The organism is Streptomyces sp. NPDC002835 (assembly GCF_053591995.1).
The window spans coordinates 54222-109536 of record NZ_JBSFUW010000023.1 but is presented as its reverse complement, the minus strand read 5'-3'; the positions used below and the strand labels follow the sequence as shown (position 1 = coordinate 109536).

The following is a 55315-nucleotide window of genomic DNA, read 5'->3' as shown; positions in this document are numbered from 1 at the left end:
CGGGCCCCGGACGCCGCCTTGGCGGCGCGGGCCATGGTGTGCGCCTCCGCGGCCAGTTCGCGGGAGTAGTGCATGCACGCCACCAGATAGGCGCGGTGCTGCTCGCTGGAGGTCGACACCATCGACTGGAGCTGGTCGTACGACTCCTTGAGCCAGCCGGGGGCGGTCCGGTCGCCGCGCTGGGCGACGTCCTTTGCGTGGGCGTCCGGGTCGGCGGGCAGCGTACGGGCCAGCATCTGAATCCGCGTCACGAAGCCGTCGCCGTTGGCGACATGCTTCAGGAGCGTGCCGAAGCGGTCGACCAGGGCCTCCTGGTCCTCGCTGTCCCGCAGGCCCACGCCGGGGCCCTCGATCTCGATCGCGGCGGTCACGGTCCGGCGGTCGGCGTGCAGCAGCACGGCGATCTCGTCGGGGCCGAACGGCGCGGCGAGCCAGTTGATGCGCCCGATCCCCGGCGGCGGCCCGACCTCGACCTCCCGGCCGTCGAGCCGGGTGCCCGCCTCGACGGCGCCGGAACGGTAGAGGGTGCCGCCGTTGCGCAGGGACCGCTTGTAGCTGCGGTTGATTTCGAACCATCGGTAGAAGGTGCGCTGTTTGTACGGGACGTAGACGGCGGCGAGCGCCAGCATCGGGAAGCCCATCAGCAGCACGATGCGCAGTGACAGGACGGGGACCAGCAGCCCGCTCATCATGCCGAGGAACGCGCCGGCGATGATCAGCGCGATCTCGCCGGTCTCACGGTTCTTGCCGATGACCGCGTTCGGCCGGGCCCGGCCGATGAGGTACGTGCGGCGGGGCGTGATCGGATGGGACTGGGTCGTCAACGCCGGCCACCTCCTGTGCTGTTGCGATTGCCGTGCGGGGTCCCGCTGGTCGGACTGCTGTTACGGGGCGCGGGCGCGCCCGCCGCCCCCTCCGAGCCACGGCTGCCGTGGGCCGCCATGCCGCCGGAGGCGGGGTTGGCAGGGCGGGGGCTGCTGCCGCCGCCGTCGCCGGTGTTCTGGTTGCCGCGGGTGCTGTGGGTCTTGATGCCCTGGGACACGAGCGCCGCGGGGGAGCTGATGACGGCGGCCGCCTTGTTCTCGGCGCCGTTCTGAATGCGGTTGTTGCGGGAGGAGGCGATCTCGTCGCCGAAACCGGGGACGAAGCGGTAGATCATCGCGGACGCGAAGATGGCCAGCAGGATGATCGCCAGTCCGGACACGACCGCGGAGAACGAGTCGGGCCCGTCGTCGGCGGACAGCGCGCCCGCGAGGCCCAGCACGATCACGATCACCGGCTTGACCAGGATGATCGCGATCATGATCCCGGCCCAGCGGCGGACGTGGCCCCACATGTTCTTGTCGACGAGGCCCGCGTACACGACGACGCCGAGCAGCGCGCCGACGTAGAGCAGCACCGCGCGGATGAACAGCTCGAGGTACAGCACGCCGGCGGCGAGGATCGTCACCAGCGAGACGACGATCAGCATGATCGGCCCGCCGCCGATGTCGTCGCCCTTGGCGAGCGCCTTGGAGAAGTTCCCGAAGAACATGTCCGTCTGCTGCGCCGTGCCGCCCGCGATGACCTCGGTGACGCTGTCGGTGACGGACACCAGCGTGAAGAGGATCAGGGGCGTGAAGGCGGAGGCGAGCACGCTCAGCCAGAGGAACCCGACGGCCTCCGAGACCGCGGTCATGAACGGCACGCCCCGGACGGCCCGCTTGGCGACGGCCAGCAGCCACAGGAGCAGCGTGAGGATGGAGGCGGCGGCGAAGACGATGGCGTAGTGCGCGAGGAACGTCAGGTTCGTGAAGTCGACGGTGGCCGTCGACTCGACGGCCTCTGACAACTTCCCGATCGTCCACGACGCGGCATCGGCGCAGCCGCGCGCGAGCGACGACAGGGGGTCGAGCGCGGCGCCGGGATCGGCGTCGAGGCCTGACCGGCCGGGGGTGGAGGCGCCTTCGCCGTCTTCGCAGTAGTCGCGGGCGGGGCCAACGATGAGGTCGCACTTGTCCTCGTCGGACGGAGTGGGCGTCGGTTCGGCAAAGGCTCTCGTCGCTCCCACGAACACCGCTGCCTGCACAGCGGCAAGCGCCGAGGCGACAGTGAATGCGCGGCGCGGGCTACCGGGCATAGGTGAACCCTCCGTACTGCTCGACTGCCTTGGCGATTTCGTCGGCGCTGGAAGCTGTACGGTCAGCGTTCACGGGTGCGGGGCCGTCCTTCTGGGAGAAGCTTGCGACCTTCCAGTCCATGTCGGCCCACCGAAGCTCCAGAGTCATGGTGAACCAATCGTTGGTCACCGGGTTCGTGGAGCTGACCCCCGCGGTACCGAACACGCCCGTGCACCACACTTCGACGGTTGCGCTGGTGCCGGCGTACTTGGTGACCTTGGTTCCGACGGGCGCGGTGCGCGACACGTAGGTCATGCCCGGAGCGGCGTTGCCGTTCGCGTCGAGACCGATCTTGTCCAGGAACGTCTTGTCGTAGGCTCGATCGAGCTTGCCTTCGAGTTCCTGGACCTTGTCCGCGACGAACAGTTGCCGCACGATGTCGCTTCGCCGGTCGGGCTTGAGGATTTCCGCCGAGACGAGCGCCACCGCGTAATTCGCGGCTGCGCTCTGCGCCCCCTGCTCGTCCCGCGCGTAGCCCGTCGGGATGCCGCCGGTATCGCCCTTGACCGGGCGGACGCCCGAAGGAGCCGTCGGCTGGGCCGCCGGCTCCTTCGCGCTGCCCGGCGCGTCGTCGTCGCCCCCGCCGCCGCCACCCCGGTTGGCGAAGGCGATCGCCGCGATCAGCAGCACCACCACGCCCACCACGGTGATGAGCGAGCGCGAGCCGCTGCGCGCCGGGCGGCGGGCGCCTCCGTAGATGTCCGCGTCGCCGCTGCCCGGGAGGCGGGTGCGGGTCTGGCCCGAGCCGCCGAAGCCCTCGCTCGTACGGCCGCCCGGCTCGCCGCCGTAGCCGTGATCGTCGCCGAGGCTCATGTCGCCCAGGCCCCCTCAACCAGTGGTGGACGTACTGCTTGCCGCGCGGACATGCTGTGGTGACTCGACATCAGGGAGACGCAACCTCGAAGGGTGGGCCCGGGGCGAGCCCGGAGGACTGACGGACGCTTAGACAGCCATCCCGTAGACGATGGTGAACAAGGTCCCCAGTGACCCGATGATGAAGACGCCGGTCAGGCCGGCGACGATCAGGCCCTTGCCCTGTTCGGCACTGAACGTGTCGCGCAGCGCCGTCGCGCCGATGCGCTGCTTGGCCGCTCCCCAGATCGCGATGCCGAGGCAGAGGAGGATGGCAATGGCCATCACGACCTCGATCATCACCCGAGCCTCGTTGCCCAGGCTTCCGAACGGCCCCCAGTTCGGGGCGATTCCGCCGATGATGGTGGTGATGTCGCCCTTTTCCGCTGCCAGGATCATGTAACTCACCGCCCCTGTTGGGTTGTTAGCCGCCCGCGCCCCTCGGCACAGGCCCTTGGTTCTATCTTCGCTGATGAAACCGCCCGCGTATGCCGACTTGGAGGGTCTCTTTACCCGATCTCCGCACGTATGACCGAACCAGCCGCCCTGACCTGCGGCGGCGCGGTTCGGGTTGGTGCGACTGTCTGCATGGTCACTCTGTGTATCACGGAGGGTGACCTCGGGCAACGACTGTCGTTGTTCCACCTTTGGGGTGGTTCGTCCCTAGTGGGCGTGCCGGAGGCACGACGAAGGCGGTGCGGGTCCGAGACCGGACCCGCACCGCCTTGGTTCTTCTGCCTGGCCCTGTCGGGTCAGCCGCTGACCACCATGTAGCCGAGGAGGCCCAGGGCGACGGCGAGCAGTACGACAAAGGTCAGCGTCGCGATCATGCCGCCGGAGTCATCCTTGCGGCGGCCCGACTCTCCCCCGTTGCGCGCGTCCTTCGTGTCGGCTGTGTCCGTCACGCTCGCAGCGTTCTTCACGTGTTGCTCCTGTGGTGCTGTGTTGCCGGCCCCTGCCGTGGTCGCCGGGAGGGGGTTTGACCGTGGGTCGACTTCAGCCTTCTGGGCTGTGTGTGACACAGGGTAGCGGACAGAGGTCCAGACCAGTCTCGGGGGTCGGGTACGTGAGTGTGGCGGACGCCTCCCGAGTCGGGCCCGGTCGTCCGGCCGGCGTGGGGCCGCCCTCCTGGTCTTGATGGTCGCGGCTTCGGGCCGTGCGTCAAGGGCGCTCGGTCGTTCCTCCCTCGCGTCGCCTGCGGCGATTGCGCTTCGCTCCACCCTTGACCCCCGCCCCTACGCCGCTGGAAACGCTCTTGGGAGGGCGGCCGGGGGAAGGGCTGCCGGTTCAGGTGGCGCCCGGCTGGGGTCGGTTCCCGGCCTGCGGGCCGGTGGGTGGGGGTGCGGCAGTGGCGTGGGGCGACCTGGCTCGGCTCGGCGGGTGACGGTCGTCGTCCGGCTGGGGCTCAGGCCCCGCTGGTCACCGACCGGTGGGTGGGGAGGGGCTGATCGGGGAGGATCGAGGGGGCTCTGGGAAGTTGTCAGCAGTTACGGACACCGATACCGCCCAAATCGGGCCTCAAAGTGTCCGTAGCCGATGACAACTTCAACAGGACGGCAATGCGCCCCTTTCGCGGCCCCGGCCCTGGTGAAGGGCTCGTTCACTGCTTCCCGGCTACCGGCCCCGGGGGCGATCGGCTCCTCCCGGGGCCTTCATGGGGCGGGAGGCAGCCACCGGCCACGACCTCGGACGGCGACCAGCGGGGCATGAGCCCCAGCCGAACGGCCGCCCGCAGTCGCTGAGCCGGTGCCGAGCCGCCCCACAGCACTGCCGCGCCCCACCCACGAGCCGCAGACCCCCACGGCGCCCCCCACAGACAGCCCGACGGGCGGCCACTTCCCCCCGGCCGCCCTCCCAAGAGCGTTCAAAGCGGCGCAGGGGCGGGAGTCAAGGGTGGGCGCAGCCCATCGCGCAGCGACGCGAGGGAGGAACGACCGAGCGCCCTTGACGCACGGCCCGGAGCCGCGACCATCAAGACCAGGAGGGCGGCCCTCCGTTGCGCTTGTGGGCGTGGCGGGGCGGGGGCGCGTGGCTAGTGGCCGAAGTGGTCGAACTCGCCGGCCCGTACGCCGAGCACGAACGCGTCCCACTTCTCGGGCGTCGTCGTGACGACCCCGCCGACGCGGACCAGTCCGTCGGTGGTGCGGGTGACGTGTATGTCGGGGCTCGGGTCGCCCGTCTTGAGCGCGTGGGTCAGTGACGCGAAGGCGGCGGGGGTGGTGCGGAGTATGTGCCCGTCGGGGTCGCTGCTCTCGGTCAGTCTGACGCCGGTGGCGTCGGCAGCGACGTTCAGGCAGGCGTCGCCCTCGCCGCAGTACGAGGACTTCTGCCAGGCGGATTCGAGCACGTCCGGTCCCTTCACAGTTCGTGGGCAATCTTCTGGATGAAGTCTTGGGACGCCTCGGGCGCCAGGGCGACGGCCTCCATCCGATCGAGCAGGGTCCGGTAGCGGGTGAGCTGCGCTTCTGCGTCGAGCAGGACGGGCCCGTGCGACTGATCGAGGTGGACGGTGTCGAGCTGGGGAACGGGGCCGAGTCCGTAGGCCAGGGACTGGCCGGAGCCGGGGAACGCGCCCTTGGCGAAGGGGATCACGCGCAATGTGATGTGTGGCCGCCGGCTCATGTCGAGCAGGTGATCCAGCTGCCTGCGCGCGACCGCTGGACCGCCGAACTGCATCCGGAGAGCGGCCTCGTGCACCACCGCCCCGTACGGGATCGGGCTCGACCGGTAGATGACGTCCTGGCGCTTGATGCGATGGGACACCCGGTGTTCGATCTCCGGTGGTGTCAGCTCGGGCACGACTTGGCGGAAGACCTCGCGTGCGTGGTCGGCGATCTGGAGCAGGCCAGGGATGTGGGCGGTGTATGCCGTGCGTAGCCCGACGGCGTGGTGCTCGAACTCGGCGAGGTCGAGCAGGCCGGTCGGGAGGATGTCCCTGTACTGCTCCCACCACCCTCGGCTCCGCTCGGTCGCCATGGCCGCCAAGGCGTCGATGAACGCCTGGTCCGAGCAGGAGTAGGCGCGGGCCATGGCTCGGACCCGGTCCGCGCTCACGCCGAATCGTGCGGTCTCGACGTTGCTCAACTGGCCAGAGCTGGTGCCCAGTTCCTTGGCGGCCTCGGTGGCGGTCATGCCGGCCCGCTCACGAAGTCGCCGCAGCTCGGCGGCGAGACGAACACGCCGCGCTGTTGGGGCCGGCCTCGCAGCCATGCGACTCCTTCGGTGTCAGGGGTGAGGGTCACCCACACGAGGGATTCAAGCATGGAATTCCTCGAATCGATGCAAAGGTTCTTTGCTTAGCCCTAGCCTCTTTCTCAGGCCACCCGCCTGGAAGAACCCCGCTCGACGGAGCGACCTGGTCACCGGGCAACCACCACCGCAGCCTCAACGCGACCTCCGACGAGGGGACTTCCATGACCACCGTAGCCCCGCCCTGGACCTACGCCCTTCAACTCCCGCAGGATCCCCGGGCGCCCGGCATCGCCCGGCACATTCTGCGGGCGGTCCTCCATGCTCACCACCTCGCCGGTCTCGCCGAGACCGCGGAGCTGCTCGCCTCCGAGCTCGTGACCAACGCGCTCGTGCACACCGAAGGCCCGTACGGCCTCCGACTGCGCGCGCCCGAACGGGGGCGGCTGCGGCTCGGGGTGTGGGACTCGAACCCCGACGTACCGCCGCCCTTCGAGGGGCTGCCGCGCCGACCCGAGCCGGAGGCGCCCGGCGGTCGCGGGCTCTGCCTCGTCGCCGTGTGCGCGGACGCGTGGGGCGCGACGCGGCTGCCGCAGGGCCGGAAGCTGCTCTGGGTCGAGCTGGGCGGTGCGCGTTGACGCGGCGCGGCCTGCTCGGACGCGTGCTGCCGCGCAGCCCGCGCGACGTGGCGCGCCTGATCTCGCGGGCCACGGACTTACGCGTGGAGATCCTCGCGGGCAGCCTCGTGCTGTCCCGCACCGATTGCGCGACCCGTGCGGCCGTCGTGCGGCACCTGGTCACCGGCATCGCGCCGTACGCCACCGTGGTCGAAGCCCCGTCCGTACGGATGCCGATGGACCTCGACGACTTCGCCGTGCCGGACGTCGTCGCCCTGGCCGACGGCGTGGACGCCGCCGACCGGACCGTCCGTACGCAGGACGTCGCACTCGCCGTCGAGGTCGTGCCACGGCAGGAGAAGGCACGGGAGCTCGGCGGCAAGCCGGACTGGTACGCGGTCGCGTACGTACGGGCCCTCCTGGTCGTCGATCCCCGCCGCGGCACCTGGGCTCTGCACACCGCGCCCGACGGGGCCCGCTACCGGCACACGCTGCCCGGCACGTACGGGGAGGCCGTCCCGCTTCCCGAGCCGCCGGCGTTCGACCTCGCCACGGGGGCGCTTCCCGTGTACGGGGAGGCCGGATGGGCCGATTGAACAGGCTGGGCGGGACGCGGGGTGGCGCGTACGACCAGTGCCATCAGGGCCGCGACGAGGCAGATCGTGCTCAGGGTCGTCCGGACCACCCCGTACGAGCCGAAGACGTCGCGTGCGGTGGCGCCCAGGAAGGCTGAGGCGCCCGTGACGAGACCGCGGCGGCGGTCGTCCCTCCACCTGTGAGTGCCCTCCTCCGCCACGGAAGGAGAAGCCGTCCGGTCGTGCCGGACCAGTGGGACCACTCGGCCGCCGGCAGGCTGAGTCGAGGCTGAACCCTGTTGCTGGGCCGAGGAGTTGACTACGGTTCCGACCGTGACAGACCATGCGCAGATCCATGACCGGATCGACACCACACGCCCGCACACCGCCCGGATCTGGAACTACTGGACCGGCGGCAAGGACAACTACCCGGTCGACCAGGAGGCCGGCGACCAGATCCGGGCTCTGCACCCCGGCATCGGCGACTACGCGCTCGCCGACCGGCGATTCCTCGGCCGGGCCGTGCGCCATATGGCCACCGAGGCGGGCATTCGGCAGTTCCTCGATATCGGCACCGGGCTGCCGAGCGCGAACAACACTCACGAGGTGGCGCAGCTCATCCGGCCTGACGCCCGCATCGTGTACGTGGACAACGACCCGCTGGTCCTCGTCCACGCGCGGGCGCTGCTCACCGGTACGCCCGAGGGCCGGACCGACTATCTGGACGCGGATCTGCGGGACACCGACGCGATCCTGGAGCAGGCGGCGCAGACACTCGACTTCTCCGAGCCGGTCGCGCTGATGCTGCTCGGCGTCGTCATCTTCGTCGAGGACGACGAGGAGTCGTACCGCGTGGTGCGACGGCTCATGGACGCGTTGCCGTCCGGAAGCCATCTCGCGCTGTCGCACACGATCTCCAGCCCGTCGATGCCGGACGTGGACGCGGCGGTCGCCTTCTGGAACGAGCACGGCACTCCCCGGCTCACCCAGCGGACGCCGGAGCAGGTGCGGCGCTACTTCGACGGCCTGGAGCTGCTGGAACCGGGCGTCGTCTCATGCAACCGCTGGCGGCCCGAGGAGGAGACCCAGTCGGCCCCGGCGGAAGTGGCGATGTACGGCGGAGTGGCCCGTAAGGCGTGAGGCCGGGGGGCGGGGGGCGGCCGACGGCGCGCGGATCCGCCCCCGGTGAGCGCCTCCACGGGAGGAGGGCCGCCGCCTACACTGACGTCCGGGTGGACTACCGGGCGTCGAGGGGCGGTTGACGGTGCGTAAGGCGTGGCTGGTCGCTGGGCTCTCGGTCGGGTTCTGTCTGTGCTTCGTCGCGCTGCTCGTCGTCGGGACGTACTCCGCCGCCGCCGGGCTTCTCGGCGGGAACGGGAAGAGCGGGGCCGTGGGGCTGGCGAAGGGGGCCGTGCCCGCGAAGTACCAGTCGCTGGTGCAGACATGGGGGAACCTCTGTCCGGCCATCAACCCCGCGCTGCTCGCCGCCCAGCTGTACCAGGAGAGCGGCTGGAACCCGAGGGCGCAGAGTCATGCCGCGGCGCAGGGCATCGCGCAGTTCATCCCGGGCACCTGGGCGACGCACGGCATCGACGGGGACAAGGACGGCGACCGGGACGTGTGGGACCCGGCCGACGCGATTCCGTCGGCGGCTTCGTACGACTGCGAACTGGCTGGATATGTTCGCAAGGCGCCGGGTGACCCGACCGACAACATGCTTGCCGCGTACAACGCGGGCGCGTATGCGGTCATCAAGTACGGCGGTGTTCCGCCGTACCGCGAGACGCAGAACTACGTGAAGGTCATCCGGACGCTCGAGAAGAGCTTCGCCAAGCCGGTGGGGCGGGTCGAGCCGTCGCGGCAGGCGGCCGGGGCCATCTACTTCGCGCAGCAGAAGCTGGGCACCAAGTATCTGTGGGGCGGGAACGGGACGCCCGAGCAGGAGGGGCGTTTCGACTGCTCCGGCCTGACACAGGCGGCCTACCGCACGGTGGGGATCGAGCTGCCGCGGGTGGCGAACGATCAGTACAACGCGGGGCCGCACCCGTCCCGTGACGAGCTGCTGCCGGGCGATCTGGTCTTCTTCTCCGACGATCTGACCAACTCGCGCGCCATCCGGCACGTGGGGCTGTACGTCGGCGGCGGGTACATGATCAACGCCCCGTACACGGGCGCCGTGATCCGGTTCGACAAGATCGACACGCCCGACTACTTCGGCGCGACACGGGTGACCGAGGACGGTGCGCGGGCGCTGCCGACGGACCTGCCGAAGGCCCCGGAAGCGTGAGGCTCCGGAGGGTGAGTGGCCGGAAAGCGACTCTTGCCGCAGGGCTCTGAGCTGCGACGACGTGTCACCCTTCGATAACGTGATCGTGTTCGTTCGGTGGAGAGGGGAACGCGGCCACCGATCACGTCGTTCCCTGTGCAGAACAGGCCGCACTGACCATGCAGCAGACACCGCAGAACCACGGGGGTTGATGAGCGGCGCACAGGCAGGTGCGCCGGCAGGCACAAGGCAAGGGGCCGTGGCAGATGGCTGGACTCGCAGCAGACGGGCTGAACCCGGATGTAGGCCTGCTCTACGACATCAACGGCCTCGCCAAGGACGCACCCACCTGGTTCGACCGCATCATGGAGTACGTCGGCGAGTACGGGACCATGTTCGCCATGGTGCTGGTGGCGCTCTGGTGCTGGTGGAGCGTGCGCCGGCGCGGCACCCCGGAGGAGTCGGTGTCCGCGGTCGCCGGACTGATCTGGGCCCCGCTCGCGGCCGGGATCGCGCTGTTGATCAACATCCCCATCCGGGGCTTCGTGGAGCGGCCCCGCCCGTTCCTCGACCATGCGGGCCTCGAGGTCCTCGTCGAGGGTAAGACGGACTACTCGTTCGTGAGCGACCACTCGACGCTGGCCATGGCGATCGCCGCCGGGCTCTTCCTGGCGCACCGTAAGTTCGGGCTCGCCGCTCTCGGCCTCGCGGTCGTCGCGGGCTTCTGCCGCGTCTACATGGGCGTGCACTACCCGACCGACGTCATCGGCGGGTTCGCGCTCGGCACGGCGGTGGCCCTGCTGCTCGCGCCGCTCGCCCTCGCGCTGCTCACCCCGCTGGTGTCGGCGATCGCGGCCTCGCGCCCCTTCGGGTGGGTCGTACGGTCGAAGCACGCCCCGGCGGGCGCCGCGCTGCGGGCGGAGAACCTGGGCGTTCCTGAGCCGAGGGCCGAGGGCCACGGCGAGAACGGCCTCGCCGCCTGACCCGCGGCGACGGACGGGTGTCTCACGACTCCGCCCGGTCCCGGCGCGTCAGTCCTCGATGACCGGGCGGACCGGTGAGAGGAACGGGTCCGGGCGGACCTGATTCCGGCGGAGTCGTGTCGATGACCGGCTTGATTCCGTAACGGTCACAGCGCCTGCGGGTGGTCGAAGAGGCGGTCCGGGTCGTAGCGGTGCTTCAGGCGGGTGAGGCGGTCGAGGGCCGGGCCGTAGTAGGCGCGGCGCCAGTCGGTCAGGTTCGGGTCGGCGTAGTTCTGGTACGCCGCGCCCGACGCGTACCGGCGCATCGACGCGTGGGTGTCCTTCAGCCACGCCTGCTGGGCGGCCCCCGCCGTGCCCGGACGCCAGGCGGCGATGTACTGGGCCAGCATCCGGGAGCGCCGGTGCACGAACGACGTCGCCAGCGGGTCGACCCGGTTGACCGCGCCGCCGAGCGCGGTGAGCGCGATCGAACCGCCGCCGCTCGCGCCGGCCGGGATGCGGGTGAACGCCTCCGCCGCCGCGATCAGGGCGCGGCGTCCGCCCGCCGGTATGTCGCGGTCGTAGAAGTCGGAGGCCGACGCGTACGTCTCCCGGGGCAGCGCGCCCTCGCGACCGCGGCCGGGGGTGGTGCCCGGGAGGCGGCACTGCTCCTCGGTGAGGGAGAGGCAGTTCGCGTAGCCGAGCATGGCGTCGCGGTAGCTGCGCGGGCGCAGGGCGACGGAGGCCGCGGGGGAGCCGACGGCGTCCGCGAGTCGGTCGAGCGCGTTGCGCAGGTCGCTCTCCGAGCCGAGGGTGAAGGCGGTGACGGACAGGGTGGGCCGGGAGCCGCCGGGGCCGGCGGCGAGGTGGAGCGACGACCAGATCTCGTCCGGCAGGTCGGGCGCCCAGCGCTGCCAGGCGGCGAGCACCGGCTCGGCCTTCTGCCACGGCCAGTTGAGGAACGCGGAGACGGTGTCGGGCGCTGGGTGCGTACGGAAGCGGAAGCCGGTGACGACGCCGAAGTTGCCGTTGCCCGCGCCGCGCAGTGCCCAGAAGAGGTCCTTGTTCTCGTCCGCGCTCGTGGTCAGCCGTTTGCCGTCGGCGGTGACGATCGTCGCCTCGGTCAGGCTGTCGCAGGTCAGCCCGTAGGCGCGGGAGGTGACGCCGTGACCGCCGCCGAGCGCGAGGCCGGAGACGCCCACGGTGGGGCAGGAGCCGGCGGGGACCGTACGGCCGTGCCGGGCAAGGGTGTTGTAGACGTCCACGAGCTTGGCGCCGGCCCCGATCGTGCCGTCGGCGCCGACCCGGTCCAACGAGGACACGTCGATGACCAGGCGTCCGTTCCCGGAGGACCAGCCGCCGTAGGAATGGCCGCCGTTGCGGATCGACACGGGCGTGCCGTGCGCCTTGGCGTAGGCGAGGCATTCGCGTACGTCGTCCTCGCCCGCGACGTAGGCGACGGCCGCCGGTTTCAGTGAGTCGAAGCGCGTGTTGTAGAGCTGCCGGGCGCTCGCGTAGTCCGCGTCCCCGGGGCGGATCAGCCGGCCGTCGAGACCGCGGGCGAGAGCGGCCCAGTCGGCGGCTGCGGTCGTGCCGGCGGACGGTGTCGGGGAGGTGCGGGTGCGGGCGGGGGTGCGCGGCGGGGCGCCGGCCTCCTGGCCCGTGCAGCTCGCGGTGGCGGCGCTGGCGGTGAGGGCGGCGGCGGTGGTCAGCAGTGAGCGCCGGTCCAGTTCCATGGAACCTCCTGTGGAACGAGACGGCCGCGGTGGCCGGCGGGTTCCCGTCGCGGGCGGCTCGCCGGGGTGCGGCGGGTCATGGCGCCGAGGCGTGCGACCTGGCGTCCGTACGTGCCTTGTCGCGGGACCGCCTCGCCGGTCCCGACCAGCCACAACTGCAGCGGGCGATGGCGAAGGACCCGCGCTCGACGGTCGTGGTCACGTGCGTTCCCGGATCACCGGTCGAGAGGTCCTGCTGGGGCACAGGACAAAGGTACTGCGGTGGCAGTGGCAGCAAACCCCGGGTGGTCGGCGTGACGGCGTGCCCGGGCCGTCGTTATGCGAATGGGTGTCCCAGGCCCCAGGGCCGAGGGAGCGGTGAGTCCCGTATCAAGCAGCGGTCCGGTGTTGGGGGTTGGCAGGCGATGGTGGTGCAGCACAAGCGCAGGGGCGGGGCGGTCGCCGTCGTGACCGCCGTGGCGGTGGCCGCGGCCGCCGGATGCTCCGGCGGAGGCGCTGCGGCCGTGGACGGTGAGGGCGGCGGCGTCCGGCCCGGCGGCCCGGCCGACGAGGTGCGCAGGGCCGCGGACACGCTGGCGGGGGCCCGCAGCTCCAAGGCGCGTACGTCGATGGAGATGGCGTCCGGCGGGACGCGGATCACCATCCGCGGCGAGGGCGGATACGACTTCGCACGCGGCATGGGCAGCCTGAAGGTCGTCCTGCCGCCGGACGCCGCCGGTGCGGAGGAGCACGAGCCGATCACCGAACTGCTGACGCCGGGCGCCCTCTATATGAAGAACCGGGGCGCGGGCGTGCCCGCCGACAAGTGGGTCCGGGTCGACACGACCACGCTGGACGACGGGAACCTGGTCACGGGCGGGGCGACCGATCCGCTGGCCGCCGCGGAACTGCTGCGCGGCGCGGACCGGGTGCGGTACGTCGGGGACGTCGAGCTCTCCGGGGAGACGGTGCGGCACTTCAGCGGCACGATCGACATCGGGCGGGCGGCGCTGGCCGCGGCCCCGCATACGAAGGCGTCACTGGCCGCGGCGGCGAAAGGGTTCGCCAAGGACGTGGTGCCGTTCGACGCCTATCTGGACGAGGCGGGCCGGCTCCGCAAGGTGCGGCACCGCTTCACCTTCGCCAACGAGGGCCGGACGGTCGACGTCACATCGACCACGGTCCTCTTCGACTTCGGGACCAGGGTCGTCGTCCGGCTTCCGGACAAGCGGGACATCTACACCGGAAAGGTCGAGCTCTGAGCGGGTGGTCCCGGGCGGTGGGAGCCGGTGCGGGAGTCGGGGCGGGCGAAGAAGGACGGCGTCGCGGGGGTATGGCACGTCGGGGTCCGGGCAGGGGTGGCCGGAGAGGCCTGGGTCGGGAGAGTCAGGACCTAAATGGTCCGGACGTGCCATGCGCGGGGCGTGCACCGCTCCCTACGCTAGGAAACCGACATCGGCCGGAAGAGGTGATTGCACGTGGCTCCGCCCAGTACGACCACCGTCCAGGAAGACCACGTCGCCCTCGCCGAGATCGAACTGTGCGGTGAGCTGATGATCGCCGCGTCGGCCGCGGTCGGGGAGCGGCTCAGTCCGGACCGTATCGACGAGGTCCTGATGGTGACGGCGGACCGCATCGACCGTGATCGCATCGACCGTACGGACCGCGCCGTGCGCGCCGACCGTCAGGAGCTGCCGTCGCCCAGGACGCCGTCGTCGATAGTGGCCGCCTCGCGGGCGCCGACTCCCGGGGTCAAGCAGCCGCCCGGCCGGCGAAGGGCCTGACCGGGACCCTGGGACCTCGACCGACGAGATCAAGCCACCGGTGCGACGGCCGGGGGCCGTGCGGAGGCGACCCGTGCGGGCCGCCCCATCAGGTGCGCAGCAGGCGGGCGATGGCCTTCGTGGCTTCCTCCACCTTCGCGTCGACCTCTTCGCCGCCCTTGACCGCCGCGGCCGCGACGCAGTGCCGCAGGTGCTCCTCCAACAACTGGAGCGCGAACGACTGCAGGGCCTTGGTGGAAGCCGAGACCTGGGTGAGTATGTCGATGCAGTAGACGTCCTCGTCGACCATCCGCTGCAGTCCGCGGATCTGGCCCTCGATCCGCCGCAGGCGCTTGAGGTGCTCGTCCTTCTGCTTGTGGTACCCGTGGATACCGCGGTCGTGGTCGGTCTCTCGCTCCGTGACCGGAAGGCCGGCCGCCTCGGTGGTCGTCATCGCGTCCTCCCGTTGTGCAGAAAGGGGTGCATACCCCTCGTGGGTATATGGTAACGAATCGTGCGGAAAGTGGTGGGGTCCCGTGCTGATCTTCTTGCCGCATGGGCGACACTGGGATACTGCCTGCCGTTAGCCGTGGCCGGATGATGCGCCTAGCATCAGCCTGACCGAATCCCAGCACCCCGAGGACCCCACGTGCGATTTCGTCTGACCCCCAGGGAGACGAGCTTCTACGACATGTTCGCCGCTTCCGCGGACAACATCGTCACGGGCTCGAAGCTCCTGATGGAACTGCTCGGGGCGGAATCCTCCGCCAGGGCCGAGATCGCGGAGCGGATGCGGGCGGCGGAGCATGCGGGTGACGACGCTACCCACGCGATCTTCCATCAGCTGAACTCCTCGTTCATCACGCCCTTCGACCGCGAGGACATCTACTCCCTCGCATCGTCCCTCGACGACATCATGGACTTCATGGAGGAGGCCGTCGACCTGGTCGTCCTCTACAAGGTCGAAGAACTGCCCAAGGGCGTCGAGCAGCAGATCGAGGTCCTGGCGCGGGCCGCGGAGCTGACCGCCGAGGCCATGCCGCATCTGCGGACCATGGACAACCTCACCGAGTACTGGATCGAGGTCAACCGGCTGGAGAACCAGGCCGACCAGATCCACCGCAAGCTGCTCGCCCACCTCTTCAACGGCAAGTACGACGCCATCGAGGTCCTCAAGCTCAAGCAGATCGTCGATGTGCTCGAGGAGGCCGCGGACGCGTTCGAGCACGTCGCGAACACGGTGGAGACCATCGCGGTCAAGGAGTCCTGAACCACGTGGACACCTTTGCCCTGGTCGTGACCATCGGGGTCGCGCTCTTCTTCACGTACACCAACGGCTTCCACGACTCCGCGAACGCGATCGCGACGTCCGTCTCCACGCGGGCCCTGACGCCGCGCGCGGCGCTGGTCATGGCCGCGGTGATGAACCTCGCCGGCGCGTTCCTCGGGCAGGGCGTCGCCAAGACGGTCAGCGAGGGGCTCATCGCGACGCCGGTCGGCGCGCGCGGCATGGGCATCCTGTTCGCGGCGCTCGTCGGGGCGATCGTCTGGAACCTGATCACCTGGTACTTCGGCCTGCCGTCGTCCTCGTCGCACGCGCTGTTCGGCGGCATGGTCGGTGCGGCGCTGGCCGGCGGGACGGACGTCATCTGGACCGGTGTGCTCGAGAAGATCGTCATCCCGATGTTCATCTCGCCGGTGGTCGGCCTGCTCGTCGGCTATCTGGTGATGGTCGGCATCATGTGGATCTTCCGCAAGTCCAACCCGCACAAGGCGAAGCGCGGCTTCCGTATCGCGCAGACGGTCTCGGCGGCGGGCATGGCGCTCGGGCACGGTCTGCAGGACGCGCAGAAGACCATGGGCATCGTGGTGATGGCCCTCGTCATCGCGGACGTCGAGAACGCGGGCGACCCGATCCCGACCTGGGTCAAGATCGCGTGTGCGGTGATGCTGTCGCTGGGTACGTACGCGGGTGGCTGGCGCATCATGCGGACGCTGGGCCGCAAGATCATCGAGCTGGACCCGCCGCAGGGGTTCGCGGCGGAGACGACGGGCGCGTCGATCATGTTCGGCTCGGCGTTCCTGTTCCACGCGCCGATCTCGACGACGCATGTGATCACGTCGGCGATCATGGGTGTCGGCGCGACGAAGCGGGTGAACGCGGTGCGGTGGGGGGTCGCGAAGAACATCATCATGGGGTGGTTCATCACGATGCCGGCCGCGGCGTTTGTCGCTGCGCTCAGTTATGGCGTGGTGTACGTGGTCTTCGGCTGACGCCGCGGGTTGGTGTACGGCCCCTGGTGCCCGGGTGGGCGGCGGGGGCCGTTGCGTTGGGGGTGCGCTGCGGGTGGTGGGCCGCTGCGCGGGGCCGTTCCCCTACCCGCCCCTTCCCGCTGTACCGGATGTGCGGCTCCGCCGCGTGGGGGCAAGCCCCGGACCGCGGTCCGCCGTCCGGGCGGTGGGCCGGGCTTCGCCCGGGCCCGGTATCGCGCTTCGCGCGGTGGCCTCAAGCGCCGGCCGGGCTGGGGTGGGCACCGGCTGCGGGGGACCCCCGCACTCGCGTGGTGGGCCGCGGTCCCGGCGGGGCTCCCGCCCCCGCACCGGGCCGGGGGCCTCGAGCGTCGGCCGCGTGGCAGAGCCCCGGGGTCTCCGCTTCGCGCGTGCTTGGCCCGGCGGGGTTTCGCCCCGGCACCGGGCCGGGGGCCTCGAGCGGCAGCCGCGTGGCAGGGACGGGCCCCGGGGACCCGCGCTTCGCGCGGTGCGGCGTCGGTCCCGCCGGGCCCCGACCCGGGGTGGGGCACCGGCTGAGTGCCGGGGGCGACCCCGCGCCTCGCGCGGGTGCTGGCCCGGTCCGAGGGGGACCGCCCCGGAGAAATGAGTGGGCCCGCCCCCCGGGAGAGGGGCGGGCCCGTCGTCTTGCGGGTGGCACCGCCATGCAGCACCCGCAGACGTTTTATCCGAAGCGGCCCGAGATGTAGTCCTCGGTCGCCTGGACGGACGGGTTGGCGAAGATCCGCTCGGTGTCGTCGATCTCGATGAGCTTGCCGGGCTGGCCGACCGCCGAGAGGTTGAAGAAGGCCGTGCGGTCGGAGACGCGCGCCGCCTGCTGCATGTTGTGCGTCACGATGACGATCGTGAAGCGCTCCTTCAGCTCGCCGATCAGGTCCTCGATCGCGAGCGTGGAGATCGGGTCGAGCGCCGAGCAGGGCTCGTCCATCAGCAGCACGTCGGGCTCGACCGCGATCGCGCGGGCGATGCACAGGCGCTGCTGCTGACCGCCGGAGAGGCCGGAGCCGGGCTTGTTGAGGCGGTCCTTGACCTCGTTCCAGAGGTTCGCGCCCTTGAGGGAGCGCTCGACGACGTCCGCGAGCTCGTTCTTCTTGTACGAGCCGTTCAGCCGCAGGCCCGCCGCGACGTTGTCGAAGATCGACATGGTCGGGAACGGGTTCGGGCGCTGGAAGACCATGCCGACGGTGCGGCGCACGGCGACGGGGTCGACGTGGGAGCCGTACAGGTCCTCGTCGTCCAGCATGACCTTGCCCTCGACACGGCCGCCGGGGGTGACCTCGTGCATGCGGTTGAGGGTGCGCAGGAAGGTGGACTTGCCGCAGCCGGACGGGCCGATGAAGGCCGTCACGGAGCGGGGCTCGACGGTCATGGAGATGTCGTCGATCGCCTTGTGGGAGCCGTAGTAGGCGGTCAGGCCCGATACATCGATTCGCTTGGCCATGGTGGATCTACTTTCCGGTCTTCGGGGCCTTCCAGCGGGCGATGCCGCGGGCCACCAGGTTGAGGAGCATGACGAAGGCGATCAGAACCAGCGCGGCGCCCCAGGCGCGCGCGATCGAGGCGTCCGTGCCGACCGCGTACTGCTCGTACACGTAGAGCGGCAGGGAGGACTGGGCGCCTTCGAAGGGGTTCGGGTTGATCAGCCTCGTGCCGAAAACGAGGAGCAGTACCGGGGCGGTCTCACCGGTGACTCGCGCGACGGCGAGCATCACACCGGTGGTGATGCCACCGATCGCGGTGGGCAGGACCACCTTCAGGATGGTCCGCCACTTCGGTACGCCCAGGGCGAGGGAGGCCTCGCGCAGCTCGTTCGGGACCAGCTTCAGCATTTCCTCGGTGGAGCGGACGACCACCGGCATCATCAGGATGGCGAGGGCGAGTCCGCCGGCGAAGCCGGAGGGGCCGAAGCCCAGCATCAGGTTCCACGTGGCGAGGACGAACAGGCCCGCCACGATCGAGGGGATGCCGGTCATGACGTCGACGAAGAAGGTGACGGCCTTGGCGAGCTTGCCGCTTCCGTACTCGACCAGGTAGATCGCGGTGAGCAGGCCGATCGGGGCGGCGATCACCGCGGCGATCAGGACCTGCTCGACGGTGCCGAGCAGCGCGTGGTAGATGCCGCCGCCGGGCTGGGCGTCGAGGACGCCGTTCATGGAGTGGCCGAGGAAGTAGCCGTCGACGACTTCGAGGCCCTCGCCGATGGTGACCCACGTCAGCGAGAACAGCGGCACGATGGCCAGGACGAAGCTCACCCAGACGAGGCTGGTGGCGACACGGTCCTTGGCCTGGCGCGAGTTCTCGACCTTGGTGGTGATCACATAGGTGGCGAGGACGAAGACCAGGGCGGCGATCATGCCCCACTGGACGCGGCTGTGCCAGCCGGCGGCCAGGCCGATGCCGCAGCCCGCGGCGATCGAGCCGGCGGCGATGGCGGCCGGGGCCCAGCGCGGGAGGCGCGCGTGGGACAGGGAGCCGGTGCGCACGGCGGTCACCGCGGGCGCGTCCTTTACGAGCTGGCTCATGCGTTGGCCCCCGAGTACTCCTTGCGGCGAGCGATGATCAGGCGGGCAGCGCCGTTGACCAGCAGGGTGATCACGAACAGCACGAGGCCGGAGGCGATCAGTGCATCACGGCCGAACTTGTCCGCCTCGTTGAACTTGGCCGCGATGTTCTGCGCGAACGTGCCGCCGCCCGGGTCCAGCAGGTGCCCGGAGATGATGAAGCTGGGCGACAGGACGACGGCGACGGCCATCGTCTCGCCGAGGGCGCGGCCCAGGCCCAGCATGGAGGCGCTGATGATGCCGGAGCGGCCGAAGGGCAGCACCGACATGCGGATGACCTCCCAGCGGGTGGCGCCGAGCGCCAGGGCGGCCTCTTCGTGCATCTTCGGCACCTGGAGGAAGACCTCACGGGTGACGTTGGTGATGATCGGCAGGATCATGATCGCGAGCAGGATGCCCACGGTGAACAGGTTCCGGGCGGCGCCCTCACCCGACTTCTCGAAGATGTACGTCCAGCCGAGGTACTCGTCGAGCCAGCTGTTCAGGCCGTCGAGGTAGGGCACCAGGAAGAGGGCGCCCCAGAGGCCGTAGATGATGCTGGGCACGGCGGCGAGCAGGTCGACGACGTAGGCGAGCGGGGAGGCGAGCTTCCGCGGCGCGTAGTGCGAGATGAACAGCGCGATGCCGATGGCGACCGGCACGGCGATGATCATCGCGATGACGGAGCTGACGATCGTGCCGAAGGCGAGGACGGCGATGCCGAAGACCGGCGGGTCGCCGGCCGGGTTCCACTCCGAGGTGGTGAGGAAGTTGGCCTCGTCCTTCGAGATGGCGATCCCGGCGCGGTACGCGAGGAATCCCGCGATCGAGGCCATGATCACCAGAAGGGTGATGCCGGCTCCCCGGGACATGCCCAGGAATATGCGGTCACCGGGGCGCGGCTTGCCGCGCATGGAGCGCTCTGCGGCCTGCGCACTCGGCGGTGGGGGCGGTGTGGTGGTTGCTGTATCCATCGGGGTCTCCGGTCTGCGGAGCCGTGAGGCTCCAGGCGGCGGTGCACCGGATGCCGGGGCCGGTCCGTGCGGACCGGCCCCGGCCGGACATCAGGACAGGGTGGGGACGATCTCGCGGACCTTGGCCGCGATCTCGGCGGGCAGCGGCGCGTAGCCGGCGTCCGTGAGGACCTTCTGGCCCTCGTCGCTCGCGGTGTAGTTGAGGAACGCCTTCAGGGTCGGCAGGGTCTCCGCCTTGTTGCCCTTGTCGCAGGCGATCTCGTACGTCACGAGGATGATCGGGTAGGCGCCGTCGGCCTTGGTCTTGTAGTCGAGGGACAGCGCCAGGTCCTTGCCGGTGCCCTTGATCTTGGCGGCGGCGATGGCCTTGGAGGCGTTCTCGCTGGTCGCCTCGACCGGAGTGGCGGCGCCGGTGTCGAGCTTGACGGTGGAGATCGACTGCGAGGTCGCGTACGACAGCTCGAAGTAGCCGATGGAGCCCTGGGTCTGCTTCACCTGGGCGGCGACACCGGAGGAGCCGTTGGCGGCCTGGCCACCGGGGGCCAGCCACGACTTCGACTTCGGGTCGTGCTTCCAGTCGGCCGGGGCGGCCTCACTGAGGTACTTGTGCAGGTTCTGCGTCGTGCCCGACTCGTCCGAGCGGTGGAAGGCCTGGATGCTGGAGTCCGGCAGCTTCGCCTCGGGGTTGAGCTTGGCGATCGCCGGGTCGTTCCACTTCTTGATCTTCGAGTCGAAGATCTTCGCGATCGTGGTGGAGTCGAGGACGAGGTCGTCCACGCCCTCCAGGTTGTAGCCGATCGCGACGGGGCCGCCGACCATCGGCAGGTTGATGCCCTGGCCGCCCTTGCAGATCTTCTTGGACTCCTCGACCTCTTCCGGCTTCAGCGCGGAGTCGGAGCCGGCGAAGGTGACACGGCCCTGGGTGAACTGGGTGATGCCGCCGCCGGAGCCGATGGCCTGGTAGTTGACCTCGACGCCGGAGCACGCCGCCTGGAAGTTCTTGACCCAGAGGTCCATGGCGTTCTTCTGGGCGCTCGAGCCGGCCGCGAGGAGCTGGCCCTTCGCGTCGTCGCACTTGACGTTAGACGCGGCGTTGCTCTTCTCGCCCTCGGGGGTGGTCGTGTTGTCGTCCGAACCACACGCCGTGAGGACCAGGGCGCCGGAGATCGCGAGGGCGCCGAGCGCGGTGGCGCGAAGCCCGTTCTTGCGCTGAAGCTTCACTTTCTGGTGTTCCTTCCAGTTGCCGCCGTCGGTGGCGGCGTGCGTCGGGGTGGGGGACCGGCACCGTGCCGGTCACCGTCTAAGGCCGAAATTAGGCAGATGAGATGAAGCGGCCGACGGGGGAGGGTGAACAGAAGGTGAACCGTGACCGGCGACCCGGTGCTCCACGGGTCGTCGCCCGATTGGAGCTATGGTCCAGGGATTCAGGGAGGTGTCAATCGGGCATGGAGGGACATTCGGCACACTCCAGAGGGTCATGAGGTGTGCAGTGCCTGCAACAGCGCGTCGACCAGCTCGCGGTCACGGGGCTGGGTCAGCCGCTCGCGCGCCGCGGCCGGAGGCAGCCAGACGATGCGGTCGACCTCCTCGCCCGCGGCGAAGGAACCGGTCGTCGCCTCCGCGGCCCAGTAGGTGACGTGCTTGGGGCGGCCCTGCGCCCAGTACTCGGCGGTGGGCAGCCGGGCGCCGGGGACGCAGCGGTGGCCGGTTTCCTCCAGCACCTCGCGCAGCGCGGCGGCGAGCGTGTCCTCGCCGCGCTTCAGCTTGCCCTTGGGGTGGGACCAGTCGTCGTACTTCGGCCGGTGCACCAGGCAGATCTCGAGACCGCCGGGCCGTCGCGGGGAGCGGCGCCAGAGCACGCATCCCGCGGCGAACACGGTGTCCTCGCCGTTCATGGCGCGGTGACCGCCGCGGTGGCGTGGGCCGTGGCGTGGTGCCATTCCTGCTGGAAGGCGAACCGGGCCGCCTCGACCTCGTGCCGCTGGTCGGCGTGGAGGACGCCCAGCGCGTACGCCGTGGCCGGGGCGATACGCGGCGTACGGGCGGCCGACGCCGCCGCGGCGGCCGCCTCCGCGGCGTCGCGGTGCCGGTCCAGCAGGAGGCCCGCGTGGCACAGGGCGAGGTCCCCGCCCGGGCGCAGCACCTCCTGGGCGTAGCGGTGCAGCCGCAGCAGCCTGCGGACCTCGTGCCAGGGCGCGTCCTGCAGCTCACCGGGGGAGGCGGTGGCGAGGCCGCTGAACAGCGCCTCGGCGTTGTACGGGTGGGCCGCCCTGCTCAGCGGCAGTTCGGCGACCGCCGCCAGCAGCCGCCGCTCGGCGGCCCGGGCGGGCAGCGCGAGCGTTTCTGCGGCGGGTCCGGCGGCCGCGGGGCCGAGCGGGAGCTCGGAGGCGAGTAAGGCGACGGCGTCCGCGACCGCGTGGAAGCGGGAGGAGCCGAGCGCCTGGAGGGCGGCTGAGTGGGCGCGAGTCCGGGCCAGCGTGAGCTGGCGCTCCAGCAGCGCCCCGGCCCGCGCGGCGCCGACGGCCAGCGCGCCGCCGGCCTTTCCGCCGGCGCGTGCGGGGGCGGCGGCCGTGACGGGCGGGCCCGCGTCCACGGCGTCGCCCGGCCCGGCGGCCGTCAGGTCCGCGGCGTGGTTCCCGGCCGCACTCGCGGCGGAAGCGGCCGCCGCCGGGGAGCCCGGGCCGGCCGTGGAGCCCGTACCCGGCAGCGGAAGCGTCTCGCCGCGGGCGTGGGGAAGCGGTGATGTGCCCGAGAGGCGGGACAGGGCGTCCAGCAGGCGGGACAGGCGGGACATGCAGGCGTGTTCCTGGGCCAGCGTCGTCGACAGCCACACCAGCTCCGTGCGCAGGCCGTCCGCCCACGCCGGGTCCAGCAGCGGGCGGAAGGTGTGCAGCGTCCCGCCGATGCGGCGGGACGTGATCCGCAGCGCGCGGGCCGACTCCGCGACCACCGCCGTCTCCGCGCCGCTCTCGCCGTGCCGGCGCAGGCTCCGCAGGAAGTCGGCGGCCTGGGCGTGGAGGTAGTGGGCCACCGCCTCACCCGCCGTCCCCGCGAAAGTGCCGTCCGGGGTGGTGTCCGGCCGGGGAAGTTCAGGGCTGTGCACGCCGGCGCCTCCGGGCGTCTATGAGCATCTCCTGTACGTTCCGCAGCGGCTGGCCGTCGGAGTCCGCCGCATGCCTGGTCCACGCGCCGTCCGGGCCGAGGTGCCAGGAGGACGTGGTGTCGGACATGCCGGTCTCCAGCAGCCTGGTGAGAGCCGCGCGGTGGCCCGGGTCGGTGACCCGTACCAGTGCCTCGATCCGGCGATCGAGGTTCCTGTGCATCATGTCGGCACTGCCGAACCACACCTCGGGCTCGCCGCCGTTGCCGAAGGCGAAGACCCGGGAGTGCTCCAGGAAGCGGCCGAGGATCGAGCGGACGCGGACGTTCTCCGAGAGGCCGGCCACGCCGGGCCGTATCGCGCAGATGCCGCGGACCCAGATGTCGATCGGGACGCCCGCCATCGCCGCCCGGTAGCAGGCGTCGATGATCGCCTCGTCCACCATCGAGTTGACCTTGATGCGGACGTACGCGGGGCGGCCGGCCTTGTGGTGGACGATCTCCTTGTTTATCCGGGAGATCAGCCCGTCCCGCAGCGACTTGGGGGCGACCAGCAGCCGGCGGTACGTCTCGCGGCGCGAGTAGCCGGACAGCCGGTTGAACAGGTCCGAGAGGTCCGCGCCGACCTGCGGGTCCGCGGTGAGCAGCCCCAGGTCCTCGTAGAGCCGGGCGGTCTTCGGGTGGTAGTTGCCGGTGCCGACGTGCGAGTAGCGCCGCAGCGTCTCGCCCTCCTGGCGGACGACGAGCGACAGCTTGCAGTGCGTCTTCAGTCCGACGAGCCCGTAGACGACGTGGCAGCCGGACTCCTCCAGCTTGCGCGCCCACTTGATGTTGGCCTGCTCGTCGAAGCGGGCCTTGATCTCGACGAGGACGAGGACCTGCTTGCCCGACTCGGCGGCGTCGATCAGGGCGTCGACTATCGGGGAGTCGCCGGAGGTCCGGTACAGCGTCTGCTTGATCGCGAGGACGTCCGGGTCGGCCGCGGCCTGCTCCAGGAAGGCCTGGACGGACGTCGAGAACGAGTCGTACGGGTGGTGCAGCAGCACGTCCCGTTCGCGCAGCGCCATGAAGATGTCGGGCGCGGACGCGGACTCGACCTCGGAGAGGTCGCGGTGGGTGCCGGCGACGTACTTGGGGAACTTCAGCTCCGGCCGGTCCAGCGCCGAGATGCCGAACAGGCCGGTCAGGTCCAGCGGCCCGGGCAGCGGGTACACCTCGGCGTCGGACACCTTCAGCTCGCGGACGAGCAGGTCGAGCACGTACGGGTCGATCGACTCCTCGACCTCCAGGCGCACCGGCGGGCCGAAGCGGCGCCGCATGAGCTCCTTCTCCAGCGCCTTGAGGAGGTTCTCCGCGTCGTCCTCCTCGACCTCCAGGTCCTCGTTCCGGGTCACCCGGAACATGTGGTGGGCCAGCACCTCCATGCCGGGGAACAGCTCTTCGAGGTGCGCCGCGATGACGTCCTCCAGCGGTACGTACCGCTGGGGCGAGGCCTCCAGGAAACGGGAGAGCAGCGGCGGGACCTTGACCCGGGCGAAGTGGCGGTGACCGCTGACCGGGTTGCGCACGACGACCGCGAGGTTGAGCGAGAGCCCCGAGATGTACGGGAAGGGGTGCGCGGGGTCCACGGCCAGCGGGGTCAGGACCGGGAAGATCTGCTGGCGGAAGAGCGTGAAGAGGCGGGCCTGCTCCTTCTCGGTGAGGTCGGGCCAGCGGATGAGGTGGACGCCCTCGTCGGCCAGGGCCGGGGAGACGTCCTGCTGGAAGCAGGCGGCGTGCCGGGCCATGAGCTCGCGGGAGCGGGTCCAGATCAGGTCCAGCACCTCGCGGGGCTGCAGACCGGATGCCGAGCGGGTGGCGACGCCGGTCGCGATCCGGCGCTTCAGTCCGGCGACGCGGACCATGAAGAACTCGTCCAGGTTGGACGCGAAGATCGCGAGGAAGTTGGCCCGCTCGAGCAGCGGCGTGGCCGGGTCCTCCGCGAGTTCGAGGACCCGCTCGTTGAACGCGAGCCAGCTGCGCTCACGGTCCAGGAACCGCCCCTGGGGCAGCTCGGAGCCGTACGCGGAATCGGGGTCCTCCTCGTAGGAGTCGAGATCCGAGTCGAGATCGGGTTCGAGATCGGAGACCGTGGCGGCGACGGCGTGCGGCCGGTGCGCGGCTATGGACGCGACGGACGGCTGGGGGTGCTGGACCGGGACCTCGGCGGGCTGCTGGCTCATGGCCCCATTGTTCCGCGCGTGCGGCGTCACCGGCGCGTCGGAAAGGGCCGGGGCGAGACGTTTTCTGCCGTTGGGCGAGGCTGGCACAGCAGGCTGCATTGAGTGAGGGTCGCAAGGGTGTCTGAATACCCGGTAACAGGGACATGACGTGAGGGAAAGCGTGGAGAGGCCCCCGGAAGACGTCCCGGGGGCCTTTCCTGCATTTCCCGGCGGTTCGGGCCGGTCAGGCGTGGCGGCGGCGGAAGATCCGGAACGACGCGTAGGCCACCGCGCCGGCGAGGGCGAGGACGATGCCGCTCTCGACGAGCTGGAGCGGCCAGAGGTGCGAGTCGGGATGGTAGTCCCAGTAGCGGCCGGCCACGTCGTGCCGGGCGAGGCATGTCTCGTACTCTTCGGCCGGCCCGGAGCACGTATCGCCGGGGAGACGCTCCCCGGCGGAGGTCAGCAGGCCCTGGTCGGTCACGTATCTGTCCCACCAGCCCTCGTGCCGCAGGCCCCGCTGCTCGACGGTGACGGGCGGCCACAGACTGCCCGACAACCAGGTCATGACCACCATGACCGCCCCGGTCACCAGGCCCGCGGTGGACATCGCGGCCATGGTGCGGCGCATCAGCAGGCCGACGAGAGCGCCGACGGCGACCGCGAGCAGGCAGTGGGCGATCAGTGTCGGCCCGAGGACGAGGAACACCTGCCGCTCGTGCCAGCTCAGCCGGTAGTCGCTCTCCGTCGGGCCCCACAGGACCCGGAAGAGCACGAGGACGCCTGCGCAGGCGAGGGCCACGGCCGCCGCGGGCACCGCGGTCTTCGCTGCGAACCACCGGGCGGGCGCCACCGACTGCGACCAGACCAGTTTGTACGTTCCGCTCTCCAGCTCCCGGGCGATCACCGGCCCCGCGACGACGGCCGCGACGAGCAGCGGCAGCAGCGGGGCGGCCCTCGCGAAGAAGTCGGCGACGGCGGCGAGCCCGCCGTGGAAGGCGGACCGCGAGGAGAGGCCGCTGCCGCCGTACGCCGTGGCCTCGTACGCGACCCGCAGCCCGCCTGTCAGGAGCGTCGCGACGATCAGCAGTACGGCCATGGTGGTCAGGATCCGGCGGTGCTGCCGGACGACGACCCAGGTGACTCCGCGCAGCCGCGGACGGGCGGTGGCCGGCGCGCTCACGCCGCCACCTCCGTCGCGGGGTCCGCGCTCGGCGTGAGCAGGGCCGGGGCGTCGGGGCTGCGCAGATGGGCCATGAGCAGTTCCTCCAGGGACGGCTGCGCGGTCCGCCAGCCGTCGCCGACCGCGCCGGACCCCCGTACCAGCGCGGTCAGCTGACGGCCCGTCGTGCGTGACTCGACGACCGTGCGATCGGGCTGGTCGCCGGCCGGTCCGGTGAGCAGGGTGTGGGCCAGGAGCAGGTCCTCCGTCTCGCCGGCGAGGCGGACGCGGCCGCCGTCGACGAGGAGCAGGTAGTCGCAGGTGGTCTCCAGCTCGGACAGGATGTGCGAGGAGATGACGATGGTGGTGCCGTGGTCGGCGGCCTGTGTCATCAGCGCGGCCATCAGCCGGTGCCGTGCGAGGGGATCGAGGTCGGCCATCGGTTCGTCCAGCAGCATCAGTTCGGGTCGCTTGCCGAGCGCGAGGGCGAGGGCGACGCGGGTGCGCTGGCCGCCGGAGAGGCTTCGGACTCGCGCGTCCTCGTCGAGGCCGCCGCCCTCCGCGACGATGCTTTCTGCGAGGGCCGCGTCCCAGCGGCCGGGGTTGAGCTCCGCGCCGAGCCGCAGCGTCTCGGAGACCGTCAACTGCGGGTAGAGCGGCTTGTCCTGGGCGACGTACGCGATCCGTGCGCGTACGTCGGAGGGCGCGCCGCCGAGGACGCGCAGCGTGCCGTCGGTGGGCCGGAGCAGGCCCGCCGCGAGGGCGAGCAGCGTCGATTTGCCGGCGCCGTTGGGCCCTGCGAGGGCGCAGACGCGCCCGGCCGGGACCCGGAACGAGCAGTCGTGCAGGGCCCGGCGGCCCCGTCTCCCGTAGTCTCGGCCGAGGCCCCTGGCCTCCATCGCGGTCGCGGTCATGCGCCGTCCCCCTTGGTGTGATCCTGTGGGCGCTCCTCCAGCACGGAGGTGAGGAGCGCGGTGATGTCGTCCCGCTCCAGGCCGGCTTCGCGGGCCCGGGCCACCCAGTCGGCGAGTTCGGCCCGCAGCGGGGTGTCGGCGGCCTGGCCGCCGAGGGTGCCGGTCACGAAGGTGCCGAGCCCGCGGCGGGCCTCGACGAGGCCCGCGCGTTCCAGCTCGCGGTACGCCTTGAGCACCGTGTTCGGGTTGATGGCGGTGGCCTCGACGACCTCGCGGGCCGTCGGCAGCCGGTCGCCCGGCTCCAGCAGACCGAGCCGCAGAGCCTGTTCGGTCTGCTGCACGATCTGGAGGTATGTGGCGACTCCGCTGCGCCGGTCGATCCGGAACTCGACCATGCCGCTGCACCACCCTTTCACTAGTTGACTAGTGGAAGCATGATCCAAGAGAGGGGCGGTGTCAACGGACACCGCCCCTTTCGTGTCTGCCAGGGCCTCAGGACTCCGTGCGGTACATCAGGTCCACCTCGTGCGTCACGAACCCCATCTGCTCGTACACGCGCAGCGCCGCCAGGTTGTCGGCGTCCACGTAGAGCATGGCGGTGGGCAGTCCCTGTGCCGCGAGATGGCGCAGGCCCGTCGCGGTGAGGGCCTTGCCGAGGCCGCCGCCCTGGGCGTCGGGCCGGATGCCGACGACGTACACCTCGCCGAGCTGCTCCTCCGCGTGCACCTTCGTCCAGTGGAACCCGATGATCTCCCCGTCCCGCTCGGCCAGGAAGAAGCCCTTCGGGTCGAACCACGGCTCGGACTTGCGGTCGTCCAGGTCCCGCTGGGTCAGGGAGCCCTGCTCGGGGTGGTGGGCGAAGGCGGCGGCGTTCACCGCGAGCCAGGCGGCGTCGTCCTGCCCGGGGACGAAGGTGCGCACGGTGACGCCGGGCGGGTAGACCGGCTCGGCGACGCCCTGCGGGGTCAAGGGGCGGCGCAGCTGCCGCAGTTCGCGGAAGAGGGTCAGCCCGAGGACCTGGGCCATGTGCCGGGCGGCCGACTTGCCGCCGTGCGCCCACATCCGCAGCCGCTTGCCGGAGGCGTCCAGGACCGTCGTGCCCAGCGCCCGCCCGTGTCCGCGTCCGCGGTGGCCCGGGTGCACGACGAGTTCGGCGGCCGGGGCCTCGACGGGGTCGGTGTCCTCGAGCTGGGCGTAGCCGACGAGCTGGTCGCCGACGGTGAGGAGGAAGTGCCGTACGCCCTCGCGCGGCCCGCCGCGCAGCTGGAGCCGCCCCTGCTCGGAGACGGCCTGCATCCCGTCGGACCGTGCGGCCTCCGCGAGCACGTCCAGCACGGCGTCGGCCTGCTCGGTGGTGAGTTCGTCGAGGGACTGGATCTGCCGGCCGGGCTCCGGAATCACTGCGTCGATCGTCATGCTTCGAGGGTACGGCGGAGCCGCCGCCGCTCACCGGTTTCTCCGGGTACGCGGTCACATCGTCGTCGGCGGCGATGGGCGTTTATGTGACGGTATGGCCGTCGTGTGGGTGAAGGGTGGCAAATCACCCGTTGGCGGAAGACGGCAACCAGGTCGTAACCCGTATCCCCCTGTCGCGCTACGCGCGTTGACTCTAGGCTGCCGCTCGCGGGGGCTCCCCGCCCTCACCCACGCCGGAACTGACAAGGGGACAGATGTCAGCGACACCTCCCAACCACCGCGCGCCCCGACGGGGCCACCGGGTTCTCGCGGCCGCCGCCGGGCTCGCGACCCTCGGCGCGCTCGTCGCCGCCCTGCCGGCCGGTGCGGCCGGCGGTGACCGCGCCGGGCACGGACACGGCCGCACCGTCGATGTGCAGCTGCTCTCCTTCAACGACCTGCACGGCAACCTGGAGCCGCCGGCCGGTTCGGCCGGCAACGTCTCCGAGATCCAGCCCGACGGCACGGTCAAGTCGGTCCCGGCCGGCGGCGTCGAGTACCTGGCGACCTCGCTGCGCGAGGCACGCAAGGGCAGCCCGTACTCCGTCACGGCCGCGGCCGGCGACATGGTGGGCGCGAGCCCGCTGCTGTCCGGGCTCTTCCACGACGAGCCGACGATCGAGGCGCTGAACAAGCTCGACCTCGACGTGGCGGGCGTGGGCAACCACGAGTTCGACGAGGGCGCGGTCGAGCTGGCCCGTCTGCAGAACGGCGGCTGCCACCCGGAGGACGGCTGCTACGAGGAGGGCAAGGAGTTCGAGGGCGCGGACTTCCCCTACCTGGCGGCCAACGTCACCAAGGAGTCGACGGGCAGGCCGATCCTGAAGCCGTACACCGTCTGGAAGAAGAACGGCGTCAAGATCGGCTTCATCGGTGTGACCCTCGAGGGCACCGCCAACATCGTCAGCGCCAATGGCATCAAGGGCCTCGCCTTCCACGACGAGGTCGAGACGATCAACAAGTACGCCCGTGAGCTCGACCGCCAGGGCGTGAAGTCGATCGTCGCGCTCATCCACGAGGGCGGTTCGCCGGCGTCGTCGGCGTACAACTACGACTGCGACTCGCCGGGCGCGGGCGACGGCATCTCCGGCCCGATCGCGGAGATCGCCAAGAACGTCACGCCGCGGGTCGACGCGCTGGTCACCGGCCACACCCACCAGGCGTACGTGTGCACCATCCCGGACCCGTCCGGCAAGCCGCGCATGGTCACCTCGGCCTCCTCGTTCGGCAAGCTCTACACGGACACCACGCTCACCTACGACCGCCGCACCAAGGACATCGTGCGTACGTCGGTGCAGTCGGCCAACCACGTCGTCCGCCGGGACCAGCCCAAGGCGCAGGACATGACCGACCTGATCGCGCGCTGGAACGAGCTGGCCGAGCCGATCGCGAACCGTCCGCAGGGCTTCATCGCCGCGGACATCAACGGCCGCGGCGCCACCACCCCGGAGAAGCCGCTCGGCGACCTGATCGCGGACGCCCAGCTCGCGGGCCTCGCCCCGGCCGACAAGGGCGGCGCGCAGCTCGCGCTGATGAACCCGGGCGGCATCCGCTCGGACCTGGTCTACCAGGCGTCGGGCAGCGAGGGCGACGGTGTGGTGACGTACGGCGAGGCCTACACGGTCCAGCCGTTCACCAACATGATGAACGTCGTCGACCTGACCGGTGCTCAGCTGATCACCACGCTCCAGCAGCAGGTCAGCGGCGTGAACGAGGCGTCGCCGAAGATCCTTCAGGTGTCCGAGGGCTTCACCTACACCCTGGACCTGACGAAGACCGGCGCGGACCGGATCGTCGTGGACTCGGTGAAGCTCAACGGCGAGGCGATCGACCCGTCGAAGAGCTACCGCGTCGCGATGAACGAGTTCCTCGCGGGCGGCGGTGACGGCTTCCCGGTCCTGAAGGAGCACACCAACAAGCTGGTGGGCGCTTCCGACCTGGACGTCTTCAACGCCTACCTGGCGGCCAACTCCTCGGCAGAGGCGCCGATCGCGCCGCCGAAGGCCGACCGGATCACGGTCGTGCAGTAGGACGTCGGGCAGTAGCACGGGCGGGGCGGTGGGCCGAACGGCCTGCCGCCCCGTCGGCGTTCCCGTCCGCGTTTCCGGGGGCGGTTCTCGGCCGGTCCAGACCTTTGGGGAGCGTTCGGCGTCCGGGCTCTGGCGGTGGTTGTCGTGCTCGCGTCATACTCCCCGCCATGGACCGACGGAGATTCCTCGCGGGCGCTGCGGCCCTGTCCGCCACCGCCCTCATCGGCGCCCCCCACGCCGCCGCCGCACCGCGCCGCGTCCTGTCCGCACAGGACTGGATGGCCGGCGCGGCCGACTCGACCCCCCTGCAACGGCTGACGATCCCCGGCACCCACGACTCGGGCGCCCGCTTCGGCGGGCTGTGGAGCGAGTGTCAGAACACCACCATCGCTGAGCAGCTCGACAGCGGCATCCGCTTCCTCGACATCCGGTGCCGGGTCACCGGCGGCTCGTTCGCCATCCACCACGGGCCGTCGTACCAGAACATGATGTTCGGCGACGTCCTCGTCGCCTGTTGGAACTTCCTCGCCGCGCACCCGTCGGAGACGGTGCTGATGCGCGTCAAGCAGGAGTACTCGCAGGACGGCGACGCCACCTTCCGCGCGATCTTCGACGACTACCTCGACGCCCGCGGCTGGCGCCCGCTCTTTTGGATCGGCCCCGGCATCCCTGCGCTGGGCGAGGCGCGCGGACGGGTGGTGCTCCTCGGCGACAACGGCGGCCTGCCGGGCGTCCGTTACGGGGACGGCGCGCTGTTCGACATCCAGGACGACTGGAACGCGCCGCCCTGGGACAAGTACCCGAAGGTCGAGGCCCATTTCCGCAGGGCGGTGCAGCAGCCGGGCAAGCTGTTCGTCAACTACGTGAGTACGTCCGCGTATCTGCCGCCGCGCTGGAACTCCGACGATCTCAACCCGCGCGTCCACGCGTTCCTCGACGGCCCGGAGGCGCGCGGCTGGCGCGGCCTCGGCATCGTCGCGACGGACTTCCCGAACACCCGGGCCGGGCTGGTCGATTCACTCATCCGGCACAACGGCTGAGGGAGGGTCAGAGGTCGGCACAGATGCCGCGGGCCTTGGCCAGGTCCTTCTTCACATCGGCGTCGACCTCGAAGACCTGACGATGACGGTGGTGCGCCCGGGTGACGGCCTCCTTGAGCGGCTCGTACGAGGAGTCGCCCAGGGCGGCGGCCGTGGCCAGGTCGAAGGCGCCCGCGAAGCGGTACATCGCCTGCTCGCCCTCCTTGCCCTTCGTCGCCAGCTTCGACTCGTCGAAGCCGGCCAGCGCGTCGCAGGCGCCCCGGGCGTCGTCGGCGGCGCTGCCCCCGCCCGACGTGCCGCCGGTCAGCGCCCAGGCCGCACCCACGCCCGCACCCCCGACCAGCAGTCCGACGAGCAGAGCGGTGACCAGCGGGCCTCTGCTGCGGGCCGGCGCGACGGGCGGCGCGGGCGGAGGCGGCGGGACGGGACTCTGGTACGGCTGCTGAGGCTGCATGTACACGACCGTAGCGGGCGGGCCGGGCGGTGCGCCTCAGGGGGCTCCGTCAAGGACGGGCCCGTCGGGGAGGGACGGTGGCGGGCTCGACGCGCCCGGCAGCCGGATCGCGACCCGGGTGCCGCCGCCCTCCGCGGGCGTCAGCACGGCCTCGCCGCCGGCCTCCCGTACCGTACGGGCCACGATCGACAGCCCGAGCCCCGAACCGGGCAGCGCCCGGGCGGACGGCGAGCGCCAGAACCGCTCGAAGACATGCGGCAGTTCCTCCGGCGGGATGCCCGGCCCGTGGTCCCGCACCCACAGCTCGCCCGCCCGCAGGCCCACCTCGACCTCGCCGCCGGGCGGCGAGAACTTCACCGCGTTGTCCAGGACGTTCACCAGCGCCCGCTCCAGCGCGGCGTGGTCGGCCCGGACGTACCACGGCTCCAGCGCGGCCGTGAAGGTCAGTTCGGGCCCGCGCAGCCGTGCGCGGTCCAGAGCCGTCCGCGCGATCTCGTGCAGCGCCACGACCTGCACCCGGCCGCTCGCTCCCACGTCCGGCCGGGACAGCTCCTGCAGATCCCCGATGAGCGCGGCCAGTTCGGTCATCTGCGCCTTGACCGAGTCCAGCAGCGCCCGCCGGTCGTCCGCCGGGATCGCCCGGCCGGTCTCCTCGCTGCGGGCGAGCAGCTCGATGTTCGTACGCAACGACGTCAGCGGCGTGCGCAGCTCGTGGCCTGCGTCCGCGATCAGCTGCTTCTGCAGATCGCGCGACGAGGCGAGCGCGGCGGTCATCGCGTTGAACGACCGGGACAGCCGGGCGATCTCGTCCTCCCCGTCGACGGGGATGCGTACGCTCAGGTCCTCGGTGCGGGCGACGTGCTCGACGGCGCCGGTCAGTCGGTCGACGGGCCGCAGACCGGTGCGGGCCACGGCCAGCCCCGCCACCCCCGCGCCCACCACGCCGACGCCCGACACGGCGAGCAGCAGCAGGGCCAGGTCGTTCAGGGTGCGTTCGGTGTCGGCGAGCGGTACGCCGATCATCAGGGCGGTGTCCCGGACGACCGCGTTTCCCGTGTCCACGGACGCGGCGACGGTCAGCACGCGCACGGGCCGCCCGTCGGTGTCCGTGCCGTCGCGGTAGCTCAGGATCTCCGGATCCGCCTGCCGGGCGACCTGCTGGTCGCTCTCCTCGACCTGGACCGTTCCGACGGAGTCCACGGGGAAGACGCACGGCCGGTCGTCGGCGGTCCGCACGAGCTGGAAGTAGTAGTCGCGCGGCGGGGCGAACTGGTCCTGCGGGGCGGCCGCCTGCGGGCAGCTCTGGAGCGTGGCCGCGACGGCCACGGCCCGCAGGTCCAGGGTCTCACTCCTGGTGAGCAGCTTGTCGTCGACGGCGTCGTACAGCTTGTCGTGCACGACGAACCAGCACACCGTCGAGACGGCCGCGACCGCGATCGTCACCGCCGTCGCCACCAGCAGCGCCAGCCGGGTCCGCAGGGGCAGCGCGTGGAACCTGTTCGTCACGAGGTCACTCCGGGCCGGTGCGCAGCGCGTACCCCACGCCGCGCACCGTGTGGACCAGACGCGGCTCGCCGGCCGCCTCCGTCTTGCGCCGCAGATACATGACGTACACGTCCAGGGAGTTGGAGCTCGGCTCGAAGTCGAAACCCCAGACGGACTTGAGGATCTGCTCCCGCGTGAGCACCTGGCGCGGGTGCGCGAGGAAGAGCTCCAGCAGCGTGAACTCGGTACGGGTCAGTTCCACCCTGCGCGTACCGCGGGTGACCTCGCGGGTCGCGAGGTCCATCCGCAGGTCGGCGAAGGCCAGCACATGGTCCTCCGCGGTCTCCGCGCCGGCCGCCGCGGCCGCGTAGGAGCTGCGCCGCAGCAGGGCGCGGATACGGGCGAACAGCTCGTCCAGTTCGAACGGCTTGACCAGGTAGTCGTCGGCGCCGGCGTCGAGACCGGTGACCCGGTCGCCGACGGTGTCGCGGGCCGTGAGCATCAGGATCGGCACGGTCGATCCCCCGGCCCGCATCCGGCGGGCCGCGGTCAGCCCGTCCATCCTGGGCATCTGGATGTCGAGCACGATCAGGTCGGGCGCGTACGCCTCCGCCCGGGCGAGCGCGTCGACGCCGTCGACGGCGACCTGGGTGTCGTACCCCTCGAACGCAAGGGAGCGCCGCAGCGCCTCGCGCACGGCGGGCTCGTCGTCGACGATCAGGATGCGCTCGCGCTCGCCTTCAGTCATGGGCCAAGCCTCGCACGCGCTCAGGTACCGGCGGCGTTGCTGCCGCTGTCGCCGGCACGGAGGCTGTCCAGGTCCGCCTTGACGGTGTTCACCGGGATGGCGAAGCCGAGACCGACACTGCCGGCGGTGGAGCCGGTGGCGGCGCTCGGGGAGTACATGGCGGAGTTGATGCCGATGATCTCCCCGTTCATGTTGATCAGGGCGCCGCCGGAGTTTCCCGGGTTGAGCGAGGCGTCGGTCTGGATCGCCTTGTACGTGGTCGTCGACTCGCCGGTGTCCCCGTTGAACTCCTGCCCGCCGAACTCGAAGGGCCAGCCCTGGCGCGGGTCCTGCTGCCGCTCCTCGTCCCTGGCCACGGTGACGTCCCGGTCGAGGGCGGAGACGATCCCGCTGGTCACCGTGCCGGTGAGTCCCTCGGGCGAACCGATCGCGACGACCTCGTCACCGACCTTGACCTTGCCCGAGTCGCCGAGCGTGGCGGCCTTCAGCCCGGACGCGTTCCGCAGCTTGATCAGGGCGAGGTCCTTGGCGGGGTCCGTGCCGAGGACGTCCGCCTCGTACGTCTTGCCGTCGCTGAGCCGGACCTTGACGGCCGAGGCGCCGGAGATGACGTGGTTGTTGGTGACGATCTCACCGTCCGCCGTGATGATCACGCCGGAGCCGGTGGACCGGCCGGCGTTCGAGGCGGCGCTGATCTCGACGATGCTCGGCGAGACGGCCTGCGCGACGCCGGCGACGGTGCCCTTGCTGCTCTGCGACACGTTGGTGCCGGTCGCGACGGGGCTGTGGCCGCTGCTGCCGGTCTCGCCGACGAGCCCACCGACCAGCGCGGACGCGCCACCGCCGACGGCCGCGGAGACGATCGCGACGGCGGCGATGAGAGCGACGGGGCGCTTGGCCCTGGCGCGGTGGGGGGTGGGCGGGTAGTGGGGCGGGGGCGGGTAGTGGGTGCTCATGGGACGACTGTCGGGGGCGTGGATGAGAACGGTCTGAGGGGGTGCTGAGAAGTCCGGCAGAACCGTGTATGTCCGATGTAAGCGGTGCGGGTAGGTGCCGCCTGCGGCGGGTGTGTTCCCCTACCCGCCCCTTCCCGCTGTACCGGATGTGCGGCTCCGCCGCGTGGGGGGCAAGCCCCGACGAGACCGGCCACACCCAGCCCCGTCGGCGTTTGAGGCGCGGGTCCGGGCAGAGCCCGGTTACGGGAAGGTGGGGGTCCCCCCGCGGCCGCCAGGCCGCAGGAGGAGGGTAGGGGAACAGCCCCGCGCAGCGGTCCCCCGGCCCGCAGCCCGGACGTACCCGAGCCGGGCTGGGCCCGGGCCCCCGCGCGGCCCGCGCCGCCGCTACGGCTGCGTGCCGCAGCCGCAGGAGCGGCGGATGACCAGGCCCGACGGGAAGAGCTTCACGCGTTCGCGACGCGAGCCCGCGACCCGGAGCCCGTCGTCCAGGACGAGGTCGACCGCCGCGCGCGCCATCGCCGGCCGGTCGGAGGAGATCGTCGTCAGCGGCGGATCCGTCAGCGCCGCTTCCTTGACGTCGTCGAAGCCGGCCACCGCCAGCTCCCCCGGCACGTCTATCCGCAGCTCCCGCGCCGCCCGCAGCACACCGAACGCCTGGTCGTCGGTCGAACAGAAGATCGCCGGCGGCCGGTCCGGACCGGCCAGCAGCTTCAGCGCGAGCTGGTACGCGTCGTACCGGTTGTACGGGGCCTGGAAGAGCCGGCCCTCGACCGACCGGCCGGACTCGAGCATCGCCCGCCGCCAGCCCTCGACGTGGTCGGCCACCGGGTCGCCGACCGACGGCGTGGACTCGACGCCGCCGAGGCAGGCGACGTACGCGTGGCCGTGCTCCAGCAGATGGCGGGTGGCGAGCTGCGCGCCGCCGATGTCGTCCGTCACGACCGCGACGTCGTCGATCGCCTCGGGCCGCTCGTGCAACAGCACGATCCGCGCGTCCCACGCCTCGATCTCAGCCGCGGCCCGCTCGCTCATGCCCTGGCTGATCAGGATCAGTCCGGAGACCCGCATGCCGAGGAAGGCCCGCAGATAGTGGACCTCGCGCTCGTCGCGGTAGTCGGAGTTGCCGACGAGGACCATTTTCCCGCGCTCGGCCGCGGCCTGTTCGACCGCGTGCGCCATCTCCGCGAAGAACGGCTGCCGGGCGTCGGGCACGATCATGCCTATGAGGTCGGTGCGCCGGGACGCCATCGCCTGGGCGACCCGGTCGGGCCGGTACCCCAGCTCTTTGATCGCGGCGAGTACCCGCTCGCGCGTGGCCGGGGCGACCGGCCGGGGTCCGTTGTTGATGACGTAGCTGACGACCGCGGTCGAAGTCCCCGCCAGTCTTGCCACATCGTCCCGCGTCACCTTGGCCACGCGCGAAGTCTACGCGTGGTGACCTACCTCTGGGCAGGGCGTACGGCCGCTTCCTCCACCTCGTGGCCGTCCTCCGTACGGGCTACGGTCTCCGCCGCCTTCGCCTTGGCCTCTTCGGCCGCACGTTCGACCTTTTCCGGGGCGACGAAGCGGTAGCCGACGTTCCGGACGGTACCGATCAGCGACTCGTGCTCCGGGCCGAGTTTGGCGCGCAGCCGTCGCACATGGACGTCGACCGTGCGCGTGCCGCCGAAGTAGTCGTAGCCCCAGACCTCCTGGAGCAGCTGCGCCCGGGTGAAGACCCGGCCGGGGTGCTGCGCGAGGTATTTGAGCAGCTCGAATTCCTTGAAGGTCAGGTCCAGGACCCGGCCCTTGAGTTTCGCGCTGTACGTCGCCTCGTCGACCGACAGGTCGCCGTTGCGGATCTCCATCGGGGAGTCGTCGGAGGTGATCTGCCGGCGGCCCGTCGCGAGGCGCAGCCGCGCCTCGACCTCGGCGGGTCCCGCCGTGTCGAGCAGCACGTCGTCGATGCCCCAGTCCGCGGTGACGGCCGCGAGGCCGCCCTCCGTGACGACGAGGATCAGCGGGCTGCCGAGCCCGGTGGACCGCAGCAGCTGGCACAGGGATCGCACCTGCGGCAGATCGCGGCGGCCGTCGACGAGGATCACGTCGGCCCCGGGGGTGTCCACGAGGGCGGGCCCCTCGGCGGGGGCCACCCGTACGTTGTGCAGGAGCAGTCCGAGGGCGGGGAGCACCTCCGTCGACGGCTGGAGTGCGTTCGTGAGGAGCAGCAGAGAGCTCATCGCGTCTCACCTGCCCTGTTCGTCCTGCGTTCGGTGGATCGGCCTGGCTCGTCGGATCGCTCGTCCATGACGTCGGTTCCTCCTCGGTCCCTGCGAGGACGTGCACTGCTTCGTACGGCGGCTCTCTCGTGCCCGAGAGCCTTTGTGAGGCTTTGTTCACCAGCCTGTAACAACGGCCGGGAAACACAAAAGGACCCGGGGGCTGCATTGCCCGGATCCTCTGCCCAGCAGAATAACCCACATGAGTTCCGTGGGAGAGGGCCGTTTTCACACTGTGGACGTATCAAGGATCACTTCCAGACCTCGGCGCGCAACTCTGACGACATCGGACGGGGTCCGGATCGAGGCGTTCCACGAGCCGTCGACGGCCGGTCCGACGGACACCGCGATCGTCGTCGCGCACGGTTTCACCGGCTCCGTGGACCGCCCCGCAGTGCGCCGCGCCGCACGGACCTTCAGGCGGTACGCGGGGGTCGTGACCTTCTCGTTCCGTGGACACGGCCGTTCCGGTGGGCGGTCGACCGTGGGCGACCGGGAGGTGCTGGACCTGGCGGCGGCCGTCGAGTGGGCGCGGTCCCTCGGGCACCGGCGGGTGGTGACGGTCGGCTTCTCCATGGGTGGCTCGGTCGCGCTGCGGCACGCGGCGCTCTACGGCTCACAGAAGCACGAGGGGCGCACTGAGGCGCGTACGGACGCGGTCGCCGCGGTGAGCGCCCCCGCCCGCTGGTACTACCGCGGTACGGCGCCGATGCGGCGCCTCCACTGGGTGGTCACCCGGCCTACGGGCCGGTTCGTCGGGCGGTACGGGTTCCGTACGCGTATCCACCGCCGGGACTGGGACCCCGTCCCCCTCTCCCCGGTGGAGTCCGTGCCGCTGATCGCGCCGGCGCCGCTGCTGATCGTGCACGGCGACTGCGATCCGTACTTCCCGCTCGACCACCCGCGGATGCTGGCCGCCGCGGCCGGCGAGGGGGCGGCCGAGCTGTGGCTGGAGCCGGGCATGGGGCATGCAGAGAACGCGGCGGGCGAGGAGTTGCTGACCCGCCTGGGGGACTGGCTCACCGCCGGATAGCCCATCATGGTGAGCGGCGCGCACACGAACGAGAGGAGTGCCGCTATGGCAGCGGGAACCATCCGCTATTGGGCCGCGGCCAAGGCGGCGGCCGGTGTCGCGGAGGAGCCGTACGCGGCGGCGACGCTCGCGGAGGCGCTCGACGCGGTCCGCGAGCGGCATCCGGGGGAGCTGACGCGCGTACTGCAGCGGTGTTCGTTCCTCGTCGACGGTGACCCTGTCGGCACCCGGAGTCATGAGACCGTACGGCTTGCCGAGGGCGGCACGGTCGAGGTGCTTCCGCCGTTCGCAGGAGGGTGAACAGCACAGCATGAGCAGCGATCAGCAGTATCCGTACGGGCAGTCGCCGTACCCGCCGCCCCACGAGGACCCGTACGGGCAGCAGCCGCTGCACCCCGCCGACGAGGCGCCGCAGACGTGGCAGGGCGAGACCTGGGACACCCAGTACCAGCCGACTGTGGTGCGACCGGAGCACCCGGCGCAGGGCGCGACCGGTACGGCGTACGGGCAGGCCGCGTTCGGTGCCGACCCGGCGTACGGGCAGCCCGCGGCCGACCCCGCGTACGGGCACGGCGTGCCCGCCGCGTACGGCACCGCACAGCCCGCCGCACAGCACGTGCCCTCCGGTCCCGCCGTCGAGGAGACCGCGTATCTGCGGCCCGTCACGGCGGGGCGGCCGCTGCCCCCGGAGGCTCCCGCACCGGCGGGAGGCGTCGGCGGACCGGCGCCCGTGCCCGCCGACGGCTACAGCCCGCCCACGGTCGGTGGCAACGCCCGGATCACCGACGCGCAGCGCGCCCGTGCCGAGGGGCGCTCGCCGATCATCCCGCCGGGCATGCAGCCCGCCGGGCTGACCGCCGCGCTGGCGCTGCTGCTCGCCGGCGGCGCGGCCCTCGGGCCGTACGCGCTGCTGGTGCCGCTGGTGCTGCTCCAGGCCGTCACGGCGGCGGGCTGGTTCCGCCTCAACGGCATGTGGCCGGCCCGCCAGGGCATCGCCCTCGCCTTCCTCGGCGGTCTCGCCGCCGACGCGGCGCTGCTCGCCTCGGGCGACGGGAACGCCCCCACCGCGATCATCGGCGCGCTCGGTGTGTGGGTGCTGCTCACGCTCGTCCTCCAGCTCCGCAGCCGGGCGGCGGCCGACGAGAGGATGCAGGGGCTGATGGCGACCGTCGCCTCCGCGGCCTTCGCCATCCTCGCGACCGGCCATCTCGCCGCCGCGGACGACGCGGTGGTCGTCGGTGCGATCGCCGTCGCCATGGCCACCCTCGCCCGTGCGCTGCCGCTGGGCGGCGCCGTCTCCGTCGTGCTGTCCCTGCTGGCCGCGGCCGGTGCGGGCGTCGCGGCCGGCGCGCTCACCGGCATGGGCGCCGACGGCGCCCTGCTGGGCTTCGCCGCCGGTGGATGCGCGCTGATCGGTCTGCGCGTCGCGAGCTACGACTACCCCTCGCGCTTCGTCCACATGACCGCGGGCGTGGCACTTCCGCTGACGGCGGCGGCTCCCGCGGTGTATCTGATCGGCCGCGCACTCGCGTAGCGGCGGGCGCATGACCGGCTGCCCGGCGGGCAGGTACGGAACCATCCGCGTCCGCCGGACGTCGATCAATGCGCAGGTGTCGTCCGGACTGATTCAGGCGACGGACGTCCGTGGCCAGACAGGTGGGGGACACCGAACACATGCGTGCACTGCGAATACTGATCGTCATCGCCGTCGTTCTCGGTGGTCTCTTCGTCGTGGCCGACCGGATCGCGGTCAATGTGGCCGAGTCCCAGGCCGCGGACCGGATCAAGGTCCAGGAGGGGACGGCCGACTCGACGGACGTGTCCGTCAAGGGCTTCCCGTTCCTGACGCAGGCGCTTGCCAAGGAGTTCGACGAGGTCGAGATCAAGCTCACCGGTATCGAGACCAGGGCGGCGGGCCGGCCGGTGCGGATCGAGGAGATGACCGCGGACCTGTTCGATGTCCGGGTGGACGAGGGGTACTCGACCGCGACCGCCGCGCGGGCCGAGGGCACCGCCCGGATCACCTACCAGGACCTGACGAAGGCCGCCGACGACGATGTCACCGTCGCCTACGGCGGGAACGGCAAGGTGAAGGTGACCGGTTCGGTCACGCTGCCGCTTGTCGGGAAGATCACCCGCAGTGTCGTGTCGACCGTGAGCATCGTGGACGGGAACACGATCAGGGTGCGCGCCGACAAGGTGCCGGGCGAGGGGATCCCCGGACTCGAGGGCGAGATCCGCAAGAAGACGGACTTCGACCGGAGGCTGGGCGGGCTGCCGGCGGGCCTGACCCTGGAGAAGGTCGAGGCCACGCCCGAGGGCGTCGTCATCACGGTCGCCGGCAAGGACGTCTCCCTGGCGGGCTAGAGCCGCCGCGACGAGCGCCGCGGAGCCCCGTAGCGCGGCCTCCGGCCGCATGGTGAGACGACTTGGTCCGCTGGGCAGAAGCCGGCGTGACGCAGGCCGCTCCCGGCGCTCGCCCGGAGGCCGCGCGCCCCCTTGCGTATCGGAATGTGGACGATCGCGTCTCAACATACGACACACCGGTGACACGGTGCCCGACTCGTCCCTACGATCGGTCCCATGAAGCAGCGACAGGCGGATCTCACGAAGCGGCGGGCAGTAGACCTGTGCCGCGTCGCCGCCATGCTCTGTCGCCCCGTCTGAGCGGGAGCACTGCCCCGTATCCCAGGCCCTTCGACCTCGTCGGGGCCGCCCCGTGCTGATCGACGCCGTTCCGCGTACCCGCACACCTCTTGCGCACAACCCCTCGCGCATCACCACCGCCGCACACTGCCCCGGAGGAGAACCATCATGAGCCGCAGCGACGTCCTTGTAGACGCCGACTGGGTCGAGGCCCACATCGACGACCCGAAGGTCGTCATCGTCGAGGTCGACGAGGACACCTCGGCGTACGACAAGAACCACATCACGAACGCGATCCGGATCGACTGGACCAAGGACCTCCAGGACCCGGTCCGCCGTGACTTCATCGACCAGGAGGGCTTCGAGAAGCTCCTGTCGGCCAAGGGCATCGCGAACGACTCGACCGTCGTCCTCTACGGCGGCAACAACAACTGGTTCGCCTCCTACGCCTTCTGGTACTTCAAGCTCTACGGCCACGGCGACGTCCGTCTCCTCGACGGCGGCCGCAAGAAGTGGGAGCTCGACTCGCGCGACCTGGTCGCCGAGGTGCCGGTCCGCGAGGCGACCGACTACAAGGCCAAGCCGCAGGACGCCTCCATCCGCGCCTTCCGTGACGACGTCGTCGCCGCGATCGGCACCCAGAACCTGGTCGACGTGCGTTCGCCCGACGAGTTCAGCGGCAAGCTGCTCGCCCCGGCGCACCTCCCGCAGGAGCAGTCGCAGCGCCCGGGCCACGTGCCGAGCGCCCGCAACATCCCGTGGTCCAAGAACGCCAACGACGACGGCACCTTCAAGTCGGACGAGGAGCTCAAGGCCCTCTACGAGGCCGAGCAGGTCGACCTGTCGAAGGACACCATCGCGTACTGCCGCATCGGTGAGCGCTCCGCGCTGACCTGGTTCGTCCTGCACGAGCTGCTCGGCCAGGAGAACGTCAAGAACTACGACGGCTCGTGGACCGAGTACGGCTCCCTCGTCGGCGTGCCGATCGAGCTCGGCGCCAACAAGTAACCCGCCAGACCTTCCTCTAGGAGAACAGCATGTGTGGAGCGCAGGCCGGCGGCCCCGACGCCTCGACGATCAAGCCCGGTGAGACCACGATCCAGGGCCAGGTGACCCGCGACGGCGAGCCGGTGACGGGCTACGTCCGTCTGCTGGACTCGACCGGCGAGTTCACCGCGGAGGTCCCGACCTCCGCGACGGGACAGTTCCGCTTCTACGCGGCCGAGGGCACGTGGACCGTGCGCGCCCTCGTTCCCGGCGGGACGGCGGACCGTACCGTCGTCGCGCAGACGGGCGGCCTCGCCGAGGTCGCGATCGCCGTCTGAGTCCGTTGACCGGCCGAAGGGCCGCACCTCCTGGGGGTTGGACGCTTACCGGGAACGAGGTGCGGTCCTTCGGTCGTACGCTGAGGACATGTACGCGCGACGGCGGCGCAACTACTTCCTGCTGATGGGCGGATGCCTCGTCCTGTTCGTGTCCGCCTGGTCCGTCGTGCGGCTCTGGTCCGTGCCGGCCGCCGTCGCCATGTGCCTCGTCGCCATGGTCATCCCGCCGGTCGCCGCCGTGGTCGCCAACCGGCGCGGCCCCGAGGACCGCTGGTGGGACGACCCCACCGGAGATCCGAAGTCCGACGAGTGGTGGGACGAGCTCGACGGCAAGCGCCGCCGGCCGGGCCCGTAGCCGGCCGGGCCGGCAGCCGTCGTCGCGTCAGCAGCCTGCCCTTGTCAGTAGACGAGGGCCTGCACGCCCTCCGGCATGATCTCGCTGACGAAGACCTGCGCGCCCGCGATCCGTACGCCGTCGAGGACATCCTTCTCCGAGATGTCCCGGCGCGCCGCGCACTGGGTGCACAGGGTGATGAGTCCGCTCGCCCGGATCGACTCGATGAGGTCCGGCAGCGGTGCGGCGTGCGGCAGTTCGAACTCGGCCGCGCGTCCGGGCAGCGCGAACCACGCGGACTCCCCGGTCAGCCACAGCGAGACCTCCACGCCGCTGGCCGCGGCCACGGCCGCAACCGTGAAGGCCTGGGAGCAGCGCTCGGGTGCGTCGGCACCGGCGGTCACCTTGATCACGAGCTTGTTCGCCATATGCCGAACTGTAATGCGCGGCGTTACAACCATGGTCATCCGCACGCGGTCTGCACTGAGGCGCGGATACGGAATCCGTGCCTCAGGTCTCAGGGGGGCCACTTTTGGATACGCACGCCAACCACGTGCCGCCGGACCCGGAGCCGGCACCCGACGCGCCACCGGCGCCGCCGACGCCTCCGCTCGACGAGCCGGAAGCGACCGCCGTACCCGCCGTACCGGCGCCGCGCGTGCGCCGGCGCGGCCGGACCACGCTGCTGATCGCCGTCGCCGCGGTGCTCGGTGTCGTGGCGGGGACGGTCACCGGATACGCCGTCCAGTACCACCGCGACCCCACGCCGCTGCCGGCGCTGTCGCAGCCGGACATCAGGACGCCGAAGCCGGTCCAGGCGGACAGGAACACCACGGCACGGTCCGTTTCGGTGAACCGCTGGGTGAAGACCGACGGTGATCTGCGGAAGCTGCTGGTTCCGAAGCCGAAGGGTACGAAGCACGAGCAGAAGCCGGGCTGGGAGGACCTGTACGCGTTCGCGACGTGGTTCGAGTACGAGGACGAGGTGTTCCAGGACCTGGCCGGGCACGACTTCCGCCGGTCCGCGACCGTCGCCTGGTCGAAGGGCAGCGAGGTCTACGTCGACGTCAGGCTGGTGCAGTTCCGGGAGACCGCCAAGATCAACGCGGAGGACTTCGCCGAGGGCCAGCACGAGTACCTGGTCGAGGACGACTGGGCGGGCAACGAGGGCGAGCCGATCCCCGGCAGCGCGAACGGCCGCACCTATGTGTTCGACGAGCCGCACCGCGAGGCCGGATACGAGCCCTTGTACGAGGGCCGGGCGGTGGCATGGCGAGGCGACATCGTGATGATGATCACTTACCACAACAACTCGGGGCCGATCGACGCGAAAGAACTGAAGTCGCTCGCCAAGCGTCAGTTGGAGCGACTGTGACCGTAGAGAACGAGTACGCGCACGCCGAGCAGCCCGAAGCCGGCGTAGCCGACGCGACCGGCGAGCAGAGCGGACCGACGGTGGCCCCGGTCGCTCCCGCCCGGCGCCGCCGCTTCCCGGTGGCCGTCGTCGCCACCGCCGTGAGCCTGGCGCTGGTCGCCGGCGCGGGCGCCTGGGGCTGGTCGGTCCTGAAGGACGCGGACCGCACCGCGCCCACCACCGTCTGGGCCCAGCCCGCAGAGAACCCCGAGCGTGACCTTCCGTCGCTCGAACCCGACGGCCTCGCCGCCCAACTGCTGCCGGTGCCGAGGGCCTGGGTGCTGGGACCCGACGTCGACGAACACGGCAACGACACGGTGATCGATGCGCAGCGCGCCGTCGCGCTGGTCAAGCAGGGGTCGCGCGGTCTGCCCAGCGCTCAGCGCAAGCAGCACGACAAGGCCGTGGAGAAGCTTCGTATCAAGGGCCTGGCCATGCGCAGCTACCGCCCGTCGCAGTACCCCGAGTACGTGGTGGAGACGCGTCTGACGCAGCTGGAGAACACCAAGGCCGTCGGCGATCTGGCCGCGTTCCGGAAGTCGCTTGCCGACGCGCTCGACAAGTTCCGGAAGGGCCCGAAGATCGAGGGCCACCCCGACGCCCGATGCCATCTGATGCCCGTGACGAAGGACCTCGAGCTCGACGGCATGATGTGCAGCGGCCACGTGGGCGAGGTGCTGGTGACGATGTACGCCTACGGCAACAAGTCGCTACCCAAGAAGACGATCGCCGACATGGTCCGCGATCAGCTCGACCACATCGCTTCGCCCGGGGAGTCCGTGTGACCGACGCCAACGCCACCACGACACCGCCTCCGGATCCCACCGAGCCGGCGTCTACTGAGGCGCCGTCTACCGAGGCGCCCGTGGACGCGGCACCCTCGCAAGCCTCCGGGCCGGTCGCCTCCGGGCCGGTCGCTCCCGAGCCCGTCCCCTCCGAGCCTGTCCCCTACGAGCCCGTCGCTCCCGAGCCCGTGCCCTCCGTGCCGCGGGACCGGCGGAAGCTGCGGGCCGCGCTGCGGTGGACGGCCGCCGTGGTCGTCTTCGCGGCGGTCGGCACCGGCGCCGCCCTCGGCATCGCCGAGCAGGAGCGCACCGACGTACCCGGCCTCTCCACGCTGGGCGATGGACGCTGGGAGTATCCGCCGCTCTCCCGGCCCACGCTGCCGCCCGGCGCCCCGCTCCCCTTCGCCCAGGAGAACCTCGGCGAGATCCACTACGCCGACCTGGAGCAACTGCTGCTCCCGGCGCCGGCGGGCGCCACGCCCGAGCCGGACCTGGGCGGCGAGCGCAGCCGGGTGCCGGTCGACAAGTACCTCGGGCAGTACGCCGCCGACGACCGCGAGGCGCTGCGCGAGCAGCTCACCGAGGGCGGTCTGCGCCACATCGCGGCGCGCGGCTGGTCGGTGCCGGACGGCACGTCGGCACGGATCTTCCTGCTCCGGTTCCACACCTCCGCGCTCGCCGGCCACTTCTTCAGCGAGCAGCTGGGAGGTGCGCCCGACACGACGGTGCGGCCGACCGGTGTCGAGGAGCTGTCCTCGTTCGACACCAAGTACGACAGTGCGGCGCGGGTCACGTCCACCGAGCGCTACGTGTACGACGAGGCCGCACCCCGCGGCCCGGTCCACGTCCGGCACGCGTACATCATGGCCGGCGACACGGTCGCCCTGGTCGCGGTCTCCCGGAAGGGCGCCGCGCCGCTCGTCCCCTTCCACCAGACCGTGGTCCTGCAGAACCAGCTCCTCGGCTGATCGACGCGAGGGCGACCTCACGGAACGGGCCGGAACCCGGCGCACTAAGCTGGGGGCCGGCCCGCTTTCGCCTTCACGCTCATTCGAGGAGCACCCCGTGATCGTTTTCTTCGAAGCTCTGCTCGTTCTGGTCTGCGTCGGCGTCCTCGCCTTCGCCGGTCTGACCGTGAAGAAGCTGTACCAGGGCCAGCGGTAGTCACCACCTCCCGCACCACTCGACCCCTAGAGATCGACAGAGCTGCTCATGATCGAGATCCCGTCCGACCTGAACCCGGACCTCGTCCCCCTCGCGTTCCTGCTGGGCACCTGGGAGGGCGCGGGTGTTTCGGACTTCCCCGGCGCCGAGAAGTGCAACTTCGGCCAGTCAGTGACCTTCAGCCACGACGGCCGGGACTTCATCGAGTACGTCTCGCACTCCTGGGTCCTCGACACGGAGGGCAACAAGGTCAAGCCGCTGGAGAGCGAGAGCGGCTACTGGCGGATCGACAAGGACCGCAAGGTCGAGGTCGTCATGGTCCGTGACCAGGGCATCGTGGAGATCTGGTACGGCGAGCTCGCAGACCAGAAGCCGCAGATCGATCTGGCGACCGACGCCGTCGCGCGCACCGCGGCCTCCGGCCCGTACACCGGCGGCAAGCGGCTGTACGGCTACGTCAAGAGCGACCTGATGTGGGTCGGTGAGAAGGCCACCCCCGAGGTGCCGCTGCGGCCGTACATGTCGGCGCACCTGAAGAAGGTCGTCACGCCCGAGCAGGTCGAGTCGTGGGCCAAGGACCTCGGCGATCTGCCCGACGACGGCATCGCCTTCTTCAAGTAGGCCCCTTTTTCCAGTAGCCCTCTTCGGACGGCAGCCGGACGCGGCGGGCCCGGCTGCCTACACTGGGGGCGTGGTGAGCACCGACTGGAAGAGCGATCTGCGGCAGCGCGGTTACCGGCTGACTCCGCAGCGCCAGCTTGTCCTGGAGGCCGTCGACGCCCTCGAGCACGCCACTCCGGACGACATCCTCGGTGAGGTGCGCAGGACGGCGTCCGGTGTGAACATCTCCACCGTCTACCGGACGCTGGAGCTGCTCGAGGAGCTGGGCCTGGTCTCGCACGCCCACCTCGGGCACGGTGCGCCCACCTACCACCTCGCCGACCGGCACCACCATCTCCACCTGGTGTGCCGCGACTGCGGGGACGTGATCGAGGCGGACGTCGAGATCGCCGCGGAGTTCACCGCGAAGCTGCGCGACACCTTCGGCTTCGAGACGGACATGAAGCATTTCGCGATCTTCGGCCGCTGCCGCGACTGCACCGTGAAGGCGGCGCGGGCCGAGTCGTAGGCTGGGGCCATGTCACCGACCAGCCCTCTGTTGTCCCTGCCCGGTGCGGTCCCCGCCGAAGGGCGTGACGAAGGGGTCGCCGCGCACTACGGCGACCTGTTCCGTGAGCAGCGATCCCTCGCCTCCGGCCAGGGCTTCGTGGATCTGTCGCACCGCGGTGTCATCACCGTCACCGGCGAGGAACGGCTGAGCTGGCTGCATCTGCTGGTCACCCAGCACATGAGCGAGCTGCCCGCCGGACAGGCCACCGAGGCGCTGATCCTCTCCGCGCACGGCCACATCGAGCACGCGCTCTATCTCGTCGACGACGGCGAGACGGTCTGGGCGCACGTCGAACCGGGCACGCGCGAGGCGCTCCTCGCCTACCTGGAGTCGATGAAGTTCTTCTACAAGGCCGAGGTCGCCGACCGTACGGACGACATCGCGGTCGTCCATCTGCCGGCCGGGTCCATCGCCGAGGTCCCGGACGGCGTCGTCGTGCGGGAGACCGCGTACGGCCGGGACCTGTTCCTGCCGCGCGCCGAACTCGAGGCGTACGCCGAGCGGACCGGACCGGCCGCGGGAATCCTCGCGTACGAGGCGCTGCGGGTGGAGAACCACCGGCCGCGGCTCGGCTTCGAGACCGACCACCGCACCATCCCGCACGAGCTGGGCTGGATCGGCAGCGCGGTGCATCTGGAGAAGGGCTGCTACCGCGGTCAGGAGACCGTGGCGCGCGTCCACAACCTGGGGAAGCCGCCGCGCCGGCTGGTCTTTCTGCACCTGGACGGCAGCGAGGTGCACCTGCCCGCGCCCGGCACGCCCGTCCACCTGGCCTCCGAGGGCGAGGAGGGCCGCCAGCTCGGCTTCGTCACGACGGCCGTCCGCCACTACGAGCTGGGGCCGATCGCGCTCGCGCTGGTGAAGCGCAACGTGCCGGTGGACGCCGCACTGCGGGTCGGGGACACGGCCGCCGCACAGGAGCCGGTCGTCGAGCCCTGAGGCCCTGAGGTCCTGCCTCAGACCTCGATCAGCACGGTGAACGGGCCGTCGTTCGTGAGCGAGACCCGCATCTTCGCTCCGAACCGGCCCGTCTCCACGTGCGCGCCGAGCGCCCGCAGCTGCGCCACCACCTCGTCGACGAGCGGCTCGGCCACCGGGCCGGGCGCCGCCGCGTTCCAGGTGGGGCGGCGGCCCTTGCGGGCGTCCCCGTAGAGGGTGAACTGCGAGATCACCAGCAGCGGCGCGCCCACGTCCGAGCAGGACTTCTCGTCCTCGAGCATACGAACCGACCATAGTTTCCTGGCCAGTTGGGCAGCCTTCTCCTTTGTGTCCTCGTGGGTGACCCCCACCAGCACACACAGCCCCTCGCCGGTGATCTCACCGACGGTCTCCGGTCCCGACTCGCCGGGCACCACGACGCTCGCGCCGTCGACCCTCTGTACCACTGCTCGCATGGAGAGCAACCTATCGGGGCCCGTACGGGCTGCCATTCAGGGCCGAACGGGTGCAGAACGCCTGCGTCGGTACGTATCGGAGTGGCACCATGCACCAAGGCGGTGCAAACCCCTCGGCCCTTCGGGCCCGGGGAGCCCGTGCACCGGTCGAGGGGACGGACATACGCACATGACCATTTCTGGCGCCGGGCAGTCGCTCGGTCCCGTACCGACCAGCCTGCCGCAGGGCATCGGGACGGCACGGCCGCCGCGGCAGCGCAGCGGCGCGGAGCTGCCCGAGCACCCGCAGCACGATCTCACCGCCCTGCGCCTGCCCGAGCTGCGCGCACTGCGCCGCGACGCGCAGCGCGACGAGGCCGACCTGAGCTATGTCCGGAGACTGGTCCAGGGCCGGGTCGACATCCTGCGGGCCGAACTGGCCCGCCGCAGCGACCCCGGGGCGCCCGGCACGCCGGTGGTCGACCGGCTGGTCGGCGACCGGCTGTTCCTCGCCGACGCGCCCTCCCGGCGCGGCTCCTCGGCCCGGCACGTCACGCTCTCCACGCCGCACGGCGAGGAGTACCGGCGGCTCGCGTCCGAGATGCTCGACGAGGTCGGCCTCTCCGACCTGGAGGCCCGTACGGACGAGGAGCTGCGGTCGGCGATGGCCCGGCTGCTCGGCTACGAGGAGCACGTCTCGCACCGCCGCCGGCTGCTGCAGCGGACCGCCGACGATTGCAGTGCCGAGATCGCCCGCAGGTACCGTGAAGGTGAAGCACAAGTCGACGACCTGCTCACCTGAGGCCGGCCGGGGTCATCCCGCCGAGGCGGCCGTCCGGCGCGGGTCCCTGCCCCGGAAGGCCGCCGATGTCCTCCCTGTCCTCCTCCAGCGCCACCGCCATACCGCCGGCGCCGCCGGTTCTCGTCGAGGTCGTCCGATCGGGCTTCGTGGAGGGGCACCACCGGGGCTCGCTGGTCGTCCTCGCGGCCGACGGCAGCGTGGAGACGGCCGTGGGCGACCCGGCACTGCCCGTCTTCCCGCGCTCGTCCAACAAGCCGATGCAGGCCGCGGCCGTGCTGCGCGCCGGTCTCGACATCGACGGGGAGCGGCTGGCGCTCGCCGCCGCCAGCCACTCCGGCGAGGGCTTCCACCTCGAACTCGTACGGAAGATGCTGGCCGGTTACGGGATCACGGCGGACGAGCTGCAGACCCCGCCGGACCTGCCGCTGGACCCGGCGGAGGCCGAGACGTACCTGGCCGCGGGCCAGGTACGGGACAAGGTCACCATGAACTGCTCCGGCAAGCACACGGCCATGCTCGCGGCGTGCGCCGTGAACGGCTGGGACCGTACGAACTACCTGGACCCCGCGCATCCGCTCCAGCAACTGGTCCGCACCGTGGTCGAGGAGGCCGCGGGCGAGCCGGTCTCCGCGGTCGGCACCGACGGCTGCGGCGCCCCGCTGATGGCCGTCTCGCTGACCGGCCTGGCCCGGGCCTTCAGGCACTTCGTGCTCGCCGGGCCCGGCTCGGCGGAGCGCCGGGTCGCGGACGCGATGCGCGCCCACCCCGAGTACGTCGCCGGTACCCGCCGCCCCGACACCTGGCTGATGCGCGAGGTGCCCGGCACGCTCTCCAAGATGGGCGCGGAGGCGGTACAGGCGGTCGCGCTGCCCGACGGCCGGGCGCTGGCCTTCAAGATCGACGACGGTGCGACCCGGGCGCTGGGCCCGGTACTGGCGCGGGCGCTGCGGCTGATGGGCGTCGACGCGCCCGTGGTCGACCGGATCGGGCACATGCCGCTGCTCGGCGGCGGCGTGGAGGTCGGCTCGATCCGGGCGGCGTTCTGAGCCGTTCCGGGGTGGTGGAAAACCGGATGCGGGGCGCTTGCCCGTCTGCCTAGCGTGGCGGCATGAGCGTCGAAACCCGCCTGGTCACCGAATCAGAGTTCCCCGACTGGCTCAGGGCGCTGTCCACCGGCTTTCTGCGGCCTCCGGTGTTCACCGACGAGGAGATCACCGAGCGCCGGGCGAGCATGGACCTCGGCCGGGTCCGGGGCGCGTTCGACGAGGGGCGGTGTGTGGCGACGTACCGTTCCTTCGCGCAGGAACTCACCATGGCCGGCGGCGCCCGGCCGGCGGCGAGCGCCGTCTCGAACGTCACCGTCTCCCCGACGCACCGCCGCCGCGGTCTGCTCAGCCGGATGATGGAGGCCGAGCTGGCCGAGGCGAAGGAGCGCGGCGAGGTCGTCTCGACCCTGATCGCCGCCGAGTACCCGATCTACGGCAGGTACGGCTACGGCCCGGCCACCACGACCGTCGAGTGGTCCGTGGACGTCCCCCGAACCGGCCTGGACCCGCGCTGGTCGGGCCCGGACGACGGCGGCCGGGTCGACCTGGTCGACGGCACGGACGTACGCAAGCTGGGCCCGGAGCTCCACCGGCGGCTGGCGGCCGCACAGCACGGCGTGGTCGACCGGGACGAGCGCTGGTGGCAGGTCAACACCGGTGCGGTGCGGATGCCCGCGTTTCCGTGGACGGAGCCGTTCTACGCGGTGTACCGCTCGGCGGACGGCACGGTCGAGGGGCTGCTGACGTATGTGGCGGACGAAAAGTGGGGCGACGGCAAGCAGCCCCTGAACACCGCCACGGTGCGCGACCTGATCGCGCTCACCCCGGGCGCCGAGCGCGCCCTGTGGCACTTCGTCTGCTCGGTCGACTGGATCACCACCGTCCGCACCGGCTACCGCGCCCCCGACGACCTGCTGCCCCACCTCCTGCCCGACCCGCGGGCGGCGCGCGTCGTCACCCATGCGGACTTCCTGTGGCTGCGGCTGCTGGACGTCCCGGCGGCGCTGGAGTCCCGTACGTACGCGACGTCCGGGAGCCTCGTCCTCGACGTGCAGGACTCCGCGTCGCTCGCCGGCGGCCGTTTCCGGCTCGACGCGTCCCCGTCCGGCGCCGCCTGCGTGCCGACTTCGCAGTCGCCGGACCTGACGCTGGACGTGCGGGTGCTGGCTACGCTCTGCCTGGGCGACGAGTCCGCGTCCCGCCTCGCGGCCCTCGGCCGGGTCGACGAGCACCGTCCGGGCGCGGTCGCCCTGGCGGACACGCTGTTCCGCACGGCGCGGCGGCCGTGGTGCCCGGACGTGTTCTGAGCGGCGGCCGGGGTCCGTGTCAGGGCCGCCGGCCGGCGGGTCCGTTTCTACGGCGGCCGCCGGCCGCCGGCCCCGCGGGTCACTGACCGGGCTGGGTCAGCAGCAGGACGAGGATGACCGATCCGATGACGGTGCAGGCGGTGCTCCTGGCCTTCAGCCCGACGGTCAGCATGGCCAGACCCACCACGCCCATGGCGCCGTACTTCCACTGGACGAGCTGCTCGAAGCCGAGGGCGAAGGTTGCGAGTACAAGTGCGATCAGAGGCATGGGGGTCCCCTCCTTCAAAAGGGTGGGGAGCGCCTTCTGCCCGCACGCCGTTGTCACTGGCTGGGGCGCCCCGTGGAAGTTCGCTCGAGCAGCCAACTTCCAGTCAATTTCGGGGAGTTGGCCTAGGACTTGTCTTCCCACTTCTTGTATGTCGGTAAACTTGTACGACTATCGGTCAAGTTGATTGACCGGGATGTGTCCGTTTCCTGAAATTGGACCGGTCTTATGGACTTCGTCAAGTCAATTACGGCTGGGCTGCGTGTAGTTGTACGGTGATGGTGTGGCAACCCACGGACAAGCAGGCGACAGCAGGAAGTACGAGTACGTCGCGGAGGAGCTGCGGACCCGCATCCGCGACGGCGTCTACCGGGCCGGGAAACTGCTTCCCACGCAGCGTCAGTTGGTGGACGACTTCGACGTGTCCCGTGCGACGGTCACTGCGGCGCTGCGCCTGCTGAGGGACGAGGGGCTGATCGAGTCCCGCCAGGGCAGCGGGGCCCGCGTCCTGCCTGCCGAGGAGCGGTCAGAGCCCTCCGTCCCGCACCGGCCGTCCGGCCCCGCGCTGCCCGCCCTGGAGACGCTCCGGCCCCACCTGCAGGCGGCGTTCGAGGCCGATCACATCACCATGGACGTCTTCTCCCTGACCTCGGAGACGATGAACCGGCATCTCGGAGCCCAGGTCACCCGGATCCACGACGGCGTGATCCGGCCGCAGAGCATCTCGCTGCGCCTGATGGTCCCCGACCCGAAGATCCGGCTCGCCTTCCCGGCGTCGCTCGCCGACCCGGAGGACGAACGGCCGCGGCAGCGGCATCGTGACACATTGATCCAGTGCTCCAGGTCGTTGCGGTACGAACTGCGTACGCTGAAGCGGCAGCGGCTGGTACCGGAGGTCTCGGTCCGCATCAGGACCGTGCCACTGACGCCGACCGGCAAGATGTACCTGCTGAACAAGGATCTGCTGCTCGAGGGCTACTACACCCTGGAGGGCACGGATCCGGACCCGGTCGAGGGCGAGGAGGACGAGGGCACAACCCTCAACTCTCTCGGACTCGGCGCGACGCTCTTTCCGTATTCCAAGCCTGACCAGGCACTGAAGGTGGAGACGGCGCAGACCTTCTTCGACTCCTATTGGGACCTTCTGGCCCAGGATGCGGACTTCGGCGACTGATCGTGCCACCCACCGACACCAACACCAACACCAGTGTGGACACCGAGCCCTGGCCTGAAACAGGCACCGGCGGCGACGGCGGGAACCCGGCATGGGGCCTGCTCTCCGGGGCTTCACTGGTCGTCCTGGACTTCGACAAGATCGTGTGCGATCTGTTCGTCCGCAGCCCGGCCGACAGGATCGCGGAGCGCCTGAGCGAACTGGCCGGTTCCGAGGCATGCGGCAGGGCGGGCGTCACCGGCCTGACTGATCCGCTCGTCGTCTTCACCCGGCTCCACGCCGCCCACCGGGACACTGCTCCCGCCCTGGTGGCCGCCGTCAGGGAACGGCTGGACGCCGAGGAGGTGGCGGCCGCCGAGTCGGCCACGCGTATGCCGGGAGCCGCCGCGGTGATGGAGGAACTGGCCGGCCTCGGCAAGGAGACGGCCGTGGTGTCCAACAACTGCGAACTCGCGGTGCAGACCTTCCTCAAACGCCACGACCTCGAGAAGCACATCACCGCCGGTGTCGTCGGCCGGCCCGAAGAGCCGGACCTGATGAAGCCGAACCCGTTCGGGCTGCTTCAGGTGGTGCACAGCGCCGGCGTGCGCCCCGCCGACAGCGTGATGGTCGGCGATTCGCGGGCCGACGCGGGCGCGGCGCAACGCGTCGGCATGCCGTTCGTCGGCGTCCACCCCGACAAAGGCAGATGGCGCCGTCCGCAGCCGGTCGATGTCGCGCACGCCGTGCCCGACATGACATTCCTGCTTCCGGACTTTGTTGCGTCGCGGCGGGTTTGAGCCTCTGGCTACTGCTGGGTATGAAGATGATCGGCGGTCGGGGACGGCCCGCCGCCGGTGTCGTCGGACCTGAGACCGCAGGAGCCGCATGCCCGATGTAGCGCGCAGCGACTCCGGCCGTGTCGTGGACAACTGGGTCTCGCTGTACCGGACGGCCGCTGAAGGGGTTCCGCTCACCGGCTACTACCACCGCAATCACTGCGTGCGGCTGCCCTCCGGCCCGGCACGCTCGGTGGCGCTGCCCGCGGGCACGATCGTGAAGTTCCGGACCCCGATCACCGAGGCCGCCCAGCTCAACTTACGGATATGGCCCGAGGGGGAGATACTCGGCGCCATCCGCGGCCGGGTGACGGGCAGCCCCCGGGTGCTCGCCGACCGGCCGGGCTTCACCGTGCACTCGTTCGCCGAAGGCCGGTCGCTCGCCGACCTGGTGGGCCGCGACGCCCCGGTCGGGCGCGCGTGCATCGACTCGCTCGGCGGGATCTTCCGGGAGCTGGCCGCCGTTCCGCCGGCCTTGCTGCCCGCCTGCCCCGACGACTGGCCGCAGGACGGCGACTGCGCCGGCTTTCTGCGCACGCTCGTCGAGTTCACCGAGAGCGAGGTGAAGGGGCGGCACGGCAAGGACCACCAGGCCCTGTTCGCCGCACTCCGGGTCCCGGACGGCGCCTTCACCCGGCTGCTGGAACGCGCGGACCCGCTGGGCGAGCGCCCCTTCGTGCTGCTGCACACCGACATCCACCGCGGCAACCTCATCGTCGGCCCCGACGGCGGGCTCTCGCTGATCGACTGGGAACTCGCCCTGTTCGGCGACCCCGTGTACGAGCTGGCCTCGCACCTGGCCCGGATGCGGTACGCGACATGGCCGGAGCGGCGGGCGGCGCACCGGGCCTGGCGTGCGGCCCTCCGCCATGTGCACCCCGCGGCGCTCGCGGGGCACCGCCGGGCGCTGAGGGTCTATCTCGACTTCGAGCGGCTGCAGTCGGTCCACATCGAT

60 protein-coding genes (2 of these 60 only partly in view) are annotated in these 55315 nt (G+C 71.2%); 31 read left to right on the top strand and 29 right to left on the bottom strand.

What is annotated here, in order from left to right; genetic code table 11:
• From ACWD01_RS23825 to ACWD01_RS23795, 7 genes are all read right to left on the bottom strand, one after another.
• Nucleotides 1-824: the 5' portion of an SCO6880 family protein gene (locus ACWD01_RS23825; protein WP_451164809.1), read on the bottom strand. It extends 733 nt beyond the left edge of the window; 824 of the gene's 1557 nt are visible here — the first part of the coding sequence; the start codon lies at nt 822-824; its stop codon lies beyond the left edge, outside the window.
• Nucleotides 821-2119, bottom strand: a complete 1299-nt coding sequence (locus ACWD01_RS23820; protein WP_451164808.1) for a hypothetical protein — start codon at nt 2117-2119, stop codon at nt 821-823. The genes ACWD01_RS23825 and ACWD01_RS23820 overlap by 4 nt, the downstream gene beginning before the upstream one ends.
• The gene (locus ACWD01_RS23815; protein ID WP_451164807.1) at nt 2109-2972 is read right to left on the bottom strand and encodes a hypothetical protein; all 864 of its coding nucleotides are present in this window, start codon (nt 2970-2972) and stop codon (nt 2109-2111) included. Before ACWD01_RS23815 ends, ACWD01_RS23820 begins: the two co-directional genes overlap by 11 nt.
• A 129-nt stretch (nt 2973-3101) precedes the next feature.
• Complete coding sequence (locus ACWD01_RS23810; RefSeq protein WP_005315450.1) at nt 3102-3410, bottom strand: hypothetical protein; 309 nt, start codon at nt 3408-3410, stop codon at nt 3102-3104.
• Between the two features lie 353 nt (nt 3411-3763).
• The gene (locus ACWD01_RS23805) at nt 3764-3916 is read right to left on the bottom strand and encodes a hypothetical protein (protein ID WP_451164806.1); all 153 of its coding nucleotides are present in this window, start codon (nt 3914-3916) and stop codon (nt 3764-3766) included.
• 1127 nt (nt 3917-5043) lie between these two features.
• Complete coding sequence (locus tag ACWD01_RS23800) at nt 5044-5358, bottom strand: DUF397 domain-containing protein (protein WP_451164805.1); 315 nt, start codon at nt 5356-5358, stop codon at nt 5044-5046.
• A gap of 11 nt (nt 5359-5369) precedes the next feature.
• Nucleotides 5370-6221, bottom strand: coding sequence for a helix-turn-helix domain-containing protein (locus ACWD01_RS23795; RefSeq protein WP_451164804.1), 852 nt, complete (start codon nt 6219-6221; stop codon nt 5370-5372).
• 203 nt (nt 6222-6424) lie between these two features.
• Between ACWD01_RS23795 and ACWD01_RS23790 the strand changes: the two genes are divergently transcribed.
• The 5 genes from ACWD01_RS23790 to ACWD01_RS23770 all read left to right on the top strand — a co-directional run bounded on the left by ACWD01_RS23790 (nt 6425) and on the right by ACWD01_RS23770 (nt 10641).
• Entirely contained in the window at nt 6425-6838 is a 414-nt protein-coding gene (locus ACWD01_RS23790) for an ATP-binding protein (protein WP_451164803.1), read from the top strand.
• Between the two features lie 23 nt (nt 6839-6861).
• Complete coding sequence (locus tag ACWD01_RS23785) at nt 6862-7413, top strand: Uma2 family endonuclease (RefSeq protein WP_451164802.1); 552 nt, start codon at nt 6862-6864, stop codon at nt 7411-7413.
• Nucleotides 7414-7725: 312 nt separating this feature from the next.
• On the top strand, nt 7726-8532 hold the full coding sequence (locus ACWD01_RS23780) for an SAM-dependent methyltransferase (RefSeq protein ID WP_451164801.1): 807 nt from the start codon (nt 7726-7728) through the stop codon (nt 8530-8532).
• Between the two features lie 124 nt (nt 8533-8656).
• On the top strand, nt 8657-9679 hold the full coding sequence (locus ACWD01_RS23775) for a C40 family peptidase (RefSeq protein WP_451164800.1): 1023 nt from the start codon (nt 8657-8659) through the stop codon (nt 9677-9679).
• Nucleotides 9680-9924: 245 nt separating this feature from the next.
• A complete protein-coding gene (locus tag ACWD01_RS23770; protein ID WP_451164799.1) occupies nt 9925-10641 on the top strand; it encodes a phosphatase PAP2 family protein in 717 nt (238 codons plus the stop codon).
• A gap of 146 nt (nt 10642-10787) precedes the next feature.
• Here the strand turns inward: ACWD01_RS23770 and ACWD01_RS23765 are convergent, their stop codons facing one another.
• Nucleotides 10788-12356: an FAD-binding oxidoreductase gene (locus ACWD01_RS23765; RefSeq protein WP_451164798.1), complete on the bottom strand. Its 1569-nt coding sequence runs from the start codon at nt 12354-12356 to the stop codon at nt 10788-10790.
• A gap of 404 nt (nt 12357-12760) precedes the next feature.
• Between ACWD01_RS23765 and ACWD01_RS23760 the strand changes: the two genes are divergently transcribed.
• Nucleotides 12761-13597, top strand: coding sequence for a hypothetical protein (locus tag ACWD01_RS23760; protein ID WP_451164797.1), 837 nt, complete (start codon nt 12761-12763; stop codon nt 13595-13597).
• Nucleotides 13598-13813: 216 nt separating this feature from the next.
• Complete coding sequence (locus ACWD01_RS23755; protein ID WP_451164818.1) at nt 13814-14119, top strand: hypothetical protein; 306 nt, start codon at nt 13814-13816, stop codon at nt 14117-14119.
• Nucleotides 14120-14207: 88 nt separating this feature from the next.
• Here ACWD01_RS23755 and ACWD01_RS23750 read toward each other — a convergent pair whose 3' ends face one another.
• Entirely contained in the window at nt 14208-14552 is a 345-nt protein-coding gene (locus ACWD01_RS23750; protein WP_451164796.1) for a metal-sensitive transcriptional regulator, read from the bottom strand.
• A gap of 195 nt (nt 14553-14747) precedes the next feature.
• Here ACWD01_RS23750 and ACWD01_RS23745 point away from each other — a divergent pair, with 195 nt between their 5' ends.
• Both ACWD01_RS23745 and ACWD01_RS23740 read left to right on the top strand, forming a co-directional pair.
• Nucleotides 14748-15368, top strand: a complete 621-nt coding sequence (locus ACWD01_RS23745) for a DUF47 domain-containing protein (protein WP_451164795.1) — start codon at nt 14748-14750, stop codon at nt 15366-15368.
• Between the two features lie 5 nt (nt 15369-15373).
• Nucleotides 15374-16372 (top strand): anion permease, encoded by a 999-nt coding sequence (locus ACWD01_RS23740; protein ID WP_451164794.1) that lies wholly within the window; start codon nt 15374-15376, stop codon nt 16370-16372.
• Between the two features lie 679 nt (nt 16373-17051).
• Here ACWD01_RS23740 and pstB read toward each other — a convergent pair.
• The 11 genes from pstB to mshD form a co-directional block, all read right to left on the bottom strand.
• Nucleotides 17052-17828 (bottom strand): phosphate ABC transporter ATP-binding protein PstB, encoded by a 777-nt coding sequence (gene pstB / locus ACWD01_RS23735; protein ID WP_356898663.1) that lies wholly within the window; start codon nt 17826-17828, stop codon nt 17052-17054.
• 7 nt (nt 17829-17835) lie between these two features.
• Nucleotides 17836-18909, bottom strand: coding sequence for a phosphate ABC transporter permease PstA (pstA, locus tag ACWD01_RS23730; protein ID WP_451164793.1), 1074 nt, complete (start codon nt 18907-18909; stop codon nt 17836-17838).
• Entirely contained in the window at nt 18906-19901 is a 996-nt protein-coding gene (gene pstC, locus ACWD01_RS23725) for a phosphate ABC transporter permease subunit PstC (protein WP_451164792.1), read from the bottom strand. The genes pstA and pstC overlap by 4 nt, the downstream gene beginning before the upstream one ends.
• 90 nt (nt 19902-19991) lie before the next feature.
• The gene (gene pstS / locus ACWD01_RS23720) at nt 19992-21122 is read right to left on the bottom strand and encodes a phosphate ABC transporter substrate-binding protein PstS (RefSeq protein ID WP_451164791.1); all 1131 of its coding nucleotides are present in this window, start codon (nt 21120-21122) and stop codon (nt 19992-19994) included.
• Nucleotides 21123-21376: 254 nt separating this feature from the next.
• Entirely contained in the window at nt 21377-21796 is a 420-nt protein-coding gene (locus tag ACWD01_RS23715) for an NUDIX hydrolase (RefSeq protein ID WP_451164790.1), read from the bottom strand.
• Nucleotides 21793-23004, bottom strand: a complete 1212-nt coding sequence (locus tag ACWD01_RS23710) for a CHAD domain-containing protein (protein WP_451164789.1) — start codon at nt 23002-23004, stop codon at nt 21793-21795. The genes ACWD01_RS23715 and ACWD01_RS23710 overlap by 4 nt, the downstream gene beginning before the upstream one ends.
• Complete coding sequence (locus ACWD01_RS23705; RefSeq protein WP_451164788.1) at nt 22991-25222, bottom strand: RNA degradosome polyphosphate kinase; 2232 nt, start codon at nt 25220-25222, stop codon at nt 22991-22993. Before ACWD01_RS23705 ends, ACWD01_RS23710 begins: the two co-directional genes overlap by 14 nt.
• A gap of 223 nt (nt 25223-25445) precedes the next feature.
• Nucleotides 25446-26384, bottom strand: a complete 939-nt coding sequence (locus ACWD01_RS23700; protein WP_451164787.1) for an ABC transporter permease — start codon at nt 26382-26384, stop codon at nt 25446-25448.
• On the bottom strand, nt 26381-27277 hold the full coding sequence (locus ACWD01_RS23695) for an ABC transporter ATP-binding protein (RefSeq protein WP_451164786.1): 897 nt from the start codon (nt 27275-27277) through the stop codon (nt 26381-26383). The genes ACWD01_RS23700 and ACWD01_RS23695 overlap by 4 nt, the downstream gene beginning before the upstream one ends.
• Nucleotides 27274-27672: a GntR family transcriptional regulator gene (locus ACWD01_RS23690; RefSeq protein WP_451164785.1), complete on the bottom strand. Its 399-nt coding sequence runs from the start codon at nt 27670-27672 to the stop codon at nt 27274-27276. Before ACWD01_RS23690 ends, ACWD01_RS23695 begins: the two co-directional genes overlap by 4 nt.
• Before the next feature lie 97 nt (nt 27673-27769).
• The gene (gene mshD, locus ACWD01_RS23685; RefSeq protein WP_451164784.1) at nt 27770-28693 is read right to left on the bottom strand and encodes a mycothiol synthase; all 924 of its coding nucleotides are present in this window, start codon (nt 28691-28693) and stop codon (nt 27770-27772) included.
• Nucleotides 28694-28947: 254 nt separating this feature from the next.
• Here mshD and ACWD01_RS23680 point away from each other — a divergent pair, with 254 nt between their 5' ends.
• Together ACWD01_RS23680 and ACWD01_RS23675 are read left to right on the top strand one after the other, a co-directional pair.
• The gene (locus ACWD01_RS23680) at nt 28948-30762 is read left to right on the top strand and encodes a bifunctional metallophosphatase/5'-nucleotidase (RefSeq protein ID WP_451164783.1); all 1815 of its coding nucleotides are present in this window, start codon (nt 28948-28950) and stop codon (nt 30760-30762) included.
• A 167-nt stretch (nt 30763-30929) separates the two neighbouring features.
• Entirely contained in the window at nt 30930-31802 is an 873-nt protein-coding gene (locus ACWD01_RS23675) for a phosphatidylinositol-specific phospholipase C (protein ID WP_451164782.1), read from the top strand.
• Between the two features lie 7 nt (nt 31803-31809).
• On the opposite strand, the gene ACWD01_RS23670 is transcribed toward ACWD01_RS23675, so the two are convergent.
• The 6 genes from ACWD01_RS23670 to ACWD01_RS23645 form a co-directional block, all read right to left on the bottom strand.
• Nucleotides 31810-32256: a hypothetical protein gene (locus tag ACWD01_RS23670; RefSeq protein ID WP_451164781.1), complete on the bottom strand. Its 447-nt coding sequence runs from the start codon at nt 32254-32256 to the stop codon at nt 31810-31812.
• A 36-nt stretch (nt 32257-32292) separates the two neighbouring features.
• Nucleotides 32293-33762 carry a sensor histidine kinase gene (locus ACWD01_RS23665; RefSeq protein WP_451164780.1) on the bottom strand — a complete coding sequence of 490 codons (1470 nt, stop codon included), beginning with the start codon at nt 33760-33762 and terminating at the stop codon, nt 32293-32295.
• 4 nt (nt 33763-33766) lie between these two features.
• Nucleotides 33767-34489 (bottom strand): response regulator transcription factor, encoded by a 723-nt coding sequence (locus ACWD01_RS23660; RefSeq protein ID WP_451164779.1) that lies wholly within the window; start codon nt 34487-34489, stop codon nt 33767-33769.
• A 20-nt stretch (nt 34490-34509) separates the two neighbouring features.
• Complete coding sequence (locus ACWD01_RS23655; protein WP_451164778.1) at nt 34510-35445, bottom strand: S1C family serine protease; 936 nt, start codon at nt 35443-35445, stop codon at nt 34510-34512.
• A gap of 384 nt (nt 35446-35829) precedes the next feature.
• Nucleotides 35830-36861, bottom strand: a complete 1032-nt coding sequence (locus tag ACWD01_RS23650) for a LacI family DNA-binding transcriptional regulator (protein WP_451164777.1) — start codon at nt 36859-36861, stop codon at nt 35830-35832.
• A 23-nt stretch (nt 36862-36884) separates the two neighbouring features.
• Nucleotides 36885-37664, bottom strand: a complete 780-nt coding sequence (locus ACWD01_RS23645; protein WP_451164776.1) for a winged helix-turn-helix transcriptional regulator — start codon at nt 37662-37664, stop codon at nt 36885-36887.
• 241 nt (nt 37665-37905) lie between these two features.
• Here ACWD01_RS23645 and ACWD01_RS23640 point away from each other — a divergent pair, with 241 nt between their 5' ends.
• From ACWD01_RS23640 to ACWD01_RS23605, 8 genes are all read left to right on the top strand, one after another.
• The gene (locus tag ACWD01_RS23640; protein ID WP_451164775.1) at nt 37906-38736 is read left to right on the top strand and encodes an alpha/beta hydrolase; all 831 of its coding nucleotides are present in this window, start codon (nt 37906-37908) and stop codon (nt 38734-38736) included.
• A 45-nt stretch (nt 38737-38781) separates the two neighbouring features.
• Nucleotides 38782-39036, top strand: coding sequence for a MoaD/ThiS family protein (locus ACWD01_RS23635; protein ID WP_451164774.1), 255 nt, complete (start codon nt 38782-38784; stop codon nt 39034-39036).
• A 10-nt stretch (nt 39037-39046) separates the two neighbouring features.
• A complete protein-coding gene (locus ACWD01_RS23630; RefSeq protein ID WP_451164773.1) occupies nt 39047-40270 on the top strand; it encodes a hypothetical protein in 1224 nt (407 codons plus the stop codon).
• A gap of 140 nt (nt 40271-40410) precedes the next feature.
• The gene (locus tag ACWD01_RS23625) at nt 40411-41103 is read left to right on the top strand and encodes an LmeA family phospholipid-binding protein (protein WP_451164772.1); all 693 of its coding nucleotides are present in this window, start codon (nt 40411-40413) and stop codon (nt 41101-41103) included.
• A gap of 216 nt (nt 41104-41319) precedes the next feature.
• Nucleotides 41320-41403 (top strand): Ms5788A family Cys-rich leader peptide, encoded by an 84-nt coding sequence (locus ACWD01_RS23620; RefSeq protein WP_353850233.1) that lies wholly within the window; start codon nt 41320-41322, stop codon nt 41401-41403.
• 147 nt (nt 41404-41550) lie between these two features.
• Nucleotides 41551-42390, top strand: coding sequence for a sulfurtransferase (locus tag ACWD01_RS23615; RefSeq protein WP_451164771.1), 840 nt, complete (start codon nt 41551-41553; stop codon nt 42388-42390).
• A gap of 29 nt (nt 42391-42419) precedes the next feature.
• A complete protein-coding gene (locus tag ACWD01_RS23610) occupies nt 42420-42707 on the top strand; it encodes a DUF1416 domain-containing protein (protein WP_264244916.1) in 288 nt (95 codons plus the stop codon).
• A 37-nt stretch (nt 42708-42744) separates the two neighbouring features.
• Nucleotides 42745-43062 carry a DUF3099 domain-containing protein gene (locus tag ACWD01_RS23605; protein ID WP_451164770.1) on the top strand — a complete coding sequence of 106 codons (318 nt, stop codon included), beginning with the start codon at nt 42745-42747 and terminating at the stop codon, nt 43060-43062.
• A gap of 44 nt (nt 43063-43106) precedes the next feature.
• Here ACWD01_RS23605 and ACWD01_RS23600 read toward each other — a convergent pair whose 3' ends face one another.
• The gene (locus ACWD01_RS23600) at nt 43107-43469 is read right to left on the bottom strand and encodes a DsrE family protein (protein ID WP_356898685.1); all 363 of its coding nucleotides are present in this window, start codon (nt 43467-43469) and stop codon (nt 43107-43109) included.
• A gap of 104 nt (nt 43470-43573) precedes the next feature.
• On the opposite strand from ACWD01_RS23600, the gene ACWD01_RS23595 reads away from it, so the two are divergent.
• The 6 genes from ACWD01_RS23595 to ygfZ all read left to right on the top strand — a co-directional run bounded on the left by ACWD01_RS23595 (nt 43574) and on the right by ygfZ (nt 48514).
• Nucleotides 43574-44416, top strand: a complete 843-nt coding sequence (locus tag ACWD01_RS23595; protein WP_451164769.1) for a hypothetical protein — start codon at nt 43574-43576, stop codon at nt 44414-44416.
• Nucleotides 44413-45240, top strand: a complete 828-nt coding sequence (locus tag ACWD01_RS23590) for a hypothetical protein (protein ID WP_451164768.1) — start codon at nt 44413-44415, stop codon at nt 45238-45240. The genes ACWD01_RS23595 and ACWD01_RS23590 overlap by 4 nt, the downstream gene beginning before the upstream one ends.
• Before the next feature lie 80 nt (nt 45241-45320).
• Nucleotides 45321-46208, top strand: coding sequence for a hypothetical protein (locus ACWD01_RS23585; RefSeq protein ID WP_451164767.1), 888 nt, complete (start codon nt 45321-45323; stop codon nt 46206-46208).
• Between the two features lie 244 nt (nt 46209-46452).
• The gene (locus tag ACWD01_RS23580) at nt 46453-47025 is read left to right on the top strand and encodes an FABP family protein (protein ID WP_451164766.1); all 573 of its coding nucleotides are present in this window, start codon (nt 46453-46455) and stop codon (nt 47023-47025) included.
• Nucleotides 47026-47095: 70 nt separating this feature from the next.
• On the top strand, nt 47096-47533 hold the full coding sequence (locus tag ACWD01_RS23575; protein WP_451164765.1) for a Fur family transcriptional regulator: 438 nt from the start codon (nt 47096-47098) through the stop codon (nt 47531-47533).
• 9 nt (nt 47534-47542) lie between these two features.
• Complete coding sequence (ygfZ, locus tag ACWD01_RS23570) at nt 47543-48514, top strand: CAF17-like 4Fe-4S cluster assembly/insertion protein YgfZ (protein ID WP_451164764.1); 972 nt, start codon at nt 47543-47545, stop codon at nt 48512-48514.
• A 17-nt stretch (nt 48515-48531) separates the two neighbouring features.
• On the opposite strand, the gene dtd is transcribed toward ygfZ, so the two are convergent.
• The gene (gene dtd, locus ACWD01_RS23565; RefSeq protein ID WP_451164763.1) at nt 48532-48969 is read right to left on the bottom strand and encodes a D-aminoacyl-tRNA deacylase; all 438 of its coding nucleotides are present in this window, start codon (nt 48967-48969) and stop codon (nt 48532-48534) included.
• A gap of 169 nt (nt 48970-49138) precedes the next feature.
• Between dtd and ACWD01_RS23560 the strand changes: the two genes are divergently transcribed.
• The 3 genes from ACWD01_RS23560 (at nt 49139) to ACWD01_RS23550 (ending at nt 52103) form a co-directional block, all read left to right on the top strand.
• Complete coding sequence (locus tag ACWD01_RS23560) at nt 49139-49750, top strand: RsiG family protein (protein WP_451164762.1); 612 nt, start codon at nt 49139-49141, stop codon at nt 49748-49750.
• Nucleotides 49751-49815: 65 nt separating this feature from the next.
• Complete coding sequence (locus ACWD01_RS23555; protein WP_451164761.1) at nt 49816-50796, top strand: asparaginase; 981 nt, start codon at nt 49816-49818, stop codon at nt 50794-50796.
• A gap of 62 nt (nt 50797-50858) precedes the next feature.
• A complete protein-coding gene (locus ACWD01_RS23550) occupies nt 50859-52103 on the top strand; it encodes a GNAT family N-acetyltransferase (RefSeq protein WP_451164760.1) in 1245 nt (414 codons plus the stop codon).
• A 79-nt stretch (nt 52104-52182) separates the two neighbouring features.
• Here ACWD01_RS23550 and ACWD01_RS23545 read toward each other — a convergent pair whose 3' ends face one another.
• Nucleotides 52183-52371 carry a hypothetical protein gene (locus ACWD01_RS23545; protein ID WP_451164759.1) on the bottom strand — a complete coding sequence of 63 codons (189 nt, stop codon included), beginning with the start codon at nt 52369-52371 and terminating at the stop codon, nt 52183-52185.
• 280 nt (nt 52372-52651) lie between these two features.
• Here ACWD01_RS23545 and ACWD01_RS23540 point away from each other — a divergent pair, with 280 nt between their 5' ends.
• The 3 genes from ACWD01_RS23540 to ACWD01_RS23530 form a co-directional block, all read left to right on the top strand.
• A complete protein-coding gene (locus tag ACWD01_RS23540) occupies nt 52652-53542 on the top strand; it encodes a GntR family transcriptional regulator (RefSeq protein WP_451164758.1) in 891 nt (296 codons plus the stop codon).
• A gap of 2 nt (nt 53543-53544) precedes the next feature.
• Complete coding sequence (locus tag ACWD01_RS23535) at nt 53545-54321, top strand: HAD family hydrolase (protein WP_451164757.1); 777 nt, start codon at nt 53545-53547, stop codon at nt 54319-54321.
• An 88-nt stretch (nt 54322-54409) separates the two neighbouring features.
• Nucleotides 54410-55315, top strand: the 5' portion of a protein-coding gene (locus ACWD01_RS23530; protein ID WP_451164756.1) for a phosphotransferase family protein. The gene runs 174 nt beyond the window's last position; the window shows 906 of its 1080 coding nt (coding positions 1-906); the start codon lies at nt 54410-54412; its stop codon lies beyond the right edge, outside the window.

Excerpts from the sequence above, each read along its gene's own strand:
- ACWD01_RS23705 (WP_451164788.1), bottom strand. The coding sequence starts at position 25,222 with ATGAGCCAGCAGCCCGCCGAGGTCCCGGTCCAGCACCCCCAGCCGTCC.
- ACWD01_RS23680 (WP_451164783.1), top strand. The coding sequence starts at position 28,948 with ATGTCAGCGACACCTCCCAACCACCGCGCGCCCCGACGGGGCCACCGG.
- dtd (WP_451164763.1), bottom strand. The coding sequence starts at position 48,969 with ATGCGAGCAGTGGTACAGAGGGTCGACGGCGCGAGCGTCGTGGTGCCC.
- ACWD01_RS23770 (WP_451164799.1), top strand. The coding sequence starts at position 9,925 with ATGGCTGGACTCGCAGCAGACGGGCTGAACCCGGATGTAGGCCTGCTC.
- ACWD01_RS23695 (WP_451164786.1), bottom strand. The coding sequence starts at position 27,277 with ATGACCGCGACCGCGATGGAGGCCAGGGGCCTCGGCCGAGACTACGGG.
- pstA (WP_451164793.1), bottom strand. The coding sequence starts at position 18,909 with ATGAGCCAGCTCGTAAAGGACGCGCCCGCGGTGACCGCCGTGCGCACC.
- ACWD01_RS23550 (WP_451164760.1), top strand. The coding sequence starts at position 50,859 with ATGAGCGTCGAAACCCGCCTGGTCACCGAATCAGAGTTCCCCGACTGG.
- ACWD01_RS23545 (WP_451164759.1), bottom strand. The coding sequence starts at position 52,371 with ATGCCTCTGATCGCACTTGTACTCGCAACCTTCGCCCTCGGCTTCGAG.
- ACWD01_RS23655 (WP_451164778.1), bottom strand. The coding sequence starts at position 35,445 with ATGAGCACCCACTACCCGCCCCCGCCCCACTACCCGCCCACCCCCCAC.
- ACWD01_RS23580 (WP_451164766.1), top strand. The coding sequence starts at position 46,453 with ATGATCGAGATCCCGTCCGACCTGAACCCGGACCTCGTCCCCCTCGCG.
- ACWD01_RS23630 (WP_451164773.1), top strand. The coding sequence starts at position 39,047 with ATGAGCAGCGATCAGCAGTATCCGTACGGGCAGTCGCCGTACCCGCCG.
- ACWD01_RS23635 (WP_451164774.1), top strand. The coding sequence starts at position 38,782 with ATGGCAGCGGGAACCATCCGCTATTGGGCCGCGGCCAAGGCGGCGGCC.
- ACWD01_RS23715 (WP_451164790.1), bottom strand. The coding sequence starts at position 21,796 with ATGAACGGCGAGGACACCGTGTTCGCCGCGGGATGCGTGCTCTGGCGC.
- ACWD01_RS23820 (WP_451164808.1), bottom strand. The coding sequence starts at position 2,119 with ATGCCCGGTAGCCCGCGCCGCGCATTCACTGTCGCCTCGGCGCTTGCC.
- ACWD01_RS23610 (WP_264244916.1), top strand. The coding sequence starts at position 42,420 with ATGTGTGGAGCGCAGGCCGGCGGCCCCGACGCCTCGACGATCAAGCCC.
- ACWD01_RS23640 (WP_451164775.1), top strand. The coding sequence starts at position 37,906 with ATGAGTTCCGTGGGAGAGGGCCGTTTTCACACTGTGGACGTATCAAGG.
- pstB (WP_356898663.1), bottom strand. The coding sequence starts at position 17,828 with ATGGCCAAGCGAATCGATGTATCGGGCCTGACCGCCTACTACGGCTCC.
- ACWD01_RS23625 (WP_451164772.1), top strand. The coding sequence starts at position 40,411 with ATGCGTGCACTGCGAATACTGATCGTCATCGCCGTCGTTCTCGGTGGT.
- ACWD01_RS23790 (WP_451164803.1), top strand. The coding sequence starts at position 6,425 with ATGACCACCGTAGCCCCGCCCTGGACCTACGCCCTTCAACTCCCGCAG.
- ACWD01_RS23620 (WP_353850233.1), top strand. The coding sequence starts at position 41,320 with ATGAAGCAGCGACAGGCGGATCTCACGAAGCGGCGGGCAGTAGACCTG.
- ACWD01_RS23560 (WP_451164762.1), top strand. The coding sequence starts at position 49,139 with ATGACCATTTCTGGCGCCGGGCAGTCGCTCGGTCCCGTACCGACCAGC.
- ACWD01_RS23690 (WP_451164785.1), bottom strand. The coding sequence starts at position 27,672 with ATGGTCGAGTTCCGGATCGACCGGCGCAGCGGAGTCGCCACATACCTC.
- ACWD01_RS23760 (WP_451164797.1), top strand. The coding sequence starts at position 12,761 with ATGGTGGTGCAGCACAAGCGCAGGGGCGGGGCGGTCGCCGTCGTGACC.
- ACWD01_RS23810 (WP_005315450.1), bottom strand. The coding sequence starts at position 3,410 with ATGATCCTGGCAGCGGAAAAGGGCGACATCACCACCATCATCGGCGGA.
- ACWD01_RS23555 (WP_451164761.1), top strand. The coding sequence starts at position 49,816 with ATGTCCTCCCTGTCCTCCTCCAGCGCCACCGCCATACCGCCGGCGCCG.
- mshD (WP_451164784.1), bottom strand. The coding sequence starts at position 28,693 with ATGACGATCGACGCAGTGATTCCGGAGCCCGGCCGGCAGATCCAGTCC.
- ACWD01_RS23765 (WP_451164798.1), bottom strand. The coding sequence starts at position 12,356 with ATGGAACTGGACCGGCGCTCACTGCTGACCACCGCCGCCGCCCTCACC.
- ACWD01_RS23660 (WP_451164779.1), bottom strand. The coding sequence starts at position 34,489 with ATGACTGAAGGCGAGCGCGAGCGCATCCTGATCGTCGACGACGAGCCC.
- pstC (WP_451164792.1), bottom strand. The coding sequence starts at position 19,901 with ATGGATACAGCAACCACCACACCGCCCCCACCGCCGAGTGCGCAGGCC.
- ygfZ (WP_451164764.1), top strand. The coding sequence starts at position 47,543 with ATGTCACCGACCAGCCCTCTGTTGTCCCTGCCCGGTGCGGTCCCCGCC.
- ACWD01_RS23615 (WP_451164771.1), top strand. The coding sequence starts at position 41,551 with ATGAGCCGCAGCGACGTCCTTGTAGACGCCGACTGGGTCGAGGCCCAC.
- ACWD01_RS23795 (WP_451164804.1), bottom strand. The coding sequence starts at position 6,221 with ATGGCTGCGAGGCCGGCCCCAACAGCGCGGCGTGTTCGTCTCGCCGCC.
- ACWD01_RS23750 (WP_451164796.1), bottom strand. The coding sequence starts at position 14,552 with ATGACGACCACCGAGGCGGCCGGCCTTCCGGTCACGGAGCGAGAGACC.
- ACWD01_RS23600 (WP_356898685.1), bottom strand. The coding sequence starts at position 43,469 with ATGGCGAACAAGCTCGTGATCAAGGTGACCGCCGGTGCCGACGCACCC.
- ACWD01_RS23815 (WP_451164807.1), bottom strand. The coding sequence starts at position 2,972 with ATGAGCCTCGGCGACGATCACGGCTACGGCGGCGAGCCGGGCGGCCGT.
- ACWD01_RS23670 (WP_451164781.1), bottom strand. The coding sequence starts at position 32,256 with ATGCAGCCTCAGCAGCCGTACCAGAGTCCCGTCCCGCCGCCTCCGCCC.
- ACWD01_RS23675 (WP_451164782.1), top strand. The coding sequence starts at position 30,930 with ATGGACCGACGGAGATTCCTCGCGGGCGCTGCGGCCCTGTCCGCCACC.
- ACWD01_RS23645 (WP_451164776.1), bottom strand. The coding sequence starts at position 37,664 with ATGAGCTCTCTGCTGCTCCTCACGAACGCACTCCAGCCGTCGACGGAG.